The 57,671-nt window shown below is 40.3% G+C and carries 59 protein-coding genes and 2 tRNA genes (1 of these 61 cut by a window edge); 10 read left to right on the top strand and 51 right to left on the bottom strand.

Annotation, left to right across the window (positions count from 1 at the left end):
* Nucleotides 1-108 carry the final stretch of a TIGR00266 family protein gene (locus I592_RS17020; protein WP_010779341.1) on the top strand. It extends 588 nt beyond the left edge of the window, so 108 of the gene's 696 nt are visible here — the last part of the coding sequence; the start codon falls outside the window, past its left edge; the stop codon is at nucleotides 106-108.
* A gap of 77 nt (nucleotides 109-185) precedes the next feature.
* On the top strand, nucleotides 186-1,958 hold the full coding sequence (locus I592_RS17015; RefSeq protein WP_010779342.1) for a putative polysaccharide biosynthesis protein: 1,773 nt from the start codon (nucleotides 186-188) through the stop codon (nucleotides 1,956-1,958).
* Nucleotides 1,959-2,021: 63 nt separating this feature from the next.
* Here I592_RS17015 and I592_RS17010 read toward each other — a convergent pair whose 3' ends face one another.
* The 8 genes from I592_RS17010 to I592_RS16975 form a co-directional block, all read right to left on the bottom strand.
* The gene (locus I592_RS17010) at nucleotides 2,022-2,528 is read right to left on the bottom strand and encodes a prolyl-tRNA synthetase associated domain-containing protein (RefSeq protein ID WP_010779343.1); all 507 of its coding nucleotides are present in this window, start codon (nucleotides 2,526-2,528) and stop codon (nucleotides 2,022-2,024) included.
* A gap of 5 nt (nucleotides 2,529-2,533) precedes the next feature.
* A complete protein-coding gene (locus I592_RS17005; RefSeq protein WP_010779344.1) occupies nucleotides 2,534-2,995 on the bottom strand; it encodes a hypothetical protein in 462 nt (153 codons plus the stop codon).
* 161 nt (nucleotides 2,996-3,156) lie between these two features.
* On the bottom strand, nucleotides 3,157-4,323 hold the full coding sequence (locus I592_RS17000; protein ID WP_010779345.1) for a trans-sulfuration enzyme family protein: 1,167 nt from the start codon (nucleotides 4,321-4,323) through the stop codon (nucleotides 3,157-3,159).
* Between the two features lie 120 nt (nucleotides 4,324-4,443).
* On the bottom strand, nucleotides 4,444-5,535 hold the full coding sequence (locus tag I592_RS16995) for an SLC13 family permease (protein WP_244265224.1): 1,092 nt from the start codon (nucleotides 5,533-5,535) through the stop codon (nucleotides 4,444-4,446).
* A gap of 112 nt (nucleotides 5,536-5,647) precedes the next feature.
* Nucleotides 5,648-6,874, bottom strand: coding sequence for a DUF1015 domain-containing protein (locus I592_RS16990; protein ID WP_010779347.1), 1,227 nt, complete (start codon nucleotides 6,872-6,874; stop codon nucleotides 5,648-5,650).
* Nucleotides 6,874-8,061, bottom strand: coding sequence for a 3-phosphoglycerate dehydrogenase family protein (locus tag I592_RS16985; RefSeq protein WP_010779348.1), 1,188 nt, complete (start codon nucleotides 8,059-8,061; stop codon nucleotides 6,874-6,876). The genes I592_RS16990 and I592_RS16985 overlap by 1 nt, the downstream gene beginning before the upstream one ends.
* A complete protein-coding gene (gene serC / locus I592_RS16980; RefSeq protein WP_010779349.1) occupies nucleotides 8,062-9,144 on the bottom strand; it encodes a 3-phosphoserine/phosphohydroxythreonine transaminase in 1,083 nt (360 codons plus the stop codon). It lies immediately after the preceding gene.
* Nucleotides 9,145-9,314: 170 nt separating this feature from the next.
* A complete protein-coding gene (locus I592_RS16975; RefSeq protein WP_010779350.1) occupies nucleotides 9,315-9,737 on the bottom strand; it encodes a MarR family winged helix-turn-helix transcriptional regulator in 423 nt (140 codons plus the stop codon).
* A gap of 126 nt (nucleotides 9,738-9,863) precedes the next feature.
* On the opposite strand from I592_RS16975, the gene I592_RS16970 reads away from it, so the two are divergent.
* Nucleotides 9,864-10,163, top strand: a complete 300-nt coding sequence (locus I592_RS16970) for a DUF2316 family protein (RefSeq protein WP_010779351.1) — start codon at nucleotides 9,864-9,866, stop codon at nucleotides 10,161-10,163.
* A 236-nt stretch (nucleotides 10,164-10,399) separates the two neighbouring features.
* Here I592_RS16970 and I592_RS16965 read toward each other — a convergent pair whose 3' ends face one another.
* The 7 genes from I592_RS16965 to I592_RS16935 all read right to left on the bottom strand — a co-directional run bounded on the left by I592_RS16965 (nucleotide 10,400) and on the right by I592_RS16935 (nucleotide 18,633).
* Nucleotides 10,400-10,972, bottom strand: a complete 573-nt coding sequence (locus I592_RS16965; protein ID WP_010779352.1) for a helix-turn-helix domain-containing protein — start codon at nucleotides 10,970-10,972, stop codon at nucleotides 10,400-10,402.
* A gap of 185 nt (nucleotides 10,973-11,157) precedes the next feature.
* A complete protein-coding gene (gene yjeM, locus I592_RS16960; RefSeq protein WP_010779353.1) occupies nucleotides 11,158-12,645 on the bottom strand; it encodes a glutamate/gamma-aminobutyrate family transporter YjeM in 1,488 nt (495 codons plus the stop codon).
* Nucleotides 12,646-13,264: 619 nt separating this feature from the next.
* Nucleotides 13,265-14,860 carry a hypothetical protein gene (locus I592_RS16955; RefSeq protein ID WP_010779354.1) on the bottom strand — a complete coding sequence of 532 codons (1,596 nt, stop codon included), beginning with the start codon at nucleotides 14,858-14,860 and terminating at the stop codon, nucleotides 13,265-13,267.
* Entirely contained in the window at nucleotides 14,853-15,611 is a 759-nt protein-coding gene (locus tag I592_RS16950; protein WP_010779355.1) for an ABC transporter ATP-binding protein, read from the bottom strand. The genes I592_RS16955 and I592_RS16950 overlap by 8 nt, the downstream gene beginning before the upstream one ends.
* Nucleotides 15,612-15,752: 141 nt before the next feature.
* Nucleotides 15,753-16,331: an NUDIX hydrolase gene (locus tag I592_RS16945; RefSeq protein ID WP_010779356.1), complete on the bottom strand. Its 579-nt coding sequence runs from the start codon at nucleotides 16,329-16,331 to the stop codon at nucleotides 15,753-15,755.
* 110 nt (nucleotides 16,332-16,441) lie between these two features.
* The gene (locus I592_RS16940; RefSeq protein ID WP_010779357.1) at nucleotides 16,442-17,137 is read right to left on the bottom strand and encodes a response regulator transcription factor; all 696 of its coding nucleotides are present in this window, start codon (nucleotides 17,135-17,137) and stop codon (nucleotides 16,442-16,444) included.
* Nucleotides 17,138-17,184: 47 nt separating this feature from the next.
* The gene (locus I592_RS16935; protein ID WP_010779358.1) at nucleotides 17,185-18,633 is read right to left on the bottom strand and encodes a sensor histidine kinase; all 1,449 of its coding nucleotides are present in this window, start codon (nucleotides 18,631-18,633) and stop codon (nucleotides 17,185-17,187) included.
* Between the two features lie 197 nt (nucleotides 18,634-18,830).
* Between I592_RS16935 and I592_RS16930 the strand changes: the two genes are divergently transcribed.
* Nucleotides 18,831-21,137 carry an HAD-IC family P-type ATPase gene (locus tag I592_RS16930; protein ID WP_010779359.1) on the top strand — a complete coding sequence of 769 codons (2,307 nt, stop codon included), beginning with the start codon at nucleotides 18,831-18,833 and terminating at the stop codon, nucleotides 21,135-21,137.
* Nucleotides 21,138-21,181: 44 nt separating this feature from the next.
* Here I592_RS16930 and I592_RS16925 read toward each other — a convergent pair whose 3' ends face one another.
* The 4 genes from I592_RS16925 to I592_RS16910 all read right to left on the bottom strand — a co-directional run bounded on the left by I592_RS16925 (nucleotide 21,182) and on the right by I592_RS16910 (nucleotide 25,446).
* Entirely contained in the window at nucleotides 21,182-22,033 is an 852-nt protein-coding gene (locus tag I592_RS16925; RefSeq protein ID WP_010779360.1) for an AraC family transcriptional regulator, read from the bottom strand.
* A gap of 74 nt (nucleotides 22,034-22,107) precedes the next feature.
* Nucleotides 22,108-23,259, bottom strand: a complete 1,152-nt coding sequence (locus I592_RS16920; RefSeq protein WP_010779361.1) for a pyridoxal phosphate-dependent aminotransferase — start codon at nucleotides 23,257-23,259, stop codon at nucleotides 22,108-22,110.
* Nucleotides 23,260-23,279: 20 nt separating this feature from the next.
* On the bottom strand, nucleotides 23,280-24,002 hold the full coding sequence (locus tag I592_RS16915) for an amino acid ABC transporter ATP-binding protein (RefSeq protein ID WP_010779362.1): 723 nt from the start codon (nucleotides 24,000-24,002) through the stop codon (nucleotides 23,280-23,282).
* Nucleotides 23,995-25,446, bottom strand: coding sequence for an ABC transporter substrate-binding protein/permease (locus I592_RS16910; RefSeq protein WP_010779363.1), 1,452 nt, complete (start codon nucleotides 25,444-25,446; stop codon nucleotides 23,995-23,997). The genes I592_RS16915 and I592_RS16910 overlap by 8 nt, the downstream gene beginning before the upstream one ends.
* Nucleotides 25,447-25,705: 259 nt before the next feature.
* On the opposite strand from I592_RS16910, the gene I592_RS16905 reads away from it, so the two are divergent.
* From I592_RS16905 to I592_RS21750, 4 genes are all read left to right on the top strand, one after another.
* Nucleotides 25,706-26,788, top strand: a complete 1,083-nt coding sequence (locus tag I592_RS16905) for an iron-containing alcohol dehydrogenase family protein (RefSeq protein ID WP_010779364.1) — start codon at nucleotides 25,706-25,708, stop codon at nucleotides 26,786-26,788.
* 342 nt (nucleotides 26,789-27,130) lie between these two features.
* On the top strand, nucleotides 27,131-27,670 hold the full coding sequence (locus tag I592_RS16900) for a hypothetical protein (RefSeq protein WP_010779365.1): 540 nt from the start codon (nucleotides 27,131-27,133) through the stop codon (nucleotides 27,668-27,670).
* Nucleotides 27,671-27,689: 19 nt separating this feature from the next.
* Complete coding sequence (locus I592_RS16895) at nucleotides 27,690-27,944, top strand: hypothetical protein (protein WP_010779366.1); 255 nt, start codon at nucleotides 27,690-27,692, stop codon at nucleotides 27,942-27,944.
* Between the two features lie 287 nt (nucleotides 27,945-28,231).
* A complete protein-coding gene (locus tag I592_RS21750) occupies nucleotides 28,232-28,516 on the top strand; it encodes a hypothetical protein (RefSeq protein WP_010778461.1) in 285 nt (94 codons plus the stop codon).
* A gap of 125 nt (nucleotides 28,517-28,641) precedes the next feature.
* On the opposite strand, the gene I592_RS16885 is transcribed toward I592_RS21750, so the two are convergent.
* Together I592_RS16885 and I592_RS16880 are read right to left on the bottom strand one after the other, a co-directional pair.
* Nucleotides 28,642-29,505: an Abi family protein gene (locus tag I592_RS16885; RefSeq protein ID WP_010778462.1), complete on the bottom strand. Its 864-nt coding sequence runs from the start codon at nucleotides 29,503-29,505 to the stop codon at nucleotides 28,642-28,644.
* Between the two features lie 162 nt (nucleotides 29,506-29,667).
* Nucleotides 29,668-29,739 (bottom strand) — tRNA-Met (locus tag I592_RS16880).
* 469 nt (nucleotides 29,740-30,208) lie between these two features.
* Here I592_RS16880 and I592_RS16875 point away from each other — a divergent pair.
* Complete coding sequence (locus I592_RS16875; RefSeq protein WP_010778463.1) at nucleotides 30,209-30,403, top strand: CsbD family protein; 195 nt, start codon at nucleotides 30,209-30,211, stop codon at nucleotides 30,401-30,403.
* Between the two features lie 71 nt (nucleotides 30,404-30,474).
* Here I592_RS16875 and I592_RS21075 read toward each other — a convergent pair whose 3' ends face one another.
* Genes I592_RS21075 through I592_RS16820 form a run of 12 tightly spaced genes read right to left on the bottom strand, consistent with a single transcriptional unit; the run spans nucleotide 30,475 to nucleotide 44,231 of the window.
* Complete coding sequence (locus I592_RS21075; protein ID WP_010778464.1) at nucleotides 30,475-31,527, bottom strand: peptidoglycan recognition protein family protein; 1,053 nt, start codon at nucleotides 31,525-31,527, stop codon at nucleotides 30,475-30,477.
* Between the two features lies 1 nt (nucleotide 31,528).
* A complete protein-coding gene (locus tag I592_RS16860) occupies nucleotides 31,529-31,837 on the bottom strand; it encodes a hypothetical protein (protein ID WP_010778465.1) in 309 nt (102 codons plus the stop codon).
* Complete coding sequence (locus I592_RS16855; protein WP_010738970.1) at nucleotides 31,837-32,106, bottom strand: phage holin family protein; 270 nt, start codon at nucleotides 32,104-32,106, stop codon at nucleotides 31,837-31,839. Before I592_RS16855 ends, I592_RS16860 begins: the two co-directional genes overlap by 1 nt.
* A gap of 2 nt (nucleotides 32,107-32,108) precedes the next feature.
* A complete protein-coding gene (locus I592_RS16850) occupies nucleotides 32,109-32,462 on the bottom strand; it encodes a hypothetical protein (protein WP_010778466.1) in 354 nt (117 codons plus the stop codon).
* A 50-nt stretch (nucleotides 32,463-32,512) separates the two neighbouring features.
* A complete protein-coding gene (locus I592_RS22205) occupies nucleotides 32,513-32,638 on the bottom strand; it encodes a CD1375 family protein (RefSeq protein ID WP_010746268.1) in 126 nt (41 codons plus the stop codon).
* Nucleotides 32,639-32,675: 37 nt separating this feature from the next.
* Nucleotides 32,676-32,789 carry a CD1375 family protein gene (locus I592_RS22200; protein ID WP_010739627.1) on the bottom strand — a complete coding sequence of 38 codons (114 nt, stop codon included), beginning with the start codon at nucleotides 32,787-32,789 and terminating at the stop codon, nucleotides 32,676-32,678.
* Nucleotides 32,790-33,134: a hypothetical protein gene (locus I592_RS16845; RefSeq protein WP_010778467.1), complete on the bottom strand. Its 345-nt coding sequence runs from the start codon at nucleotides 33,132-33,134 to the stop codon at nucleotides 32,790-32,792.
* A 10-nt stretch (nucleotides 33,135-33,144) separates the two neighbouring features.
* A complete protein-coding gene (locus I592_RS16840) occupies nucleotides 33,145-34,983 on the bottom strand; it encodes a BppU family phage baseplate upper protein (RefSeq protein ID WP_010778468.1) in 1,839 nt (612 codons plus the stop codon).
* 12 nt (nucleotides 34,984-34,995) lie between these two features.
* Nucleotides 34,996-35,784 carry a hypothetical protein gene (locus I592_RS16835; protein WP_244265204.1) on the bottom strand — a complete coding sequence of 263 codons (789 nt, stop codon included), beginning with the start codon at nucleotides 35,782-35,784 and terminating at the stop codon, nucleotides 34,996-34,998.
* A gap of 2 nt (nucleotides 35,785-35,786) precedes the next feature.
* Nucleotides 35,787-36,836 (bottom strand): hypothetical protein, encoded by a 1,050-nt coding sequence (locus I592_RS16830; protein WP_010778470.1) that lies wholly within the window; start codon nucleotides 36,834-36,836, stop codon nucleotides 35,787-35,789.
* Complete coding sequence (locus tag I592_RS16825) at nucleotides 36,833-37,711, bottom strand: phage distal tail protein domain-containing protein (RefSeq protein WP_010778471.1); 879 nt, start codon at nucleotides 37,709-37,711, stop codon at nucleotides 36,833-36,835. The genes I592_RS16830 and I592_RS16825 overlap by 4 nt, the downstream gene beginning before the upstream one ends.
* A 1-nt stretch (nucleotide 37,712) precedes the next feature.
* The gene (locus I592_RS16820) at nucleotides 37,713-44,231 is read right to left on the bottom strand and encodes a tape measure protein (protein WP_010778472.1); all 6,519 of its coding nucleotides are present in this window, start codon (nucleotides 44,229-44,231) and stop codon (nucleotides 37,713-37,715) included.
* 77 nt (nucleotides 44,232-44,308) lie between these two features.
* On the opposite strand from I592_RS16820, the gene I592_RS16815 reads away from it, so the two are divergent.
* Nucleotides 44,309-44,824, top strand: a complete 516-nt coding sequence (locus I592_RS16815) for a hypothetical protein (protein WP_010778473.1) — start codon at nucleotides 44,309-44,311, stop codon at nucleotides 44,822-44,824.
* A gap of 184 nt (nucleotides 44,825-45,008) precedes the next feature.
* On the opposite strand, the gene I592_RS22065 is transcribed toward I592_RS16815, so the two are convergent.
* The 18 genes from I592_RS22065 to I592_RS16725 all read right to left on the bottom strand — a co-directional run bounded on the left by I592_RS22065 (nucleotide 45,009) and on the right by I592_RS16725 (nucleotide 57,489).
* Nucleotides 45,009-45,203, bottom strand: coding sequence for a hypothetical protein (locus I592_RS22065; protein WP_244265203.1), 195 nt, complete (start codon nucleotides 45,201-45,203; stop codon nucleotides 45,009-45,011).
* Nucleotides 45,204-45,349: 146 nt separating this feature from the next.
* Entirely contained in the window at nucleotides 45,350-45,931 is a 582-nt protein-coding gene (locus I592_RS16800) for a hypothetical protein (protein WP_010778476.1), read from the bottom strand.
* 58 nt (nucleotides 45,932-45,989) lie between these two features.
* Complete coding sequence (locus tag I592_RS16795; RefSeq protein WP_010778477.1) at nucleotides 45,990-46,802, bottom strand: hypothetical protein; 813 nt, start codon at nucleotides 46,800-46,802, stop codon at nucleotides 45,990-45,992.
* Nucleotides 46,802-47,056 (bottom strand): hypothetical protein, encoded by a 255-nt coding sequence (locus I592_RS16790; RefSeq protein WP_010778478.1) that lies wholly within the window; start codon nucleotides 47,054-47,056, stop codon nucleotides 46,802-46,804. The genes I592_RS16795 and I592_RS16790 overlap by 1 nt, the downstream gene beginning before the upstream one ends.
* Nucleotides 47,057-47,068: 12 nt before the next feature.
* Nucleotides 47,069-47,422, bottom strand: a complete 354-nt coding sequence (locus tag I592_RS16785) for a hypothetical protein (protein WP_010778479.1) — start codon at nucleotides 47,420-47,422, stop codon at nucleotides 47,069-47,071.
* Nucleotides 47,423-47,436: 14 nt separating this feature from the next.
* On the bottom strand, nucleotides 47,437-47,874 hold the full coding sequence (locus I592_RS16780; protein ID WP_244265202.1) for a hypothetical protein: 438 nt from the start codon (nucleotides 47,872-47,874) through the stop codon (nucleotides 47,437-47,439).
* Nucleotides 47,864-48,223, bottom strand: a complete 360-nt coding sequence (locus tag I592_RS16775; RefSeq protein ID WP_044926847.1) for a hypothetical protein — start codon at nucleotides 48,221-48,223, stop codon at nucleotides 47,864-47,866. The genes I592_RS16780 and I592_RS16775 overlap by 11 nt, the downstream gene beginning before the upstream one ends.
* Nucleotides 48,213-48,620, bottom strand: a complete 408-nt coding sequence (locus I592_RS16770) for a head-tail connector protein (RefSeq protein WP_010778482.1) — start codon at nucleotides 48,618-48,620, stop codon at nucleotides 48,213-48,215. Before I592_RS16770 ends, I592_RS16775 begins: the two co-directional genes overlap by 11 nt.
* 9 nt (nucleotides 48,621-48,629) lie before the next feature.
* On the bottom strand, nucleotides 48,630-49,055 hold the full coding sequence (locus I592_RS16765; protein WP_010778483.1) for a hypothetical protein: 426 nt from the start codon (nucleotides 49,053-49,055) through the stop codon (nucleotides 48,630-48,632).
* Nucleotides 49,056-49,076: 21 nt separating this feature from the next.
* Nucleotides 49,077-50,033, bottom strand: a complete 957-nt coding sequence (locus tag I592_RS16760) for a hypothetical protein (protein WP_010778484.1) — start codon at nucleotides 50,031-50,033, stop codon at nucleotides 49,077-49,079.
* A gap of 15 nt (nucleotides 50,034-50,048) precedes the next feature.
* A complete protein-coding gene (locus I592_RS16755; RefSeq protein ID WP_010778485.1) occupies nucleotides 50,049-51,137 on the bottom strand; it encodes an XkdF-like putative serine protease domain-containing protein in 1,089 nt (362 codons plus the stop codon).
* Nucleotides 51,138-51,180: 43 nt separating this feature from the next.
* Complete coding sequence (locus I592_RS21745) at nucleotides 51,181-51,354, bottom strand: hypothetical protein (protein WP_010778486.1); 174 nt, start codon at nucleotides 51,352-51,354, stop codon at nucleotides 51,181-51,183.
* A gap of 133 nt (nucleotides 51,355-51,487) precedes the next feature.
* A complete protein-coding gene (locus I592_RS16750; protein WP_010778488.1) occupies nucleotides 51,488-52,354 on the bottom strand; it encodes a hypothetical protein in 867 nt (288 codons plus the stop codon).
* Between the two features lies 1 nt (nucleotide 52,355).
* The gene (locus I592_RS16745; RefSeq protein ID WP_010778489.1) at nucleotides 52,356-54,125 is read right to left on the bottom strand and encodes a phage portal protein; all 1,770 of its coding nucleotides are present in this window, start codon (nucleotides 54,123-54,125) and stop codon (nucleotides 52,356-52,358) included.
* Nucleotides 54,126-54,136: 11 nt separating this feature from the next.
* Complete coding sequence (terL, locus tag I592_RS16740) at nucleotides 54,137-55,585, bottom strand: phage terminase large subunit (protein ID WP_010778490.1); 1,449 nt, start codon at nucleotides 55,583-55,585, stop codon at nucleotides 54,137-54,139.
* Nucleotides 55,569-56,153 carry a helix-turn-helix domain-containing protein gene (locus I592_RS16735; protein ID WP_010778491.1) on the bottom strand — a complete coding sequence of 195 codons (585 nt, stop codon included), beginning with the start codon at nucleotides 56,151-56,153 and terminating at the stop codon, nucleotides 55,569-55,571. Before I592_RS16735 ends, terL begins: the two co-directional genes overlap by 17 nt.
* 388 nt (nucleotides 56,154-56,541) lie before the next feature.
* A tRNA-Lys gene (locus I592_RS16730) sits at nucleotides 56,542-56,614 on the bottom strand.
* Between the two features lie 458 nt (nucleotides 56,615-57,072).
* Entirely contained in the window at nucleotides 57,073-57,489 is a 417-nt protein-coding gene (locus I592_RS16725) for an ArpU family phage packaging/lysis transcriptional regulator (protein WP_010739651.1), read from the bottom strand.
* Nucleotides 57,490-57,671 lie beyond the last annotated feature (182 nt).

Here is a 57,671-nt window from a genome sequence, read left to right as displayed (position 1 = left end):
GGAGAAGGCGTCGTCAATGAGTTCCATGGGCGCGGGTCTGTCTATATCCAAACGCGAAATTTTGAAAGTTTCGCGGAGCATGTCAGCACGTTGATCCCTAAATCTTAAATATTTTTAGGTAGGATTGTAAGTGGGCGGCAGAACAGGTAAAATATGGAGGACACTGTTGTAGAAAGCTGGTTTATATGACTGAAAAAAATACTTACGGAAACGGGTCTGTTGAACATCCTTCACGAATGGCTCGTTACCATGCAGATACGGCAATTCCGCCGAAAAAAGAAGTAAAGAAAACACTGGAACCGACTGACGAAGCAGATGCAATCGGAAACGGTCCTTCTAAACCGAAAAAACAGGCAAGTGCACAGGAAAAAATGGTCCAAAGCACTGCTTGGCTGACGGTCGGAAACATCTTCTCTCGATTATTAGGGGCGGTTTATGTGATTCCCTGGATCGCGTGGATGCAGCCTCACGGACTAGAGGCCAACTATTTGTACACCAAAGGATACAATGTGTACGCCCTGTTTCTCATGATCTCCACTGCGGGAATCCCTGCTGCCGTGGCGAAACAGACGGCTCGATACAACTCCATGAATGAATATGGACTTAGTAAGAAACTGTTATTTTATACCATGCGGTTAATGACTATCGGCGGCATTATCTGTGCCGCTATCATGTTTTTAGGTGCGCCCTACCTGTCTCAAGGAAATGCGGATCTTGTTCCTGTCATGCGCTCGTTAAGTGTTGTCTTGCTGATCTTCCCAGCGATGAGTGTTATTCGCGGGTTTTTCCAAGGAAACAACAACATGAAGCCTTATGCGATTTCTCAGATCGTTGAACAGATTGCCCGTGTTTGCTACATGCTGGCTTCTGCCTTCATCATCATGCAGGTCAACAATGGCAGCTATAAAACAGCCGTCGTGCATTCCACGTTCGCTGCATTTATCGGCGTTGCCTTTGCCATGGCCGTGTTGCTGTTCTCATTACTGAAGGAACGAACGGCTTTTCGAGAGCTGATCAAGGAAAGCAACAACCAAATCAGCTTCTCAGGCCGCCAACTGGTCTTGCAAATGATTGCCCAAGCGATCCCCTTCATCATCGTCGGCAGCGCCATCAGCATTTTCAAACTGATCGATCAATATTCCTTTGAAAAGATCATGCTGCTTGTTTCCGATTATTCTGCTGCAAAAAATGCGGATTTGTTCACGTTGATATCCGCGAATCCAGATAAATTGACCATGGTTGTTATTGCTTTGGGAACGGCGATGGCGACAGCGGGATTGCCGCTGATCACCGAACGCTTCAACAAAAAAGATCAAGCGGGTCTTGCGCAATTGGTGACTAATAACTTACAATTGTTATTTTTTGTCATGATGCCTGCTACGATCGGAATGATTGTCTTAGCTTATCCGTTGAATACGTTGTTTTATTGGCCTAATCCTTTAGGCGCGGAATTATTGGCAGCCTCTTGTGTCGTCGGCATCATGATGGGCTTGTTCATGGTCTCTTCAACCATGCTTCAAGGGCTAGACGGCAACATGCAAGCGGTATGGTTCCTGTGTATCGGTCTTTTCGTTAAGGTAGTCACACAATTTCCGTTGATTTATATGTTCAAAGCATACGGGCCTTTGATCGCGACTTTTGTTGGCTTATTCGTAGCCAATCTGTTCTTGCTTGACCGTATCCATGTGTTATCGAAATTCCCTTTCAGAGAAACACTAAGCTCTATCGGAAAGGTCACTGTGATGTCCTTGGTTATGGGTGCTGTTGCTTTCGTCGCCAAATTTGGCTGTGAACTGTTTTTAAGTTCAGACTCGAAAGTCCAGTCTATGATCATTATTCTGATTGTCGCGGCTATCGGCGGCTTTACGTACATTCTCTTAGCTTTAAAAACTCGGATGGCGGATAAATTATTAGGCCCTCGGGTCGACGGTATTCGACGTCGTTTGCGGATGCGTTAACAATCAATCTCCTCTTGGCTTTACGGTCAAGAGGATTTTTATTGAAAAAAACAGCCTGACGCTTTATGCGTCGGGCTGTTTTTCGGGAATCGTACAATACAGCGGCTCAATACCCAGTTTTGCCAAAAAAAGGGTGAAATCACTGAAGGCAATGACCACTGTTGCGGTATTCGTATTTGGGTGAAAGCCGATTTTTTCCCTTTGGTCAATGGCTTTATCGATGATCAAGGTGATTTGCTGCTTGGTATCATGGGGCAAAGCGAGAGGTGTGACCGAGCCTCGCTCAAGGCCAAGCAACTCAAAAAGCTCTGCTTCCGAAGCAAAGGACAATTGCCGCTCCTCTAATTTCTTGGCAAGCGCCTTGATGTCTAGCCGCTTCTGACCAGGACAGATCACAAAATAGTAGTTCTTCGTTTTCTTGCTTTTCATCAATAGGTTTTTCACGTCGCTGCCGTCGATCGTAAAATCGATCTCAGCAACCGTATAAACAGCTTGATGATCGATCCGTTCATAAGGGATCTGCCACTCTTCAAACAATTGATACACTTCTTGGTCTGTCGCTTTTGGCACCCTTCTCACCTGCTTTCTTTTAAGAGATTTCGCCATGTGATGATCGTTTTATTGACATGGTTCAAGACTTCCAGCTCCAGCTTTTTCGTATCCGATACTTCCCGCTGTTGAAAATCAAGCAACGCGTCGTAATTTTTATATAATTGCTCCTCTATCGACTGATTGGCCTCTGAAACGATCAGACTAGACGCTTCCGCCTTCAATTGTTCAAGAACGATCGGTGTCGTTTCTTGAAAATAGACATAGCCATAGCTGTTTAGATTTTTTTTATAGGATTGCAGCGTGTCTAAGGAGTGTTCAAGCACCGTTAGACCATCGTCGGTTTGTTTGGGAATCTGAACAACCGCTTCTTTCGTACGCGGAGACGCTAGTTTTCGTTTCAGGGCCCACCGGGTGATCAAAAAGGTGATGAGACAAACGATCACATTTGACAGCAGCACCTCTGGACGCAAAAGATTTTCGAGCATAACTATCACTTCCTCTAAGAGATGTTTCCATTATACCCAACAAGCCTCGTTTAATATATCCATTTCTCCAAAAAAGAAAGAAAAAGCCAAACCGATTTTTTACGCTCTCAATAGAACGTAAAAACCCGTTTGACTTTCGCGCGGTTCAATTTTCCGCTATACTACTTGTTCGGTTCGCTCATTCTTGAGGAGACCTTTGACAATGCCTGAGCTAGATCCTCCAACAAATCGTCTGTGTCCTCGATGCCTACAGATAAACGGAGCAGCCCTTCTGTAACGCCCTGCTTCTCCCGTTCTTCCTTCGGTACACACGCATGGCTCATCGTCACGGGATAGGATAAGATGGACTCTACGCCACCGAGACTGACTGCGGCGATCGGCAGCTTCAAGGCATCCGCAAATGTGTAGACCGCTTGTTGATCGGCTAATTCAAAAGACAGCACGGCGCCGCCTGAGGTTGCTTGCCGTTTGTGCACCTCATAGTCGGGGTGGCTCGGCAGCCCAGGGTAATGGACTTTTTTCACGGCAGGATGTGCCTCCAGCATTTGGCTGATTCGCTCAGCACTGGTCGCACTCTGCTCCATCCGCAGACCCATCGTCTTCAATCCCCGCATCGTCAGCCAACAATCCTCTACTCCTAAAATCCCCCCCAAAACTTTTTGCTGAAGGGTGATTTGATTGTGCCATTCCTCATCATTTGTCACAACTAATCCTGCGACCACATCGCTGTGGCCATTAATGAATTTCGTCGCGCTATGAATCACGACATCCACCCCCAACGCAAGGGGCTTCTGAAATTGCGGTGTCATAAATGTGTTGTCCATCATCGTCACTAAATGGTGCGCTTTTGCGATCGCCACGACTCCAGCGATATCCGTTACTGACAACAGCGGATTAGACGGTGTTTCTAAGTAAAGCCCACGGGTATTTGGGCGAATCGCTTGTTCCCACTCGTCAAGATTCGTCTCATCAATAAAGGTCACTTCGATGCCGAATCGATTCATGACCTCATTGACCAATTGGAAGGTCCCGCCATAAATACTTTTGCACATGACTAAGTGATCGCCCTGATTAAAGCTTAGCAGGACCGCCGAGATTGCCCCCATCCCAGAAGCAAAGGCTGTCGCATATTTTCCATTTTCCAACGCCGCGACTGCTTCTTCCAGAGCCGTTCTCGTTGGATTGCCAAAGCGTGAATAGGTATAGGCCTGCCCATCTTTGATGGATGCCTGTTTAAATGTTGAACATTGATAAATCGGAATGGAGGAAGCGCCGCTCTCCTCATCAAATGCATGATATCCGTGAATATATTTTGTCTTATCCTTCATTACAAATCCCCCTCAACCATTACTTGTAAGCCAAGCTTAACACCAATCGAAGCGTTTTCAGCGATCGTGTATAAATTCCCATAAGAAACTTAGCTTATTTTTAGGAATTCTACGGGCTTTCTAATGGATGAAGAAATAAAAAATACCGCCTAATAAGAACAGCAATCCGAAATTCACAATACTAAATAAGCCTAAGAATTTCTTCGTTTCGTTTGGAAAATAGATCCGAAACAAATTGTAGCCGATCAGATTCGCTAAAGAGGCCAAAAGGGTCCCCAAGCCGCCAATATTGACGCCTAAAATCACCGCCTGCTGATTCGTCGTGAACGGTGCGATCAAGAACGCCGCTGGGACATTTGAAATCACCTGACTGAGCCCCAAACCTGCCAAATAAATTTGTTTGCCATTCAATGACTGTAAAAACTGTTTGATAAATTGCGCTTCTCCGATATTTCCGACGATTAGGAAAAAACATACAAAGGTAAGCAGCAAACCGTAATCCACTTCCTTGAAGAGTTCGCGACGATACACCGCAACGATCAGCGCGACCAAAGGAATGACCCCTTGATAAGGCAGTACATCGAGCACCACCAGAATCATGATAAGCATCAATCCACTCAATAACATCGTTTCTTTACGGTCGAATCGGTGGTCTTCCATGTCTATTTCTTTTAAAGAATCCTTTGCGACTAAACGCGTCAACAGTCCTAATGAAAGAACGCTGACCAGCAAGACTAAAAACATCCACGTCAAGAATTGACCCAACGGCACATGATAATAGTCATATAAATACAGATTTTGCGGATTGCCAAAAGGAAAGAAGCTGCTGCCTAAATTCGCTGCCACGATAATCAAGACACTGCCCAAAAAGCGCCCTTTGAATCTCGGAAGAACAGCTAACAGCTTTAAATAAATCGGCAGCAACGTTAAAATCGCAACATCATTTGTTAAAAACATCGAACCAACCAACGATAACAAAATCATTAGCTGAACCAATTGCCGCGTATTCTTTGAATAATGAAGGAGCTTCTGTGCAACGAACCGCAACACTCCCACCTGCTCAAACCCCTGGATCAGCAACATTAAACCAAATAAACTAAAAATCACTTTGTAATCAATAAATCCAGCGGAAAATCGACCGATCAAACAGCTAATGATTGCTAGAAGTAACGAAACACTCATCAATCGATTAGTTATAAAATAGTTTGCCATACGCTTCACACGTCTACACCTTCTCATTCTAACTTTCTTTTCAATAGAATACTCCAAATACTTAAAATTAGGCAAAAAATAGACCCCCGACGAGAGGGTCTAAGCGTATCTTCTATTTTGTTTCCAAATCATGTAAAAACAACCCGCTCAACAGCTTTGGTTCAAACCAGGTAGACTTCGGCGGCATAATTTTTTTCGCATCCGCCACATCTAACAAATCGGTCATTTGGGTTGGATACATCGAAAAGGCTAATTTCCACTCACCAGAATCAACTAATTTTTCCAGCTCTTCGGTCCCACGAATTCCACCGACAAAATCGATCCGTTTGTCGGTGCGAATGTCGTTGATTTCAAAAATATCTTCTAAGACAAATTTTTGCAGCAAGGCTACATCTAGTTTCTCTACTGGATTATTTGGTACCTTCTCAGGCTTAATACTCAATGTGTACCAAGCACTCCCATCGTATAATTGACAATCCCCCGCTTTTTCAGGTTTTTTAGTCCCTGTTTTGGTAACATGATAATTTTCTGCCAAGCGTTCCATAAAATCGGCAGGCGGCGGTGTTTTTAACACGCGATTGTATTCCCAGATCGCTAATTCATCTTCCGGGAAGATGATCGACAAGAATTGCTCCGTTTCAGGATTCTGTTCACCGGATTGACGTTTTTCCAAACCGATTTTTACCGCTGATTCTGTCCGATGATGACCGTCAGCAATATATAACGCATCCACTTTTGTAAAAAGCTCTGCTAAACGATCGCTCGTTGCTACGTGATCGATCACCCAGACGCGATGTGTAACTTCATGATAGCTCACGAAATCATAGACAGGCGCGTGCTCCTTCTGCCAAGTGTTGATGATCGTTTGGATCTCTTCCTGTGGGCGGTAGCTCAAGAAGATCGGACTTGTATTTGCATCGCAGGTGCGGATATGATTCATCCGGTCGATTTCTTTTTCATGACGCGTAAATTCGTGTTTTTTGATTTTTTCATCAATGTAATCGGTAATTGAGGTGCAGGCTACTATGCCTGTTTGACTGCGGCCATTCATCACTAATTCATAAAGATAAAAGTTGGCTTCATTTTCCTTAAATAGCCAGCCCTTCTCTAAAAATGCCGCCAAATTGTCCGCCGCCTTTTGATAGACCTTTTTGTCATAAGGGGAAACATCGGCAGGCAGATCAATCTCCGCCTTGTCAATATGAAAATAGCTGTAGGGATTCCCGATTGCCAGCTCTTTTGCTTCCTGTGAATTCACGACGTCGTAAGGAAGTGCCGCCACTTGCTCGGCTAAGTCCTCTGCAGGGCGAATGGCTTTAAATGGATGAACTTGTACCATTAAAATTCACACTCCTCATCACGTTTGATCGCCCGAACACGGACGATGCCGTCATTTTTACTTAATTGTTCCACGATTGCTGCTATTTTTCCTGGATCTGTTTCAGAAACATCTACCAACGTGTAGGCATGCTCGTCTTTTCCGCGATTCACCATGTTGTCGATATTGACCTCTAAAGAAGCGATCTCAGACGCAATCAATCCCAGCATATTCGGCACGTTGCGATTGATAATGGTGATACGGTAGGGTGAATCAAAGGCCATTTCAACATTTGGGAAATTGACCGAACGCTTGATGACTCCTGTTTCCAAGAAACGCTTCAAGCCCCGCGCCGCCATTTTTGCACAGTTTACTTCTGCCTCTTCTGTTGAAGCCCCCAAGTGAGGCAAAACAGTGATCTTGTCATTATGAAGTAATTTTTCTTCCGCGAAATCGGTGGTAAACCCTGCGATTCGTTCTTCATTGACTGCCTTTACCACCGCACAGGTATCCACGATCTCCCCACGAGCAAAGTTCATTAAATGCGCCGTTTTCTTCATTTGCATCAATTCTTCCGTACTGATCAAATGATGGGTATGCTCCGTCAAAGGAACATGAATCGTCACAAAATCACAATTCGTCAACACTTCCTTCAAATCCTTCGCTCGTTTTACACGACGAGAAATACTCCACGCCGTATCAACAGAAACATACGGATCGTAGCCGGTCACTTCCATCCCTAAACGGTAGGCGTCGTTTGCCACCATCGCACCGATGGAACCTAACCCGATCACACCCAATTTTTTTCCTTCTAATTCTGTTCCTGCAAATTGCGCTTTTTGCGCTTCTGCCTGTTCATCGACATTGCTGCCTTCTAAGGTCTGTACCCAACTGATCCCTTGAACCATCGGACGAACAGCCAATAACAGACTAGCGACGACTAATTCTTTCACCGCATTCGCATTCGCTCCTGGCGTATTAAAGACAACGATCCCTTTTTCCGTGCACTCCTTGACCGGAATGTTGTTCGTTCCAGCACCCGCACGCGCCACTGCTAAAACAGATTCAGGAAAGTCATAGTCATGCAGCTTTTGGCTTCGCAGAATGATGCCATCTGGTTCTTCACTTTCATTGATTCGGTAATTCTCTTTATCAAAACGCGTCATTCCTTCAGGAGCGATCGCGTTGAATGTTTTAATCTGAAACATCTATTTTCCCCCATTTTCCTTTTCAAACGTTTCCATGAATGCGACCAACGCCTCGACGCCTTCGACTGGAAAAGCATTGTACAGACTGGCCCGCATCCCGCCGACAGATCGATGGCCTTTCAAATTTTCAAAGCCTTGTTCTAAAGCTGCTTTATTGAAGGCCTTGTCTAGTTCGTCGTCGCCTGTCACAAATGGAATATTCGTGATTGACCGACTGTCCTTCGCCACTGGACTCGTGAAGAGGTTCGATTTTTCGATCGCATCGTAAAGCAATTGCGCTTTTTGCTGATCCTTCGCTGTGATCCCAGCGACACCGCCCTGCTCCTTCACCCATTCAAAGACAAGCTTTGCAATATAAATGGCATAGGTCGGAGGTGTATTATAAAGAGAATTATTTTTCGCCTGTAGGGCATAATCCATCATTGGGGCGAAAACAGCTTCTTGATTGAGCAAATCTTCACGAATGATCACGACTGTAAGCCCTGCTGGACCAATATTTTTCTGTGCGCCGGCATAGATCACACCAAAATCTTCTACGTGATAATCATTGGCTAAAATATTTGAAGACATGTCAGCGATCACGGGAACTTTGCCCACCTTTGGAATCTTTCCGTAGGCAGTTCCTTCTATTGTATTGTTCGTTGTGATGTGCAGGTACGCAGCCTCTTGATCGACGGTCTCCGGCAATTCAGGAATATACGTAAAATTCTTGTCTTCACTTGAGGCGATTACTTCTACCTCTACCGTTTCAATGGCTTTGGCAGCGCTGATGGCTTTTTTCGACCATGATCCTGTATTCACGTACAATGCTTTTTTTCCTTGTGCAAGATTCAACGGCAGCATAGTGAATTGCAGGCTGGCTCCGCCTTGCAGGAATAAGACCTTGTAATTGTCTGGAATCGCCATGAGTTCTCTTAATAACGCTTCAGCCTGTTGAATGATGTCTTCAAATAAGGAGGAACGATGACTCAGCTCCATCACGGACATACCGCTGTTTTTGTAATCAAGCATTTCGGACTGTGCGATCTCCAATACTGTTTTTGGTAATACCGCTGGACCCGCAGAGAAATTATAAATCGTCATACTTATTCGCTCCTTTTCATTAGTGACATCCATTTAGATGTGATGATAATTATAACAGATGTCTTTATATGATAGAAGGCTAATTTAAAACTAATTTCTCTATAATATGGTTTTATACTGAAAAATTTCATCTTTGTTTGCAACAATCAAAAAAGCTTAGCACTTTCGCGCTAAGCCAATTGGTCTTCTGCTCGTTTTAAAAAAAGTTCAAACTGCTGCCGTTCTTCTTTAGAAAATACCGACTCCATTTGACGACCCAATTCATCGAAAATCGTCTGGACTTTTTCTACCATCTGCTCCCCTTCAGGCGTCAGATAAATATTTTTTTGCCGCTCATTGTTTTTCGGAATTTTGCGATAAATCAATTTCTTTTCCTCAAGCACTTTTAGAATATTCGTTACGGTCGCCTGCTGCTTTCCTAAATAGTTCGCCAATTCTCGCTGCATCGTTCCCGGATACATTGCAACAAAATTCAGACTGCGAGATTGTAAGCTATTCAAATGCAGCGTCTTCAAACGTTCAATAACAAAATTCTGCTGCAAGGTGCTAACCGCATAAATTTTTTCGGCTAAATCTTCTCTTTTTGAGATCATCTGCTCCCTCATTTCTTTCTTAATAGTTTAAATCACAACTATTTATTTGACAACTGTTTTCAATCGGCGTATGCTGTCGATAGTTAAAATTACAACTATTTATGTTTAAAGAAAGAAGCGAATACTATGTCATTAACACCACAAGAAATGCAACACACAAAAGAAGAATTCAAAGAAAATGTCGAACGAACAGGTCTTAGCCTCGAGCAAATTGCCGCTGACCTCCATACGACGCCTCAAACGATTGAAAATATTTTGACCCTTGATGTCAGTCATATCGAAGATCCGTGGATTCTCAAAAATTATTTAGAAGAAACACTAAAAAAGCAAGGCAAAGCCGCGGTTTCCTTTACTGCATTGACGGGTGATCACCACCGCTATTGGTTCTTGAATAGTCGTCGGATCGATAAAAAGAAATTAAGGTGATTTCTTCTTTTGATACACTTTCAATCACATGCTGCAACAACTAGGTATAGTTTTTAGTGCTCGACAGAATGTACTATATAAGAAAAAAAGCCTGTCAAAGCTTTTTCTGATGCTTATCCATCGTAGCAATGATTATGACGTTCTGAACGAACGAGGGCCGTGAAAAACTCTTTTTGAAATAAAAATAAATCCCAGCAATAGGCACCTTCTTAGATGCTTTTTGCTGGGATTTTTTCTTATAAGAGTCCGCTTACCCATAAACTTAGGAGTACGACACTTGAAACAATTGCTGTAAATACGACAACGATGAGGGTTTTCGCCATCAGATCTTTTCCAAAATGTCGTTCTTTCCGCTTCGCTTCGACGTCCTCCCCCTCCATGTAGGCGACGATTTCTTTGTAGGTCTTCACATTAGTTGCTTTCTTGATTTTTTCGATCTTTATTGCCGCCCACATTCCGATCGCCCATAAAATAAATGGAATCCATAGGCCTTTCTCGCCGAACAGCTTCCACGCAGGTCCAAATAAAATCGCCGCTGCACCGATCGTTCCAAGCATGATCCAACTATACTTATCCATCTCATCTTTTTTGATCATTTTTTTCATCGTTTCCACGTCTCCTTTGACAAGCTCATCTAAAGTCACGTCAAAAAGAACACTTAGCAATAACAGGTTATGAATATCGGGATAGCTCCGTTCGTTCTCCCAATTGGAAATGGTTTGACGAGAAACATAGATTTTTTCCGATAATTCTTCTTGAGAAAATCCCGCCGTTTCTCTTAATTTTTTAATCTGTTTGCTTAAGTTCATTTCATCCGCTCCTTCATCCTTACCCTAATCGTTCCCTCTGATACTCACTAGCAAAAGTCTTTGTCATTAGGGGTTTTCCGCTTGTCAAAAGCCTTTATCATGTTTAAAAACCTTGATTTATCAAGTCTAACGGAAAAATGGACAAAATAAAAGTCCCGACGAATTTTCGTCGAGACTGTTTATGATTATTCTGCTTTAGAACGACGGACATAGTTTTGGTAAAGAATAATACCGACAACTGTAAATCCGACTGGACCTGCGATCATCCATAATGTATCGCGTGCGCCTGCTCCTTCGATGATTGGTTGGAAGATCGTAAAGACATTCGCACCCAATACTAATAGGAAGACTACGACACTGATGACCATCGTCATGCTTTTAGATTTGTATACTTCGAATGGACGATCCAAGCCCGTTTTGTTCTTGAATTTAGGGAATGCATAGATCAAGAACAAGTATGGCAATGTCATCGAAACGTTTGCCATCAACGTTAAAATATTGTAAAACGCTGAAGGGTCTGGCGTTGCGAATGACGCGATCAAGATGATCGCAACAACGATCGCACATTGTGCCCACATTGCGTAGCTTGGCATGCCGTTTTCGTTCAATTCAGTGAATTTCTTCGGCCATAATTTCTTCGGTGTTCCCATGATCAACGTCTTCAATGGTGAATACGTCAATGTAAAGAAGGCACCACTATAGGCTAAGAACATCCCTAGACCAGTATAACGAGCAAACCAGTTACCCATACTGATCGCAGCTGCTTGACTAAGGCCGATGCCTTTACCAAATTCAACCCCTAAGTTGTTCATCATTACGTAAGAAATATTTCCCAGGTTTGTTGAATCGCCTGATAATACGTCTTGCCAGTTTGTGCTTACACCCCATAGGAAGATCCCCAGTGCGTACCCTACAGAAATGATCAAGGCTGAAAGAACGACCGCTTTCGGGAATGTTTTTTCAGGATTGCGTGTTTTGTCGACCATCCCACCAACAGCTTCAAGACCGCCGTAAGCGAAAATCGCGAACACCGCAAACCCTAACAAACCGATTGGGCTTTGGTAACTAGGATTTGGAGAATGTAAAATGTGGTCAAATGGTTGAGCCAAGTGTCCACCATTTACAACCAGAATAATACCTGAAATCACAATAAGAACCACGTTCAAACTAGTTACTGCTAAACCACCAAGACTGGTGATTTTAACGATTCCTTTGACCCCTTTGATTGAGACCAACGTTACGATGATCATCCACACACACGCTAAAAGCCCAACCATTTGTGTTGAGTTTAACCCGAACATGTGCAGTTTTTGCGTTTGGTCGCTTCCGGCAAAAGCCGTTGTGAAGGGAATCCAAACTTTTGATGATGTTGACACCATCCAGACAACATAGGAAGCAAACCACATGAATGTTCCGATAAATGCGAAACGTGGGCCTACGCTGACTTCCAACCATTTGTACATTCCGCTGTTTTCGCCTTTGATCGTTGAACCATATTCAGCCATCATTAACGCGAAAGGAATGAAAAATAGAATTGCAGCAATGACATAAAAGACGATTGAGCCATACCCCATCAAGTAGAATGCTACTGGACCGTTAGCAAACCCGAATACTGAGGTAAAGATCATCATGACCAGAGCGCCAAGCGTCATGCCTTTTTCTGCTTTGGACATTGAAACCACTCCTATTCAATTTTATCTCGGGTGCTCCTTCGTCTGGTCTATTCAAAACTTCAATTAGTTATTAATTGAGCAAGAATTTTTTAAAGACTAGAAAACCCTAAATGTAACTTTACAATGAAAAAACACAGAACGCAAGAAACGGACTAGTTTAAATATTCAGAAAATTCTTGTCAAAGAAACCTTTTGCGCCAGAATAGAGCGGAAATAATTAAATGATAAAATAACTAGCCTTTCCCAGTAAATACTAAGCAAATTATAGCTGTTTTTTTATTGTAATTATTCGCATCACATTAATGCTGTTATATCAAATTTTTATAATGTATTTAAGCATAGGCAAACGCTTCCTTTCCAGATGTTTTTTTATTTAAAATTAAAAAACGACAATGTATTTCCTAATAAACCTTCGTAAGAACGTTTATTAAAAAATTTTCCGCTTTATTTATGAAAAATCCATTTAAAATATTTTAGTTATTTGCCATTTAGACACCATCATTTAGAAACGGAAAAGTCCTCCAATTTTAATCTTTCTTGTGCATATTTTTGACCAATGTGACACAAAAAAAGGACGAAACGCCCTCTCTTCTGAGAACCTTTCGTCCTTTTTAACCTATTATTCGCTGATTTTTTTCCAAAAATTACTTTGATTGATCCACAGCCAAGCACCAGATAAAATCGCCAACCAAATCATCACTCCGCCATTTAGAAGTAACGGATTGAGATTCATCACTACAGCGATCACATAAAGTGCGACTACGATCACGCCCAAGATCAATGATCCGAAGAGCCACAGCATGAGCCCATAGTTTCCGACACCTCGAGTAAAGAGCTGGCTGACATTGGTCCATGTAATGTTCAGTAAACGGTAATCGCGGCTGAAAAAGTATAACGACAACAGATAAGTCCCCCAGAGTATTCCTGCTAAAAAAGGAACCAGTAAGTACAACGGTGCTTTCAGCACGAGGGCAATGATCAGCCCAACGCCGCCTGCGATCCCCATTTGAATCTTACAACCGACCCAGAATTTTTGTCGAAGATATTTTCTCATGGACAGCGGCAATGACTGGATGAAGAAGAAATTCTCCCGATCCAGCGAGATCAAGTTACTGACAAAAGACGTTTGGTTCAACATAACACTGGAAAAGACTATACCTGCAACAAAGAACACGCCAATAAATGTCATCGGCAAGGTTTGCAGATCGACCGGGTTCGTCGTCACCAATGTTCCCACCATCACGACAGGCATGATCAAGGAAGACGTCAACACCTGCATGATCAGATTGGGATTTTTAAGCAGTTGCACATTGTAGCTGCCTAATTGCGTTTTCAGTGATTGATTGGTTTTACGTTTTCGTTTGGTCGCAATCGTGCGAGAGCCCTCATCACTGAACTGTTCATATAAACTTGGAACGACGAAATAGCGTAGCGCAAGTAACAGCACCGCGGTTGCAACAAGCAGTCCAACAAGGGTCAGAAGTCCTTTCGTCGTAAACAAGGCGTGCATCACATGGTAGAACGGCATAAATATCGCGAAGGGATGGCGATCCGTAACACCCGCTGAATGATTCACGGAGTTTTGGGAAAAATTGATCGCGAGGATTCCTCCAACAGAAACGACCATTGAGAATCCCAGCATCAAACTCGTAAATAATTTTTTATGTTGTCGGAACAACTTGGTTTTCGTCATTCCAAACACGATCAAGCTGCACAAACTAAAAAGCAGGATAAAAAAGATGATAAATAGTAGAATGGCTCCAATCACCGCAAAGACAATGGAATAGCCGCTTTTAAACGCCGTTAAGAAAAATAAGATCAACAGCGGCAATAAAAAGGGCACGATCGTCATCCCGACCGCCAGGAATTTTGCGATGAAGACCTCCCCTTGCTTGATCGGCAACGGCAGATAATCCTGCAGGTCTTTGCTTTCAAAAAAGACGTTGAAAATGGCAGACAAGGATTGAGAAAAGCCGATCAACGCAAACAATGCCATATAATACGTAAAGAATCCCGGCAACTTTGAAAAATCGATCATGACCATCGTCAATCCGTAAATAGCTAAAAAAATGACCCCAGACAACAGATACTGCTGCACGATACTGCGAAGGACCTGCTTTCCTTTCCGTCCCTTTTTTCGAATTTGATTCGTTGCCGACGGATTGACATACAGCATATTGACGCCAATCAACCGTTTGATGATTCCGCTATTCATGAGCATCCTCCTCAATTTCAGCCACCAAATCCCCGTTCGCCTGTCGACCGGCCATCTTCAGATAGATACTCTCCAGTGATTCATTTGGATGTTCCGCTAACAAATCATCGACGGAGCCATTATAAATCAGCTCTCCTTTTTTCAAAATCGCCAGATCATCGCACAATTGCTGCGCAGTGTCTAACACGTGTGTCGAAAAGATGACGGTTTTTCCTTTTTCCGCATGACGTTTGATCATTTCTTTCAAGTCGAAGGCGGCTTGCGGGTCTAATCCTTGCAAGGGTTCGTCCAAGATCCAGATATCCGGGTCCGGCAGCAGCGCACCAATAATAATGGTTTTTTGCCGCATCCCATGAGAAAAGCTTTCCAGCGTTTCATCTTCATGTCCCACAAGATCGAACAATTCGATCAGCTCTTGATGCCGCTTTTCTTGCCCCTTCAGCTCATAAGCTGCGGAGATCAAATCCCAGTATTCATTAGCAGTTAATTGCAAAAACATATCTGGAGAATCCGGTACATAGGCGATTTTCTTTTTGATTGCCAAACGGTGCTCTTTTAAATTTTTACCGTCAAACAAGATCTCGCCGCTCGTTGGTTCAATAATACTCACTAAGCTTTTGATCGTGGTGGATTTACCAGCGCCGTTATGTCCTAAAAATCCAAAGATCTCTCCTTCTCTAATCGTTAGGCTTAACTGATTCAGCGCTTTTTTCTCTCCATATACTTTCGTGATCCCTGTTAATTCAATCATTGTTCCATCTCCTCGTTTCCCCTACCAGCATCCAGAATGGCCTGCTAACTTAAGATTTTGGTCACCTTTTTAAATATAACGCGTGATTGCTTTTATTCACTATACGAGAAAAAGCGGCGACTTACAATAGAATGGGCCTTATTAAACAGTGGGGTCTTGTTTCAGTAACAACGCCTTTTGCATCATTTTATGATAATAAGGCCGCATCTCCTCTTCGGCTACCGCCTCGTCCAGCTCCGCCACAGCGATCCATTTGACATCGCTATTTTCGTCCTCCTTGATTGTTAATTGCTGATCTTCCTCCGCCATAAATAGAAAGGTCGTATTGACGTGCACGTGTTTTTTTATACGCTTTCCATTTTTATAGTGTTCCTCCACAGGTAAAATATCGAAGGCAAACAGCCCGTCATACATTAAGTGATAATCTGTTATCCCGGTCTCCTCCTCCAATTCCTTTTTAGCAACGCGCAGAAGGTCTGCATCACCGTCAGCGTGTCCACCGGTCCAGGAGTAGGACTGATAAATATGATGGAAGACCATCAACACCTTGTCATACGTTGGATTGACGACCCACGCAGAGGAAGAAAAATGAACCTCTGGATTGTCACGGGTCAAAAGGTCCTTTTGAAATTGCAGCTTCGTCAAAAACAACGTCTGATCCGCAGCCTCCTGTTCCGTGAAGGGGACGTATTCGCTGATTTGTTTTATTATTTCTTGCATTCTTTTCACCTCATACCATTGATTTTGACTCCTGTATCTACCGATTATAACAAAAGACCTCCGGCATCAGGATAGAAAAAGACTCGATCAACGTGATCGAGTCTTCTTGTCTACGGGATGAATCGGTAGCCAGCCCCCCAAACCGTCTGGATATGTACAGGCTCTGAAGGATTCTCTTCGATTTTTTCTCGAAGGCGGTTGATGTGGACCGCTACGGTGCGAATCTCTCCAATCGATTCCATTCCCCAAATTTTTTCGTACAATTCTTCCTTGCTGAATACCCGTTGGATGTTTTCCATTAAAAACAGCAACAGCTCAAATTCCTTGTGCTTCATCACCACTTCTTTTTCTCTGACAAACACCTTCATCGCTTCCGGCTGGATCACGATATCTCCCGTGCCTATCATGTGTTGCTTTTCAGGTAGCGACTGCTGCGTATTCAGGCGTTCAACTTGTGCGAGGTTGGCACGAACACGTGCGACCAATTCTGTTGGCGAAAAAGGTTTACTGATGTAATCGTCTGCCCCTAAGCCCAGTCCGCGTAATTTGTCTAGCTCCTCACTTTTTGCAGTGACTAGAAGAATCGGCACCCGCACCTCATTTCTAAGCTGGCGTAGGACCTCGATGCCATCCATGGTCGGCAGCATCACATCCAATAAAATCAAATCATAGATGTTTTTTAGGGCTTCGGTCAAGCCTTCCCCGCCATCATGGATCACCGTACTCTCAAAATGATTGATCGTCAAAAAATCTTGTACAATATCTGCGATCGCCGCATCGTCCTCTATGATCAAAATCTTCTTCATCGTTTTCCCCTTTACCTGCTGCAGGTTGTTTTTCTCTAGTTAATCCCTCATGTTGCTTCGCTGATGGGCAATTGGATTCGAATTTGCAGCCCGTCGCTATCAGAAGCTCGTGCTTCGATGGTTCCCGCCTGACTTTCAACCACCCGACGAGCAATTGCCAGCCCCAATCCACTGCCTTTTCCTGATTGGGTTCGTGATTCGTCCCCGCGATAAAAAACATCAAAAAGCCTTTCTCGTTGTTGAAGCGGAACCCCTGGACCATTGTCACTGAAGGTAAGGACCACCTGTCCTGACTGCTCGTACTGTTCGATGAATAATTGATTGTCCTTTTCGGCGCCATACTTTACTGTGTTTTCAATAATATTGAGGATCACATTTCGCAACTGTTCCGAGTCGATCGCTGCCGTCGTTCGATACGAATGCACGCCAAGTGTGAGCGTCAAGCCACGCTGCTTGTACTCCTCTGAAATCCCCTGAATCAGCTCAGCTAGATATTTTCCAATATTGACAGGCTGTATCCTCAAGGCGTATTCCCCTAGATCGATCTTTGAAAATAGGAAAAGCTGGTCCACCAATCGTGTGAGGTTATCCGTTTTTTGAGTAATAATCTGCAAATACTTGTTCTTCATCGCAGGCGTTGTGGCAATCCCTTTGTCTAAGCCTTCCACATAAGCTTTGATCGCTGTCAGCGGCGTACGAAGGTCGTGGGAGATCCCGGCGATCAATTCTTTGCGGTTTTCACTCGTTTTTTCTTGTTCCGTCACCATCATTTCTAAGCGCTCAGCCATTTCATTGAGACTCGTCACGACTGGACGAAATTCATCATTCGCCTGATACGTTGTCCGCCAACTCAAATGGCCATCACGAATTTGTTCTACACCATAGAGTAACGTGTTCAGTCCTTCATTGATTGGTAGGAAAATGAAACGCGCGAGCACATAATTGGTTAAAATAACAAAAAGAACCACACAAAGTACAGTCAAAAAAGCGATCAAAAGAATCATTTCCTTGTTATCAATGATTTTTTCTTCCAAATTCATATGGTAATTCGGATTGACCAGCAAAAGGGTGAAATCCCCGATAGGAAGTCGATTAAGCAAAACGTTATTGACTACAAGAGTTTCTTGTTCTGGATTCCCCACCATACCAGTGACAATGTTATTTTCTTTGTACGTTCCTTCATGCGTTACCAATGTGTGTTCCTTATCATAAAGAAACAAACTATAGGCATGACGAGGGTGCTCCGCGGCTAAACGATCGAGGGCGGTCGTTAACTGCACTTCTGTCGGCGGCTTCGAATCAAAGGATTCCTGCAGGTCTTCGAGACGTTCGTATTCTTGCGCATACCCCTTATTTTCCTGCCACTGAGTTATGAAATCACTGCCCAGCGTTTCAGAGAAAATAAAAAAAACGCCTCCTAAAACAATCGCCGTCAAAACGATCGGCATGACGATCATCAAGACATTGGAAAAATATAATCGTTGTCGAATCGTCATTTTTGCACTCCTCACTGTTCGTTTCTCTCTCTTCTTATTTAACACGAATGTTTTATGTTTTCACGAAATAAAGCAAGTATTAATAAATAGTTTATAAATTGTTTATTCTTTCCACCCTATTTATTTGCTTTTGTTTCTTATCATAGAAGGTGCTTTATCGATAAGATATTGACTGAACTGCTTCGGAGGAACTTTTTATGGATGAATTTACAGGATTAACAGAAAAACAAGTAAAGGAAAAAAATGCTGCTGGGCAGACCAATGAGCATCGGATGAATCCCGCGAAGTCGACAACGACGATTATCCGGGAAAATACGCTGACACTCTTTAATTTGCTGAATTTTCTTTTGGCCTTGTGTCTTTTCGCTGTCGGCGCCTACAGCAATATGTTTTTTATCTCGATCATTATTCTCAACATGATCATTGGGATCGTGCAAGAGATTCGTGCAAGAAATATGGTCGAGCGCCTGACTTTATTGGCTCAACACGATATCACTGTGATTAGAGAAGGAAAGAAACAATCCATCTCACCAGAATCATTGGTACTTGGAGACCATGTCTTGCTGAAGGCGGGGGAACAGATTCCTAGTGATATGCTGGTCTTGGATGGATTGGCAGAGGCAAATGAATCTCTGCTCACCGGCGAATCGGATACGATTCCCAAAAGAAAAGGATCGGAAATTTTATCAGGAAGCTACTTAACCAGCGGGCATCTACTCGCAGAAGTTCAACATGTGGGAGCTGAAAACTATGCCGCAAAAATCATCAATGAGACAAAAACGGCAAAACCGATCAAATCGGAGCTGATACAGTCCATTCGAAAAATCTCAAAATTTACAAGTGTTATCATTCTACCCATTGGACTCTTACTTTTTATTGAAGCTTTTTTCTTACGCGAAAGCTCTACCCATACCGCAGTGGTCACTTCTGTTGCGGCGCTTTTAGGGATGCTGCCGAAAGGATTGGTCTTGCTGATCAGCATTGCATTGACCACAGGCGTCATCAAATTGGCAAAGAAACAGGTTCTTGTTCAGAATATGTATGCCATTGAAAATTTTGCGCATATGGACATTCTTTGTTTGGATAAAACGGGAACCTTGACTGAAGGAAACATGCAGGTGGAGAATCTCTATTTGCTGGATGAGGACTATCGCGAGGCACTGCCTAATTTAATGACCAGCTATTTAGCTGCCACCGAGGATAGCAACCCAACAGCTCAAGCCTTGAATCGGTATTTTGGCTCAGGGGCGCACGACCCGGCAAAGCAAGTCTTGCCCTTCTCGTCCGAGAGAAAATACGGCGCGGTCACCTTTGAAAACAATACAACGCTCTATTTAGGATCACCAGAAAACCTGTTGCCTGCAGAAGATATCCCCAAGATCATTCAACACTATCAAGAATCCGGACTGCGCATCTTAGTGATTGCCTTATCGCCAACAGTGCTTTCAGAGCAGCCTAACAGCTTAGTACCTATCGCCTTCTTGACCTTGAGTGATCCCATTCGCGAAAATGCAAAAGAAACCTTGGATTTTCTAACTGAACAAGGTGTGACACTAAAAATTATTTCCGGCGACAATCCGAAAACCGTTGCTGCGATTGCTGAAAAAGCAGGCTTTAAAGACTACCAGCAAGCCGTCGATCTTTCGGTATACACAACAGAAGAAGACGTTCGTGCACTCGCCCACACCCATTCGATTTTTGGACGGGTAACGCCACAACAGAAAAAGCTTTTGATCCACGAATTGAAATCTCAAGAGAAAACAGTTGGTATGACGGGGGATGGCGTCAACGACATCCTTGCCCTTCGCGAGGCGGACATCTCCATCGCCATGGCTGAAGGCGACGACGCGACTCGTCAAATCGCTGACGTGGTGCTTTTAGATTCCAACTTTGGCAGTCTGCCGAACATCATTTTTGAAGGCCGCCGTGTTATCAATACGATTACGCGTTCCTCTGGCGTGTTCTTCATTAAGACGATTTATTCCTTGCTAGTTTCCTTGTTCTGCATTTTGACTGTCTCGACGTTCCCTTTTATTCCGCTTCAAATCACCTTGATTGATTTAGCGATTGAAGGCTACCCTTCTTTCTTCCTGTCCTTCGAGGAGGACAACAGAAAAATCAAGGGACGGTTTTTACCGACCGCGATCAAGCGCGCGCTGCCGAGTGGACTATTGGTCTTGGTCAATGTCATTCTCGTTTGGCTATTTGGACAGTTCTTCTTGTCAGCATTAGATACACGTACCTTGATGTACTATTTACTAATCGGAATCAGCTGCTTTGCGGTGATGAAGTCGTGCCAGCCCTTCAATCGTCTACGACTATTTTTAGTTGTTACGACGACGATCGGCAGTTTTGTAGCAGCTTTACTGTTCCACAACCTGTTATCTATCGGCTTGGTCACATTTCCGATTTTCCTCTTCTTTTCAATAATGATGATCGGCAATGTTCTTCTTTGGCAACCGCTTGCCAGCAGAATCAACAAAATGAAGTTGGCGTTTCTCTAATTTATAAATAACAAAAAACCTGTCCGATCGGACAGGTTTTTTTGTTATTTCGCTCTTACCGGCAACCAGACTTGGAATGTTGCATTTTCTGGATTGGCGTCCAGATACAGTTCAATATCCGGCAGTTCTGCATATTCAAAACCAGATGTCGGAAGCCATTCGGTGAAGATTTGTGTTTGAAGCTCTTGGATCGCACCGGGCATAGGTCCCGTTCCAGAAAAGATCGCCCATTTAGCTGCGGGAATTTCGTATTGCTTGAAGTTTTCAGGCACGTCATCACTGGCAACACCGATAACATATTCCCACTCTTCTTGACTTTCTGCTGTCATTAAACTAATGCCCATGACCCCTGGATTCTGCTGGTCCATGATGGGAATGAGCTGCTCCAAACGGCCGTCCTTACTTGTTTCCGCCCAAAATTCTGGAATCTGTTTTTTAAACTTCTCCATGTCTTTGCCTAACGTGATCCCTACTCCTGTTACATTGAAAACGGACTTGTCGATTAATTGATATTCCATCGCATAAACTCCCTTTACTGTAATTTTGAAGGTCAACATGGGATAGCTGGTTAATTTAGCGCCAGATTGCTTTGCTTCTTTCGGGGTGATTCCGTGGACACTCTTGAACACCCGATTAAACGACGTCGGTGAATCATAACCGAATGCCGCCGCGACATCAATCACCTTTTCACCTCGTTGCAGTGCCACACCTGCCAAACTCATCTTACGGCGTCGAATGTATTCACCCAAAGTTACGCCGGCGATATACGAAAACATTCGCTGATAATGATAGGTCGAGCACTGCGCCAATTGCGCGATCCGATCAAGATCAATCGTTCCCGTCAAGTGCGCCTCCACATATTCAATACTATCGTTAAAATGATCCAACCATTCCATTCATCTTCCTCCTACATTTACTATACTGGGAAATGGAGCCGTATACCTCTTAAAACGTGCCTAGTTTGAAGAGCTTAAAAATGCAGCTTCACCAAACGATCAAAAGCTTCCGCCAATACCTCTAATGGTTGTGTCGCTGCCAAGCGAATATAGTCGTCCCCCACCGTTTCACCAAAGGCTTTTCCGGGAACAAACAACACACCGCTTTGTTCCAAGACCGTTTCAACAAACGTCACTGAATCTAGCCCGCTTTTACGGATATTGATAAACGCATACATGCTGCCCGTCACGGAACGCAAGGATAAATAAGGAATCTCTGCCACTCTTTTTTCAATATACGTCAATCGTTCCTTAAAAATCTCGACTGTCGGCGGCACGAGTTCTTCATAGTGGTTCAACGCATAGATCCCGCCGCGCTGAGAAGCTGTCGGTGCCGAATACGTGATGCTCTCATTGATCATGCCGGCGACTTGATTAATATAGGCGGGTGCGATCATGTAGCCTAGTCGCCAGCCAGTCATTGCAAAGCCCTTCGACACCCCACTGATGGTGATGGTGTGTTCAGGGGCAAGACGCGCCATCGGGACAAATGTTTCTTTAAAAGCAAAATCCTCGTAGATTTCATCAGAAATAATGAATAAGTCATTTTCAATAGCAACTTCTGCGATTTTTTTCAACGTTTCTTCAGAGAAAACCGCACCTGTAGGATTGTTTGGCGAATTGATGATGATTGCTTTCGTCTTATCTGTGATCGCTGCTTTTAAATCTGCCACGTCTAATTGAAAGTCATTTTTCTCATAGGTCGGGACAAAAACGGGCCTTCCGCCAGATAAAACAACTTGTTCGCGATAGGGTGAAAAATAAGGCTCATGGATGATCACTTCATCGCCTGGATCAAGCAAGACTTGCATGACGAGGTACATTCCATGAAGGGCCCCTACAGTTGCTCGAACCTGATTGATCTGAAAACTCAAATCGTATTTTTTTTGATAAAAGTCAACGACTGTCGTTAAAAATTCTTTACTGCCATCCGGTGCCGTATAATTTGTGGCGCCCTTTTTTACGTCTGTATAGGCCGCTTCAATGATTTTTGGATTGGTGATCAAATCTGGGTCACCGATCGACAGATCAATAATATCTTCTTTTTCCTTTGCTAAAACAGCAATCTTCATCAGCAAATTTTCTGCCGGCTGCTGGAAGCGCTGTGCAATTTTATCTTTGTTCATCCTGGTTCCTCCGCCTCTGTTTACAATACTTTATTTAAGAAATCCTGTGTCCGGCTGTTTTGCGGATGCTCGAAGATTTCTTCTGGTGTCCCCTCTTCTTGAATGATGCCGTCCGCCATGAAGATCACACGGTCCGCTACCTCTTTTGCAAAGCCCATCTCGTGGGTCACGACGACCATCGTCATGCCTTTTTTGGCTAAATCCTGCATAACCGCCAACACTTCGCCGACCATTTCCGGGTCAAGGGCGGAGGTTGGTTCATCGAATAGCATCACATCTGGATTCATTGCTAAAGCCCGAGCGATCGCCACCCGCTGCTGCTGCCCGCCAGACAAACTCGCAGGGTAGCTGTCTGATTTTTCCTTCAAACCTACTTGATCCAACAGGGCTAATGCCTGTTCTTTGGCCTTTGTCGGATCTTCTTTTTTGATTTTTACTGGCGTGATCGTTAAATTCTCTACTACACTCATATGCGGGAATAGATTGAAGCTTTGAAAAACCATGCCCATTTTTTGGCGAATTTGATCGATGTTGCTGTCGGGTGCTGTGATATTTTGCCCCTCGAAAAAGATCTCGCCAGAAGTCGGCTCTTCTAAAAGATTCAAGCAACGCAGAATGGTACTTTTCCCGCTTCCTGAAGGACCGATGATGACTACCACTTCGCCTTCTTTGACCGTTAAATCAATGGCTTTTAAAACTTCATTGTCGCCAAAACTTTTCGATAGTTGTTTTACATTAATCATTTAAGCCCATTCTCCTTTCAACTAATCCCAATAGACGGGAAATACAGAAGGTCATTACGAAGTAAATCAGCGAAACGAGCACGTAGGGTAAGAACGGCTTGAAGCTGGCTCCTTGTACGACTCCTGTTTGGAAGATCAGCTCGGACACCCCGATGACTGAAACAACTGAGGATTCTTTGATGATCGTCACGAATTCATTACCTAATGCTGGGAGAATGTTCTTAATGGCTTGCGGGAAAACGATAAAACGCATCGCTTCTTTTTGATTCATCCCCAAGGAACGCGCCGCTTCCATCTGACCTTTGTTCACCGCGTTGATCCCGGCACGGACGATTTCTGCCACATAAGCCGCACTATTTAACGAAACGGCGATACAGCCGGCTAGAAGTTTGGATAAATCTAGACCTAATACGCCTGTCCCAAAGTAAACGATAAAGATCTGAACCAATAGCGGGGTTCCCCGAACATATTCAATATAAATTACTGCAAGAGCCTTCAAGATCTTGCTTTTGCTTAACTTCATCAACGCCAGCAAGCTACCAAAAATCAATCCGAAGAGTACACCAACAAATGCTAATAAGAAGGTATATTTCGCCCCATTCAAATAGTATGGACCGTATTTTTGCAAGAAAGATTGGTCTCCTTGAAACATTAATTCATTGGCATCTTTTTGATAACCTTTCAGAAGGTCTTCATCATTGATCGTTTTGATTGAGGCATTGACGTGCTTCTTCAATTCTGGGGTGTTTTTTGACATCGCGATCGCGGTCACTTTTTCACCTTGTTCAAATTTCACTGGTGCCAGCTCCACATTGTCGCTTTGCTGTACATAGGCTTCAGCTACTGGCTGCTCCAGCACAACGGCTTCCACTTTTTTATTCAGCAAATTATTCACTAGGTCGGGCACTTTTTGCAGAGAAGTTGGTTCTGCCCCCGTCATTTCATTTTTGACGAGGTCTTCTTGTGTCGTTTGTTTTTGAGCTCCGACGGCTAACCCGTCAAAATCAGCGGTCGTTTTGAATCTGTTTTTGTCTCCTTTACGAACCAATACCTTTTGCTGAACGACAAAATACGGATCAGAGAAGTCTACTTCTTTTAACCGTTCCTCAGTAATAGACATCCCTGAAATAACTAAGTCGATCTTTCCAGTCTTCAAGGCACCGAGTAATGCATCAAAACCGAGCTCTTCGATTTTTAGTTTGACCCCCATATCCTTTGCGATTTTCTCTGCAATCGATATGTCAAAGCCAACGATTTTATCTTTTCCATCCACTTCTGCGTGGAATTCATAAGGCGCATAGTCTGCCGATAGACCAACGACCAATTCCCCGCTTTGTTGAATGCGTTCGTAAATTTCATCTTTTTCTGCTCCTTGTGCGGTTGCCGGCAAAATGCTCAACAACACGAACAGCACGGTGATCAACGCACCTATTTTCTTCTTCATCCGTCCCACTCCTTCTTCCTATCTACTGATTCACTCTTTTCAATGCAACCATCAATTTTGATCCTTATTCTTTGATCCGCGCGATTAAGGCTGTTGCAAGGTCGCAGGTGGAAAGACCTCCTGCCGACACTTTATGAATAATAATATAACTATGCAGATATTTATAGAATAAATATTCAAAATCAACTTGCATTTATACTACCACAACTATTATAATAAAAAAAGATTTATCTAAAAAAATAATGAAAGAAGTTTTTCGATGACCAAACAGTTGATTGTACGTGGTGCACCACAGGAATATGAACTAAAAATCAATGCCTGGAATTCCTTAGAATCCCACCTAAATAGAAGAAAGATCACAAACATTCTCGTCCTCCATGGCGACACCTCTTGGAAGGCCGTAAAACCCTTTTTCCCTGAGCTATCAATAACAAAAACGTTTCATTATTATGGCGGTCAATGTACGGATTCTGCCGCTGAAGAATTTGCGTCTTTATGCAAGAAGGAACAGTTTGACGGTATCGTGGCAGTCGGTGGCGGAAAAGTGGCTGATTTAGGAAAGTTTGTCGCGTTCAAAGCACAGCTGCCGATCCTTATTTTGCCAACGTTGGCTGCAACCTGCGCCGCTTATACCCCATTAAGCGTCGTCTATGATGAGGCGGGCGTTATGCTCCGGTATGATATTTTTCCAAAGGCCAGTGATCTGGTTTTGATCGATCCCACCATTCTTTTGCACTCCCCTCGTGAATTGATGATCGCCGGGATCGGTGACACGCTCGCGAAATGGTATGAATCTCATGCCATCATTTCTCAACTGGAGGTACTTCCTGTCGAGGTTCAAGTCGCAGCCTTTGCTGCTGAAAAGTGCCGCGGGATTCTTTTAGAAAAAAGTACCGACGCATTATCAGCAATGGCGAAAAACGAACTGAATCAAGCCTTCGTCGATGTCGTTGAAGCAAACATTCTACTTGCGGGCATGGTCGGCGGATTTGGCGATGAATATGGGCGGACAGCCGGCGCGCACTCGATCCACGATGCGTTGACCGTTTTGCCTGAGAGCCATCAGCAGCTTCACGGGAATAAAGTCGCCTACGGAATTTTAGTGCAATTGATGATCGAGGACAATCTAGCAGAGATCCAACGGCTGCTCCTGTTTTATCACCAATTGAATTTGCCAACGAGTTTGGCTGATATGTCCATGGAGTTGTCAGAGGCAGACTATCAAGCCGTGGGGGAACGTGCTTGTGCCCCCGGTGAGATGATCCATTTAATGAAGGAAACGGTCACACCAGCGCTCGTCATTGAAAAAATGAAAGCTCTGGAGTCCTTGATGAAAAAATAAGAAAGCGGAACTTGTTTTGACAAGTTCCGCTTTTTTGGTCTAGCTTTAAAAAAGTGCAAAAAAAAAGATACGAATGAAACGTATCTTTTTTAGAAAAGTTTCCCAGTTCTAATGGCAAAAACAGATTAGAACATTTCAGTGATGCCTCAGTGGTAGTTCAACACATGCCACTACAAGCTTTTTACCCTCTCTATACTCTTTTTGATTATTCATAGATATGTCAGAGAATAAGAGCATTTTGCCCCTTTTCTGTCCCTATTTTTATTCTTAATAATTTGTTCCCCTTTACAAACAGAACAAACGTTCGTACAATGAACTTACAAATTTAAGGAGTGAGCTACTATGAATAAAGAAGAATTTAAGTTTTTCCTTCAAACTAATTTAGACAATTATGATCAATTTATTCTTGATGGTATTAAATTTTTTACGAGTAAGTATTCTGGTGATTCTGAAAAAGCGAAGGATCGTATTACTAATTTTTGGAATGAAAACGTAAATACCTTTTATGCTGTAGCCAGAGCAAATATATTGAAGGATCCCACTCAAGGCATTTCCTGGGGTGAATACATTGGATCCAATAATGTTTTAGAACAAATTAACGAGGGGATTAAAAATGTAGATTTTTCTTTTTTGGAAAATGAAGACCATTTATATAATAAATTCGACGAAAGAGGTCATAGAATAACTACCTATGAAGGGTTTACTGGTTATATTGCCGAAGACATGAAGGAATACTTTTATGAAATGTATTTCCAACAGGATTGGGATGTTGTCCCTGGTCACTGGCCATCTATGGAAACGAAACAAGATGTTGATGATTGGATTAATAGTATGTCTGAAATGATGGAACATGTTATGGACAGAGTTAAGAGAAAAAAATAATAATTTTAGGAGTGATTACATGCAATCAATAACAGGAACAGTTAGTAAAGTTAAAATTTTGAAAATGTCAGAACGTCCCCTCGTCTATTTTAAGCTTGATGTTACTAGCTGCTTGATTGCTGGTCACTCGTTGAATTTTCTTGCAGATGTAGAGGATGTAATGCGGATCGCTGTTGCTGGGGAGTTCAATAGTAGGAAACAGTTTGTGGTGAAGAAGTATGCGGTAATTGGCAAGACGAAGATCATGATGGAGTTTGAAATGATGAGAATATAAATACCCACTCTCTAGTAAGGGTAAAGAGTGGGCAAAAGAAAGTGAGAGTGGACTACTCTCTACTTAATAGTTTATCACTTTTAGGTTTCAGTGCAATAAAAAACAGGCACCTTTCGCCAGGGTGCCTGCCCTCCCTAAAAGGGAGTAGAAATGGATAGTTTCTGAATGTTAGTTTAGCATAAAACGGTTTCATAAACAAGAATTATACGATGTAAATGGATCATTGACCGGTTTTAAAAGTATGTTAGAATTTGATTCGAGTAGAGTCCAGCGAAAGAAGGTAGAACATGAAGGCTAGTGAATTTCTAAAAAGACTAACGGAAAATCCTTTTCACGAAGAATATAAAGGGATATATACACAAGTGGGCAGCACCCTTGTGCCTTTGACTACTGCTAAACCTGATGATGAAGGAAACTTAGTATTTTTTCATCTGAACAAAAAATCACCTATGAGTATAAAAACTTTCTTCTCAATTTTATTAATATACAAAAATAAAAACGTTTTCTATTGGAGTAATCAAAAAATTTCTATTTATAGTTACCGAATAAATCGTGGGAAAATCATTGTATAAAAAAAGAGCACCCGATTACTCGGATGCTCCTTGCAGAAAATAAAGATTTTCTTGGATTGGTTTTATTATACAGTGTAACGCTTACATGTGCAATAGAAAAAAGACCTTAGCTCTGCTAGGGTCTTCTAACTAAGGTACTCTTCCCAATTCTCAGGAAAACCTATTTTATCAATATCTATATAATCTTCATAAATACCAATCAAGTTAGCTAGATTGGTTTTAAACATTCCAAAATACTCGGTATCCAAGCAAATTTTATAGCATATATAAATAGCTACGAACGCTCGATTATTTAAAATTCTACTATCTTTTTTTGATAACTGCGCTTGTATTGGAAAAATCCTGTCATATATTCTCCCATTATGCGCACATACATTTCTAGTAACCGATAGAACATAAATCCAATTTGAAAGATAAAAACTACTAAACCCATAATTTTCTTTCGAAATCTTATTTCTCAAAGATCGATTTATGTTGTAAAAAAATTTTGATAATGATCCAAAATCAGACATCTCCATTGCAACCCATATAGGAAAAATGTTATCGTAATTTTTTATGTAATGGTCCGTATATAATTCTCTTCTCTTCGAAGATTGAGAAGTTAATTGTTTAAATTTTTCTAACCAACTCTCATGAAAATCCAGCCTTTCAAAGTTAGTAGGATCATAAAAACCAAGCGGACTAGTCTCCAAAGCAAAATCTCTAGCAATAACAGATTTCAACTCTACTTCGACATGTTCAATTATTTGAAATAGCAACAAACGAAACCTTTCGTCAAATCGATAATTCTGATAGATAGTAAAAAATGTCACGTTTTCCATGAATTTATCTTTTGATTTGTAAAATGGTAGGCAGTAACCTTTAAATCTAAAATACCCGATTTTTCTCAAAGACGATATTGCAAATGAACGGTCTTCAATTATTAAACCTCTATTTTCCAGAATGTCTACTTGCTCCTCAATTGTCGTTGCGCATCTATCATATTTCATATGATTATATCTCCTAAATATAAAAACGTCCCCGCTTGGGACACATTGCTAAGAGGTGTGCGGGGTTCTATTAATTATATTAAACTACAAAAAACTTACGCTGTCAATTGGCGAAAGCTCTTTATAACCAGTTTTCATAAATTTTACATTTAATTTCATTTACGTACCCCACAGGCCTCGAACCCGCATCTTCCGATATGAACCGGAGTATTCTACCAAATGAACTAAGGGTACTCTTAAAAGAACTATGATTATTTTTCCAACATGTTACAATACAGAAATAGAACGTCAGATTTCCCCACAGTCCACTTCCCCAAGTAACTGTATCTGACGTTCATTTTTTTGGGCGAGTGACTTCCCATGACAATAAACTTACTCATAAAACGTTTACTTTGCAAATGATACACTCATGACAAAGTGATACACTACACAAAGAAACAACCAGCCCGCACACGACTGGTTGCCGATCAAGATGAAACTTAGTTATGAAAGAAGTAAGGTTTAACGAAAACCTTATCTATATTTATACCTCTGTGCTTGGATTTTTGCAAGCGGTCTCTTCTTATTTTCTAACTTATTGATATAAAAATAAACGCCCTTGCTTGCTTAGATATTTATTATTTTTAACCTTAAATGTATATGATTTGCTTTAACTTTTGAACTACTACTATAATATGATTAGAAATAAAAGGAGGGCTTTATTATGACAGACAAAGGTTTTACGGACAAAGCTAAGGGTAAAGCGAAAGAAACCACAGGAAAAGTAACTGGTGACAACAAAAAGAAAGCGGAAGGCCTACTTGATCAAACTGTTGGTAAAGTAAAAGAAGTAGCGGCAGACGCAAAAGAAAAAGTTGAAGATATCACGGATGACGTTAAGAAAAAATTAGACAAATAATTGAATCTACAAAAGTAATAAAAAAACAAACACCCTCTACAGCCATAATTGTTGTAGAGGGTGTTTTAGTTCTAATACTTAAATCCCTTAATATGTGCTGGATTAATGCCAACATCCTTTGCTTTACCCATCTCTTGAATTTCCTTCAATACAATAGGCGCATCATGATCATTGAAGCCTTCGCCTTTGATGCGAACGTCATAGGTTCCATAAGAATTCGCTTCTGCGTATGTTTGACCATCTAATAAGATGTCTTTCAAGAAGTTGCGCATATGAACATCAAATGGATTTTTCCCAGTAAAGGCGCTTGCTGGCATATTGCGCGCTTCGATTCGAATAGTAGGCTTATCTCCATCTGGAGTTACGATATTTTGTTGCATGTATCCAGGATAGTAAGATTTAAGCTCTTGCTTAAGACGCAAAACACTCTTGTCACAACGTGCTTTGTTTCCAGTCTTAATCACTAATGTATAGCGGCCATCGTTCTGTTTAACAGCTTTGACTTGTTCACGCAGTGTGGTCCATGCGTAATTTGTTTGCGTTCTTTGAACCATTTTTACCGCCTGATCTTTGGTGACATTATCGATCGCAATGCCGTTTTTGTTTCCGGTTGGTTGAGGCTTAGGTGCAGGATTTGGTGTAGAACCATTCATGTATTTTTGAATTTGAGCAATAAAATAATCTTGCATGATTGTCCAATCTCCATGCACCGATACCGATCTATGCGGACAGGCGGTAGCTGAGAATTGTTTGTGCAAGATTACTGTATTTCTATTCGGTTGTAGTCCATAGCGTTTTAAAATTTCAGCAGCTAATTTTACTGAACGATCTTCATTATTTCTGAATGTATCTAGATTCCCCATAGATTGACAAGCTTCTATCCCTATATAATTTGCATTGCCATTCGCATTCGCTGTATGCCATGCCATATTGGCTTCATTCTCAACTTGTAAGATACCGTCACTACAAACATACCAATGGGCGAAACCCAGCTCTGCATTATGACTTGGCAACCAATTTCTATAAAAAGTAGTAGTAGCGCCTTGGGAAGCTGCATCATTGTGTATAACCACTCCATAGGGATTTCTTCCACGGCTGCCTGCAATACCTGACATTAATTGCATGTTAAGCCACCTCCATCAATTTATGATTAGGGAGAGATAACATGTATTCTCCTGCTTGAACCTTCGTAAAAATGTCATTCGAACGGAGAACCTTATACTTCCCGTTTAACTTGAAAAAATCTCCAACAGTAAATCCATCAAATTCTTTTTCGATCCCTTCCGAAGTGATTTCCGAAAATCCATTTTCTATATAGGTATCTGTGACTTCTACGCCACCTTTTCCGAAAGAATCTAATTCAACGAATTCGTCACCAACTTCTTTCACAATAAAACTGCCAATTGCTGTGACAAACTTCCCTTCTTCAAACATTAGTCATTCCCTCCTAAATTCAATAGTTTTGTAAAGACTTGATGTAACCCTGTAGAGGCTAACCCGCTCACTGCACCATAGACAATGGATTCCACACTGACGCCATTCATTACTGCGCCTAATGCAGCTCCTAACACCGCTACGATCAATGGGATATATAAATTAGCCAATTTATTAAATAGTGGTGTCGCTTTAATTACGTAGCCTACGATCAAACACGCGACAACAATTACCGGTACAAAGTTTTCTGTAATAAAAGATAGATCCATGTTTATCTTCCTCCTAAATATTTAAGTAGCTCCATAATAAATGCAAAAATAACCGCTGCAGACCCGCCAATACCTAAAATCATTTTCCAAAGATTTTCCGTATTTAGTCTCTTTAATTCATCCGAACGCTTTTCAGCGTCCGTGTTACGCGTCAGAATCGCATTTAGAATTTCATTGTTCTGTCTCATCTGTTCGGTGTTTTGTTCTCGCAAAAACTTATTTGATTCATCTACACGAATCAAACTTTCATCCATTGTTTTTTGCATTGCTAAGGATCGCTCGTTCAATCGTTTAATATCTTCGTCATGTTGTTTAAGCTTGTTTTCATGCTCCTTCACCTGCGTTTCTAGTTCCATCCACTTGGCTCCCCCTTCCAATCAAAATAAAAAGCACACTCGAAAGTGTGCTACTCTGCCAATTCAGGTAAATCCATATCCACCAAGATTTCTTTCACTTGTTCGCGGATCAGACCAGGTACTTGTTCGATCGTCTTCTTACCTTTGATAATCAAAGTCGCATAGACTACTGCCATTGTATTCACCTCTTTTCTGAGCAAATAAAAAGCAATCTTAATCCGCAATGTCTGCATCCAAGATCGCTTGTACTTCTTTTCTAATTGTCTTTGGTACTTCCTCAATAGTTTTCAGACCTTTCTGAATCAAATTGACGTAAATATTTGCCATTTATTTAGCCTCCTTGTTTGCAGGAACCAGCATTTCATAAACTTCGGCTATCGCTAGTTGTGTATCCGTCATTTGGATTGCTTGCTCTTCAGCCGCCTTCTTAAGCTCCTCGTTTTCTCTTTGAACTGCTTCTGTTAAGGTTTCAAGAAGTTCCAATTTCTGTGAATAATCTGGAGTGACGACTTCTTCCCATTTATTTTTAGAGAAATTATAGAACTGAGATTGCGGATTTTTCAAATTCTGAAGCGGCACATCTTCCACAAACGGAATAGAAGTTGGAAAATCATCTGCAACCTCGTGTTCCTCGTAACCTACTGGATATAGGACCTTATAAATAGTTTTCATTTCTTTCCTCCTATAATTTATTCTTCGCAAAGTACATAGCAGAGCCAGCATAATAACTATTCGCATTAAGCCCCCATAAAGCTGTCAATTTACCAGACGTTTCTACAGTTACTGCTTTATCATCTGTAATATCTATTTGAATGGAATTAGTAGGAAGGATATCGGATTCTAATACTCTGATAATATTCCCTCCTGAAGCAATATTTACGCTTTTGCACTGGAAATTAAAATTAACCAAGATAAAATCCCCAAAACGAATAAACCTTATCATTCCAGACTGAATAGCGGAATCGGTAGCGCTCGTATGATCATAAGTTTGTAGTCCATTTTGGGAAAGAACATTTCTTCCCCCAACTTGAAGACCATTCGCAAAATTCTTGATTCCCAATACTGTTTCATTTTCAGTCAAAGATACGAACTTGTCTTTCGTCCATTTAGCAATTGCTTGAAAGACTCGCAGAGGAGTCATCGTTTTGGAATTATTCGCACCGGTTTCTGCCTCTTCTTGTGTCGCTAGATTTTCTAGGTGATGAGTCTTCATCAATGCTTCAATCACTTGTTTCGCAGAAATTTTCATTTTCACTTCAAGCGTTGCGTAGTCGCTGTAAAGTATAGAATAAAGGTTCCCATCCGACTTGGTAGAATAAATTAAGCTATCAATTTGCCCCGCCGAACTAATCATGTTACGAATTTTTTCAACGTCTGTTAATTGGTCAGTTATTTTTGAAATTTGAGAAGTGGTGTTGCCAGAGCCTTGGGCCTCTAATAAACCAGAAACATAAAATCTATGGTCTAGTTTGTTTCCGCCAGACCCAGTGCCTCTTCCGTAAATAGTTGATTTCACAGAAGTGATCTTTTGCCTTAAGTAATCGATTTTTTGATTGTTATCATCCGTTTCAAAGAGTAAAGGGATATTTTTATCAATAAATTTTACTAATTCCCAACGCAGCCTGACTTGAGCAATCGCTTCATTCGTAATAGTTGACACAGTTAACAATTGATTATCAAGAACAGCAAGACGATCATAGTAGGCTTGCGTCCCCTCTGATCCACTTATTGTAAACGGCATCAACGCATTTGAAACGTTGTAAAACATTTTGTTAGGATTTTCAATATCAGATTTAGCAATTTTATTACTGTAATCTAGTGTTATAGTAATTTCAGCTTCATCACCTAAAATCTGGTAGACCACGTTTGCGGAACTTTCCGCTTTCGTTAATATGTCATATTCTTCTACCAAATTTATTATTTCCATTTGCTTTTCTTGTAAACTTAGGGTTTCGCCTGTCATTTTTTCCAACTTAAGTAAAAGATCGTTGTACATTTGATATATATACTCGTATTCGATTTCTTTTGCCTGAAAAAAAGTTTTGAATCTTTCTTCGAAGTCTATAGTTTTATCTCCAAATTGCTTTTCAAAATCTTCTAGCAATAATTCTAGGAGTCTCACATAAACAGTTGCGTGTTCTTGATTAATATCTGAATTTTTAAGAACATCCACATAGAAATCTTGGAACGTAACCCTATTTCCATCTGCATCTGTTAACTGGAAGTACGCTCGTTTGAATTCACGGATAACACTAAAATTTTCTTTTGTAAAGGTATACCTGATTTTTCCGTTTTGACCATCGATGATTTCTGGAACTCCATCGGTGTACTGACCTTTTGAATTTGTCCCAACAAAAAGCAACTCATGATTTGAAAAAATTGAATATGGAGTTTTTCCATCAGCTTGAAGTAATTCAACGTCAATAACAGTCAATTCTCCATCACCATGTCTACCAACAACACGTTGTTTTCGATATGGTGATGCTTTGTTCTCAGTAAGTATCAATTTTATATTACTCAAGTTTTCACCTCCCTATTTTGCTAGATAAAATCCTGTCCCGAGATAGTAAGAATTCCCTTTTAAACCCCATTCAGTACGTACCGACTGATTTTGAGCATCAATAACTAAATCTCCTGTTCCTGTTAAAGAAATATGGGAACTGAAATCTACTTCCAAGTTAGATGGTATTTTATTTATAATATTATCCTTTGGTTTGAGTCCCCCATCCTTAGTTTGAAAATTGCAATGTACAACTACTAAATCCCCTGCCCTAATAAATCTAATCTGACCATTTTTTATTGCAGGATCACTATTTTTAGTTCTATCAACAATGACATAACCTTTGTAGTTTCCCTCGTTCAGCTCGTAATTAACATTAGATCCACTTGAACTAAAACTGCATAGTGAAAATGTGTAGATTTTATCCCCTTGATTGAGGTTTCCATTAATTAAAGAAGGTACCCATTCCAAGTTTACTTGATTATTTGTCCACGTATATAAATCTGTTGCAGGATCATTCTCCAAATCTGGGACTACCTCCTGAGTCAAATCTATTCTTAAAACAATGTATCCATTTGCATTTGCAGGGACCGTTATTGATTGCGCCTCTTTTAAATAAATAAATCGTCCTTGGACCAAGGCACACCCGGCACCAACAGTAATATTTAAACCGCTTTTTGAAAGTCTAAGTTCTTGTTCATATCCTTTGATTACGTAATTCCGTCGTTGTGCTAATGAATGGTATAGCTTAGCATCATTTGCTGCACTGATTTTTACATTATCAAATTGAAAACCATCTACATTTTTTGTCAAATCTCTCACTCCTAATTTTCGTCAAAGTAATCACTTACCCTACTTCGGATATTTCCGAAGGTAAGTTTGATTGATCTACTACTGCTGCTTATTTTCCAAGCACTTAATACGGATTTATAAAGCTTTTCTTTCACGGTCACATCAAATAATAATCCTGTTTGCAGATCTCTTATATCGAAATTTTTAGAATCCAAGATAATACTGACATTAATTTCGTGACTATAAGCGTTTCCTTTAAGCTCTGAGTTCGCTACTTCCTCATAAGTTGCCTTATCTTCTTGCTCAGTATCATAAATAGATACAATACTAACAGTAGGTTTTATAATGCCGACATTTGTCTTATCAGTTGTCAATTCATTTTGATCATCCAAATAATACGTTGAAAGGATTCTTGGATCCTCAATATCAGACATCTTTTTGTCTACAATCAGCAACATATTCTCATTTCCGTTACCCGGCTTTTTGATAAAAATATTCCAATCAAAAAATTCGCTTGAATTATCCTTAATCTGTTTCTTTGTATCGATTCGCTTGATACTTGAAAAAATCTTTCCGTCTTTAATTTCTTCGAAAGTCCATTTTATATTGTACTTTTTAAATGCGTTACGGAGGTAACTATTTAATTTTCTAGATGTAACTTCCGTTGCTTGATAACTATGATTCGTATTTGTTTCTGTAACTACAGATAAAATTCCAGAAAGATTTTTCGTTGAATCATTCAAAAGATACTTCTCTATCAAACGTTTGAAGTGACCTTCAAAACTTGGGCCGGTCGTCTTGCAAGTCGGAAAACTACTATCGCCAAGCGCTTGGGCTAAATCCCTACAACGTATTTTTGTATCTTCTTGCGAATCAATTACACCAAAATATAGAATCCTACTACTTTCAAAATCTTTTGCTAGTAAATAATCACCTTTTTCAATTTGCACAAACTTGTTTAATTCAAATTCGCTAACCCAATTGGAGGAAATTTCATCAATTCCAAAATCGAATTCTTCACTAAGGTATTCTTCTTCATATTTCGATAGATCAAACCTATATAAATGAATTGACAAAATCAAAATACATCACACTCCTCATACACTTCGACCGTAACCTCTGCATTTGCTGTATGAAAGACTATAGAAGAATTACCAATAGGCATATGAACAAAATTGGTCTTTGTATGATCTTGTTGCTGATAAACAGAAGAAATATTTTCTTGCGAATCATAGAGAAGAGCAGTTCGTTCTTGAAAAAGACTAGAAACAACCAAAGTTTGCCCTTCTTCTAAGTTCAAGAAGAAGCCATCACTAGCGACAAGTTCTCCCTCTTTAAATATTTCCCAATACGGATTTTTACATTCTCCTGAAACTGTTACTCTTACAGGAGAAGTGCGAATATTATTATTAAAAAGATAAACAGAATCATTTGAAATTTTGAAAGTTCCGGTCTTCTCATTGGCATTTTGAGTGTAAACATATGGAAAAGTAAATCCATAAATTTTCCCTCTAGTATATATTTTTTGATTACTTTGCAGGATTTCTGCCTTTTTTATTTCATACCAAGGGGTTAGGTATTCAAGTATCAAAGATTCTTTAAGTAATCTACCAAAAGAGCGTTCAGATTTACTTAACTGTTTTAATGCAACATTTCTGAATTTCTCACCAGCATCGCTCGTGTACTTTAATACAATAGGCGGATGAGATAGAAACTTAACAAACTCAAGATAAATACGATAAGTTTCTTGGTGATTATGCAGTCCATAAATAATATCTATTTTGAACTCTTCAAAATCTGCTTCGCACTCAATTAATCTCTGATGGCCATTTGACCTATTGAACTCATTCTTAATTGAAATGCCAAGGCCTTCCGGATCAACACTCAGAAGGCCTTTCTTGTTATTTAAGGAAATAGCATCGCCATCCCCATTAGTTAGTTCAAATTCTCGACGCATACTATAACCCCTTTCTTACAATTTCTTTCGCTATTGGTTCAGCTAACTCTTTCGTTACTTTTTTCTTATCAATATGAATCGATGGATCTTTAGCAGCAATTTCGGATAGTAGTTCATTATTGATCTTTAATAAATTAATGACCTCATTTAAATCAGTTCTCCCTCCAGATGAAGAATTGACCAGATTTCTTGCAATAAGTGTATCCATTCCCATCATTTCAGCTAAATCAACAGTCATATTTGATGCGAGACTATTAAGCCCGATACTGGCTGAATCAAGGATATTTGACCCATTATTTACCATAAATGAGATTGCTTGACCGATTAACTCAACTGCTCGTGCCGGTTTAGTGACAGGTAGAACAACCTCTGGTTTTCCTTTTTCTCCCGCCCTGTATAAACCGTCTTGTGTAATCCAACCTCCGTTTTCATAACCGTGACCATGACCGATAACTCCAAGCATGTCAGCTCCATAGCGATTTTTTGCATATCGAATAGCAGCCAACATATTGTCAAAGCCTTTCATAATATTACCGTAACCAGCAAAGGCATTTGCTAAAAATGTTCCTCTTTTGGTTTGCAGTAATCCAATTGCCGGCCCAGATCCGTCACCATCTGGATCTGCACCTGGTTGAATAGCTTTTTCATTCCCACTAGATTCGCTCTGAATCTGAGATAACCATGCGTTGACATACGCTTGCGAAGTTGGTAGTTGATTCATTTTCAGTGCCTTCTTTAGATAGGAGCGCCAACGCTCAACTCCTGAACCGCCTAAAGTAGGAAGTCCTCCAGCAACGTCTGTCCCGGCATTATATACACTGCCAGCACCTAATGAACCATTTAAATGTATGTGGTCATAATGATCATTGTCTGGCCATGGGACCCATTGTCCTGTTGCAGCTTGACCTGACATCCCCACACGGTCACGTACTCTACCATTCGTAATCACATAAGCAATCTGTTTAGGGAACTTCTCAAATGCCCAGTTGGCAGCTTCCGTGTATCGTGGGCTTCCGTACGGATAACCGGAAATATCTAACGCTTGATGCTTACCATGCCAATAAGGATCACCCGGTCTATAACCAGAAGTAATAGTTAGTCCTCCGAATTTTGACATGACCTTTTGTGCAATATCCACTAAGTATTGGTATACATTGTTGGCATTCATCGCTCCATCAAAGCTTCCGCCACCATACGCATCCTCAACTTGTTTTTGTGAAAAAGGATAGGCCGCACTTGTCATCAACTTAACGCCTGCTTTTGTCATGTTTCTCCAAGGTTCTACGATACTGTTATAATCTACACGCTGATCAACAAGTTTTTTGAAGGCTCCCTCATCATCTATGAGGTCGAAAATATCAAAATCGCCAACACCATCTTCATATTTAGGAACAATATTTTGAAGAGTATTTCTTACTTTCAACACACGTTCGCTCATCGTGGCATTAAGAACTTTCGCACCTTTTTGCAACCAAACCAAAGAATTTCTACCTTTTGCCATAAACGTGGAACCATCGGGATTTTGAACAATCTCTTGATACTTGGATCCTTTTTGGTCATTGATCAATGCAGGACCGTCAGCAGGGTGCCCATCAGTTCCTTTTGCATATTGTGGAACAGTCCAGTTTCCTAACTTCTTGTCGGATTCAACCTCTTTTAGAACGTAGTTAACACCGCCGATAACCCCATTAACACCTTTACCAATACCACCAACCATCTTATTCGCAACGCTATTCATTGTTGCAGATAGAGAACCGCCCATAGAATTAATGCCGTCTATCAACGATTGCATCAAAAAACGTCCAGCGCTATTAAAGCCGCCCGACTTCGATCGTAAATTATTGATAGCGTCATTTCCAAGTTGATTCACACGATTTATGAATGTTTGATAAAGTGAGTTCCAACCATTTAGTAGATTTTGAAGCCATGTTCTACCAGTCTGGAACATCGCATTATAAAAGCTTCGCAATAGATTCAATACTTGATTGCAGAAATTTCTCACAGTCGTAATGAATGTTGAAAAGAGACTATTCCATCCATTCAACTTGTTCTGCATCCAGGTTCTTCCCATTTGATAGTTTGGATTATTTTGATTAGTTATTAACGTTGCGTATTGGGCAATGAAAGTCTGAACACTGGTAATCATTGCTGGTAAAACAGAGATCCATCCATTCATGAAGTTAGTTAGCCAATCGGCGCCCTGAGTGACCATTGAAGGGCTAATTGAACTAAATTGTCCTAGAATACCATTAGCCGCATTTAAAGCTGTCTGGAGCAACTGTGGCGTTGAATCCGCCATGCCTTGATTACCAGCTTTTGAAGCTTGTTGAGCTGACGCCTGCATTTGAGTAGCATCAGGCATTCCGTAGCTTTCAGTCGCAATAACATCACTTGATAAACCAATAGGTTCAGAATCTTTAACTGCCTTAGTCATCATGTCTGTCATAGTTGAAATAGCATTTTCGACAATAGGCAAGCCTTTATCGATTCCGACTGCTACGCCTTCAGGAATCCATTTTGCAATACCAATCATTACACGAGATGGAGATTTGATTTTCAGCTTATCTTTAAACCATTTGCCCACATTCCCAGCAACATCGGTTACCGATTTCTTAATTGAACTTGCCGCATCTGTTATCCCTTTAACGATACCACGGATAATATCTTTACCGATTTTACCCCATTCAATATCACCAAAAGCTTTAAAAATTGCGCCAATGACTTGCGGTAACATCTTAACCAGAACACCAATTGTGTTCAAAATACCTTTTCCAAGAGCTAGTAGTATTTTGACACCTGCCGCTATGATCGTTGGTAAATTCTGAATCAAGATCGCTACAATCGTGATGATAAGCTTAAGTGCTGTTTCAATGAGTTTCGGTAAAATTTGAATAATACCTTGGATCAAAGCACCCAAGATTTTAATTCCTGCCTCGATTAATTTTGGAAGGCTTTGAATCAATATTGTCACTATCGAAATAATCAATTTGAAAGCTGCTTCCAATAATTGAGGAAGTACCATCATAATCCCACCAATTAGTGCGACTAAGATATTCATACCTGCCTCAATGATCTTTGGAAGGTATGTAACTATTAGTGTAAGGATCATTTCCACAACAGATATGACAGCGCTAATTAGGTTTGGAAGCATTTGAATAATTCCAGTAATGATAGAAGTCAAAATCGTGATACCGGATTCAATCAACTGAGGTAGAACTGAAAGTAAAGTTTCAATAATTGTCTTTGAAATCGTAAATGCGATTGTAATAGCTGCTTGAGCTAAGGGTACGATTGTCTGCATAATACCTTGGATAATTCCACCAAGAATATTTATGCCAATTTCAATCATTTTTGGCAAAATCTCAGTAAATGAGGTAACTAAGTTTAATATAACTTCGGATACTTTCTCTAAGAGTTCAGGAATAGAAGTCCCCATGCCCTCAGCTAATTTCGAAATCAAGTTGCTGCCCGTTATGATCAAACCGGGAATTCCACCAATAAGAATTGCGATAATCTTTGGTAATAATTGTTTGAAGATTTCCATTAGAGGTCCAAAGTCCCCATCAAATGCTTTATTGATCGCCTCTTTGAATTGAGCAAACTTCTCTTTTGTCCCATCGACAAAGTTTCTGATTCCCTCGCCTAATCGATAAATAACTTCAAGTTGTTTATCACTGAATGAATCGCCCAGAAGATTCTTCAACCCTTCAAAACTTGTTATATTTCCAGATACAACAAAACTTAAACCGCTTAGGGCTCGTTTGATTAGTTGAACAATTTCATAAAACTTTTCAAAACGTTTTATTGTTTCTGGACTGAACATGCTGGAGTTGATAGCATCTGAGAAGGAATGAAGATCCAACCCACCAGTTAGCACATCTTTGACAATCTTGAATCCATTTTTGAGTTTTTCCAAACCCTCATGCATGACAGTAATACGATCCATGGTCTTATTTACAGAGTCTTGTGGAAGTATATCTGACAAAGCTAACTTTAAGTCTTCATACTGTTTTCGATCTCCACCATTTAAGATTTGATCAAAACTAGATTTAATGATTGTTGCTGAAGTTTGTACTTTTTCAGTCGCCGCTTTTTTTAAATTATCGAACGCTTTGTGTAGAATGGTCAATCGATCGACTATTGCAAAAGCAGTTTCCTGCGGAAATAACTGAGATAACGTTTGTTTAAGTTCTTCAGTTCTTCCTCGATCACCGCTGGAGAAAATCATTTCGAAGCTACCTTTGATCGCGCTTGCGGCAGTACTTACTCTTTCACTTACGACTTCTTTGAATTTGGCAAATGCTTTATTCATGGAAGTAAGTCGATCGATAATCTCATTGGCGATTTGTTGTGGAAGAATGCGACTTAAATTTTGTCTTAATGCTTCAGTCTTCTTACGATCGCCACCAACAAAAATGAGTTGTAATGAACCCTGAATTGCACTAGCAGCAACAGAAAATGTTTCGCCGAGCTTTTTCACTAAATTAATCAATGGAGCTACTAATTGTCTGAACTTTTCGGAACGTTTGTAGAGATCAGTTATTGCGACTGCTAAACCTATTACGGCCGCTGTAATGATAATAAATGGATTTGCTGATGCAATTTCAACAAATTTCAAGAGCCATTTACCGAATTTTATCAGTGTTGCAAACAGTAATACTAACCCGCCATATGAACTCATAGCAGCAAATAATCCTTTAATAATAGAAATTACAGGGTTTGCTGATTTACCAATTTTTTCCAATGCTTTAGCAATCGAAGCTAATACTTCTTGGACTTTTTCAGATCCAATCGTATTATCTCTAAATAATTTCATTGAAGCGGTCGCAGAACTTAATGCATCAATCGCAACTTTTTTGAAAGGTTCTAATCCTTTAACAATAGTTGTAGTGATAGCCGTTCTGAAATTGGCCATTGAACCAGATAGAGTATCTCCAGCGGTTTTAGCCAGACCTGCCATCTTAGCTGTTGTACCGGCTACTCCAGTCGTTCCTTCTTCAATACCCTTACGAAGATTTTCAATAGCATCTCCAGCAGAAAGGGTTCCATCAGAAACAGCTTCTTTCATATCGGTTACAGATTTTTGGCTAGCATTTGCTAATATCTGCCAAGCAGGAATACCAGCATCAACCAACCTATTGATATCGTCAGCATAGACAACGCCCGCAGATTGCATTCCAGCAATCGCGCTTGTAATCTGATCAATTGATTCAGCACCATTACCAACGCCGTAAGCAGCATCGGCGATTGCCTGGAACACACCTTTTACTTTCGTGCCTTCCATACCAGCTGCAACCATTTTTTTCGCACCCATTGCAACATCATTCAGTGCTATTGGTGTTCCTTCAATTGCAGCAGCTAGATCATCCATGACTGTTTTGGCCATACCGGCACTGCCAGTCAGAACAGTTAATGATTTAGTCGCTGTATCAATTGTGTCAATACGATCAATAGCTCTGCCTATAGAATCCCTTAGAACATCAAAAACTTTTGCGACGATTGCGATCGAAGCTATTGAACTTGCGATATCCTCAATTGATTTTTTTGCATTCTTTGAAGGATCGTCAACGCCAGACTTTATTTGATTTTTAATATTTGGAAAAATGGATTTGGCACGGTCTAGAACAGATTTAAAACCATTTGACAGACTATTTTTGACAGAGTTAGCAGAACTGCTAGCATGATCAGCAATTGATTTCACGCCATTTTTTACAGATTGCCAAATATTTGATGTAACATTGGGAATGTTCTTTATCCCATTAATAAATCCAGTCTTCATGTTTGAAGCAACATTCGCTGCCTTAGAAGGAAGTTGAGATAGTCCATTTCCGATTTTTGATACTGCACCGGCTGTTGAATTAACAACAGAATTAAATCCAGTTACAAAAACATCCTTTGTCCTATTTAAGACTTGATTTGCTTTTGTAGGGATAGACTGTATCTGTGATATTGCTTGATTTTTTGCTTGAGCAAAGCCTGAGCTAACAAAACCAGTAATAGATTTCATCGCGCGTTGAATAGTGCCTGGTAGTTCAATTACCTTATCTACCGGTTTCTTGATCAAGTCTAATAATGAATTTCCGATTGTCTTGAAGCCATTTTTCAGATCAGTAAAACTTGATTTCAAATTCGAAAGACTGCTTTTCATAGAAATGACTAGTGCTTGATTCATCGCTTTGCTGTCTTTCGTCATTTCCGAGTAAGACAGTTTTGCATCGCTTTTAATCTGTTCGAAATTCTTTTTCGAATCAGCCGATAAACTTGCATTTGCACTTTTCATTTTCTGTGTCATAGATTGAAAGCCTGTCGAAACTGTTTTTGCAGATTGGCTACCTTTTTCGCCTAGATCCTTTGCAGTCTCGACTGTATTACTAATTCTACTTGCCAAATCAGTCGCAGCTTCACCAGTTCTTGTGAACCAATTAAAGAACGTGGCAACTGCTTTCTCTGCTGGTGCGGAATCCGCCGAGATTTCTATATAGGCACCGCCAACTTTAGTTCCTTTACTACCTTCTGACATTCGCTCAACTCCCTTCTATATGTATTTTTTATTGGTATAATATTTATAGTTAATTTTCTTTGAAAGAAGGTATTATCATGTTAAAGTCGTTAGAATTTTGGAATTTTGTAATTGCCTTACTTGCTTTAGTCGCTGCAATTTATGCAATCATTTATACTCATCTTCAGAATAAAGTTGAAATCGATATCGTTGACGGTTTCTATGATCGAAGGAAAAACGATCCCTTTCTTTTGGGATTTACTGTACAAAATCTTTCATCCTCAACACTTCGATTAATCGAGTTAAACATTACTGATTTAAGTAATAAACCTCTAAATTTAATTAGTGACTTTGAACCAACACAAACTTTTACCACTATAAATAATGGTTATGGAATAAATGAAACAAAGATTCCCGATATAATTGGTCAGTATTGGTACGCCAATCCTTTTGAAAACTACGTAAATTTGCAGCCAAATTCAGAGACGTATTTCAGCTACTACGTAAATCCAATAACACCAAAAATTAAAGTTAATTTGACTATTTCTCGATCTGGCATTTTTAAAAAGGACCAAAATATTGAATTACTTATGTCTCTTAAAAAAATGAATTAGGTACAAAAGACAAATTAGCGTTAATGAGCTGATTATCATTGTGGCGTATTGCATTGATTCATCCCCATTCTTTGTTTTTTTTGAACAAACATCACTTTTCTTTTTCGTATCAAGAAATATTTCTGACTGCTTCGTGTTGGTACCAATGGATTGGAGCAAATCACTAATTTCTTTTAGTTCAGCTTCAACCATTATTTTCATTGTTTTTGCTTCCTTGCCACCATTGAGTTGTGTCAATACCATCATTGTTAGCAGACTCGGTTAGCTGACCTTTCGACTTTTCAATCGCTTCTTCATAAGGCTTCATCAAGATTGACTCATAGCCATCTCCACCAGTCAGGTTACTCATGAACATACTCACTGAATCAACTATCGCCATTTGAATTTCGTATTGTCTTGACCGGCGTGAATTATACTCTCTCTTGTTTCCCCATTCGTATTTTCTTTTCAGCCAACCGAACGTCTGATCTAATACATATTCTTCCGAAAAAGAATAGAAGTAAGAAACATATTGAATTTGTTCAATTAAGCTTGTGGCGAAGGATTCAATGGCACTACTGATGCTTTGCCCGTTTCTTCCGTATGTTCCTTCTGAGTCGCTTCTTTCACTTCTTCTTTGCTCATAGTGCGGAATTTCGGGCGAATCTTTTTTATCAAAGATGTTAATTTTTCAATAGGCGTATTGGCTAAAAATTCAGCAACAATCAATGAAGTGTCAAAGAAATCCATTTCTTCTGTTTCCTCAGCGGTTTTATCCAAAAGAATTGCCAAAATTTTAGCAATTTTTTCATCAGGTACTTCAGAAAGGAAAAAATCGACTCCTTCTTCAACTGTTGGAAACTTAGTATTAAATAAAGGATTCCCTTTATCATCCTTTTTTTGTGTTCCATCATCATCCAAAATTGGATTTACTTCTGTATGATCTTTTCGCCAATCCGTAAATTTGCTGTAGATGATCATTCCATCTCCTGCAACAAATTTGACCAGCTGCAATACCTTCTTGTTTGTTAAACGTGGAACAGGAATTGTACTTCCATCACCTAAAACCACCATTTTCATTTCAGTTACTACACTATTAATTTGATTTACTGTTGTATTTTCAGTCATATTCTTCTCCTTTTTTTAGACAAAGCAAAAGGCCCTGCAAAATTGCAAGGCCAAAAAGTTACATTACTTGTTCGATTTCAATGAATACATTCTCATCTTCTGGTAGATCGTCTTGAGCGAATGATGTAAACGAAACAGGGAGAGTTGCTTTTTCTTTTCCATGATTCGTTTCAACATTATCACTGATTTTAACTTCATAATAATGAACCATCAAGAATGATTCATCCTTACGTTTAACAATTAAGGTCAGGCTGTACGAATCTACAGAAGTTGGTGCACCATATGAGATTGTTTTGGTCCCTAGCTCTTCGACAGGGGTAAGTGTATCAGTCACCGTATACGAAGCTGTTACACCTTTCTTCAAAGTTATAATATCTCCAGAAACTTGCGCAATCGCAATGGTTTCATCACCGATTTTAGCAAATTTAACTGTTTCAAAATCAACACCCTTATCAGCTGCAACTTTAATTTTTCTAGTTCCTTTATTCACTGCAGCTGCAAGCGTCGCTGGTGTTCCCAAAACTGCTGCCGTTTCAGTAATATTACCACCTGCCCAAGCCAAAGCACGGTTATCGATTGAAGTTTCCATCAATGTAGTACCAATAGTATTAGACCAGCCTGAAATTGTAGTATCAATCGGCGTAACTGATTGATCGATTGTAACTTCTTCGGTTTCATTCCCGCGAGAACGATTGATTCCTTCGTTTGTACCACCTAAATCACGAAATCCAGGTTTCAACTCATATGTGTCCATATCCATAATATCTGAAATTTTAGTTGGACGAACCTCAGTGTCTTCTCCAATGATTAATCGTCCAGCGCCACCTTGAATATCTTTTTTATTAAAACGATAAAATTGATCTTTAGCCATTATTTATCTTCCTCCTTCTTTTCAACTTCTTCATAACTCCATGACGAGCTAGAAAGTTTCAGTTTTTGTAATTTCGTTTTGGTCAATTCAAGAATTTCTCCATGAATAATCTCGTTTGGAATTCCTTGGATTTTTACTTTTAATGTTGTGCCATCTCCAGAATTCGATTTAGCTATTACTTTAACTTTTGATTCCTTGGTAGTTGAGTTTACTTGTTTTGATTCTGATTTTTTTTCTTGTTCTTTTCCTGCCAAAATGATTCCTCCTTAATTTTCAAAATAATTGATGTACAAGTAGCACCATGCTTCGTCTTTCCCTGTTGTTTCATCAACGTTCGGAACTGCTGACATTTGAAAATCAATATCAAAGACATTGACACCCTCTATATCAGAAAAGTTCCTTTTCAAGTAATTACCGACATCTGTGCACTTCTCCAATGCCTCTATATCGCTTTCTGAGCGTACTAAAAGTTGGATGGTATTTTTCCCTATCGTCTTGATTAAAAGACAAGGAAGTGGTGCAATAGCTTCAATTTTCCAAGTTCTAAACGATTTGAATTCATCAAAAAAAGCAGCCTTCAGGAAATCCCGAATACTGCTTGAAGCATCAACAAAATCCATCGAGCTACTCCTTTCTATGTTCGTAAAACTTTCTTCATTGCGGCCATACCAGAACTGATCATGCGGTCCATGCCGTTTTCAAGCCCTCTTGCGTAAATGTTGTAACGCCCTTCTAGATAAATCGCATATGGAACACCCGAACCAGTCTTGAGTGTCGTTCTATTTTCCGCTTCTTCCCATTCATGAATAATTGGACCAACAGCAGAACCACTTGGACCTAAATAGTGAGTAATGAAACCAAGCGAGTTAATATACGCTGCCGTATCAATGTGATTATCAGCAGACGTTACTTCTTTCGCGCTCTTGGCCCACTCCTTTGCCATTTCAGAAACCAATGCTTTTCTAGCCTCTTTCATCGATCCTAGGCCGCCAATCGAATCAGAATCAAGAGAGACTGACACCGCTGCATATTTCGACTTGTACTGAATTTTCTTCTTCATACTACTCAGCACCCTTTAATAAGATTTTGTAATGATGAAGCGTGCGATCATCGTAATGAGACGTGATAGCATCCACTTCAAGTTTCGCTGTCGTGAGCAAGTTCCCTTTATCATCCTTAATGTTCCCAACAATCATTTGCGGATCGACTATTGTATCAGGAGTTAGATGTAAACTCATTTCTATCACTCGATCTGCTCCTGATGAATTTCGTACATAGACTTTTTTTGTCATGTATCGACATTTGACAGTTTTAGGTGCATGTTTTTCATAGATGGGGCGCCCCCAATCATCTTTACCTACATATTTTTCACCAGGCAACGTAAGCTCGCATGTATGAATCAGTAAATCATCAAACAACACCAATTCTCACACTCCTTTTTCGCAGGAGTCCTGTTCCTTCCAGAAACATCAAGCATGACGGTGCAACCCTCCCGGCTTGTCGACCAGTAGATACACCACTTGCAGAACGGCTGTAGTCTCCGATGGAGTATCCCAGTGAACTTTTTGGTGTTCCTGTTATATCTACGTCTATCCCTTCGATTTGGTAATACTCGATCTGAGCACAACAGGCTTTCTTAATGAGTTCTTGAACGCCATCGGAAAATTTATCCAAACCGATCTTCGGAATCTGATACTCAGTTAACGCATCAACTATTTCAGTTGCACGCTTCGAAAAACGAGAGAACTCGCCATCATTGACAGAAGTTCCCTCGAATTTGTCAGTGTAATAAGGTTCATCAACATATGCTTGGGCCATATTACTCACCTACTTTACTAAAGCTTTTTCAGCTTCTTCGGCAGCGGCCTTGTTACCGTCGAATGATTCACCGTTAGATAACTCGTAATGACCTCGACTGATCATTTTGGGAAATTCTTCAATAGTTGAGCTGTCTGGCGCTTGTTCTACAGCAGGCGGTATTTCTTTCGCAGCTAATTTCGTTTGAGCCATCGACAACTCCATTCGTAGTTGATTGATTTCTTCAATTAAAGGAGCCGTCTCTTTGTCAATGGCTTCTTGAACAAAATCGTCAATTTGTCCTGGTGTTTCGGGGACCAACTCGATAAAGTCTGAACCTAATTTTTCAATGATTTCTTCTGCACGATCCTTTGTTATTGTAATTAAAACGCCTGCACTATAAATCTCATTAGTACGAGCGTCTCGGAACATTTTTTTTACTTTATAACGGTTCACTTTACATCAGCCTTTCTTAGATTAACCTGCAGGAATAAATGTATCTTCATCCTCTGAACCAGATCCATCAATATATCCGATCATATTATTTTCACGGATGACAAAATCAATATCTTCAAGCATAAAGTGGTATGTTGCTTGTTTTGCGACAGAAACCGAATCTGCAGCAGCGGTTGTTAATGTAACGTTTAACCCCCAAACAGTAGCTAAGTTTTCAAAAGGTGTAAATAGAATCACTCCATTTTTCATATTATCTACCACTTCAACCGGATAACCGGAGATCATAGTTACTTTCCCATCAGTGATAGTTGCATCACCTAAATTAGTTTGACGATTTTGAATTTCAGCCACATAATGAGCATTTGTCGAACGTGACATGTGCCAAACAAATGTACTATTGATATATTTGTCTTGAAATTCACCAATCACCTTCGTCAATGTAGTGATCTTAGGGAGTTTAGTAAAGTTGTGTTTTACTGCCGCATTTGCTTTTGCTTGAACGATAAACCCATCCTGTAATTTTAAGAATGCATCTGTTTCAGTTTCATCACCGTTGTACGCTAAATCCTGTGTATCAGCAGCAAATTGTGCTTGCATTAATGACAATAAAGCTTGGCGAACATCTTGTCCACGTGTGCGAGCAGTATAAAATGTGTTGCTATTTTCAATCCAAGTGTCTAAATACAAAGGTGACAGATTAAACTTCACTTCATTTTCTTCAGCAATATCCGTTCCCGTTGGTTCAGTTAAGGTACCTTTGTGTTTTTTCAGTGTTCTACGTTTAACACCTAATTTATCGATTGATCCAGTGCCCGAATTTGCAAAGTGGACATATAATTTTTGCAAAGTAGCACTAGACGAGATTGCGTCTAAAACGAATGCACGAGCATTGTCATCGCGCAATGTTACATTATTCCCTGCTTTTTGAATAGCAGACATTTGCTTTAAAATTGTTTCGTTAGATAATACATTTACCATTTATTTTTTCCTCCCTTATTCAGAAATTGGAAAAACGGCATTTACATAATCCGGGACTGCCGATTTTTCTACTTCTGTTGTGTAATTTTGTTCTTGATTGTTGCTGAAACGAGTTTTTTCAAGCGCTTCAACTTTTTTATTCAAAGGAGCTACCGCTTCTTGAACTGCTTTGGTGAGATCTTCAGCAGTGAAGGATTCTTTTTTTACCTTTTTCTTTGCAGCAGCGGCTTCCTCTTCTTCTTTTTTCTTTTTTTCCTCATCTGTTAACTCGTCACCATTGTCAGACTTCGGATTTTCTAATTTCTCTAAGCGTTCGGAAATCGGTGTCAGCGCTTCACTCAAAGCTTTTTGTAATTCTTCTTCTGTCATATCTTTTTCCTCCTTTGATTTTTTCGGATTAAAAAAGGACTTGATCCCTTTGACCACGCCCTGTTTTGTTACTGATTTAGTTGTTTGGATAGTACCTATCAATGAAGACAGTTCACTAACTTCTGATTGAATTTCTGTGACTTTCTCTGCATCATCGGACGAATAGTTGTCTAAAATAGACCACGCAGCGGATTGAAACGCTTCAATAGCTCCATTCACATCGCGGAAGGTTTTTCTACGATTGAAATTATTTGTCGTTTGCTTTTTGACTTCTTCAACTTCAGCTGTTCCGGCCAATGAATATCCGGTGAATTCACCCTTTTGGATATCTTCCCACATTTCGTCAGTTGCTTTAGTCACAAGGACCCATGTTCCCTTGGTGATCGTTGTATCTTCAATTGTCATATCAACTGGTGCAACATAGCTTTCAACTACCTTACCAGCACTGGTTGTAAAGTCATGCTGTTTGTCGATTTGCTGGTAATATTCCATAAAACTATGCGCCGCTTTTTCGATTGTCTCAGCGTCCATATAATCACCATGAGCATCTTCGGTTTCAGGTTCATAAACAACACCATAAACGAGCTTTTGCGGGTCATCAGCCTTAGTCACGAGTTTGACGGATGTTTCAAATGTAGGTTCACCTTCTGTTTTAGTCAGGAAGAATAATTTCTTATTCGCCGCTTTATCAACATAAGACACATGTGTAACTTTAACGTTTTCTAGTTTTCGCATTTTATCACCACCTTTCGATATTCTTGATTCATTAGATATGGCTTCAAGCCGGATCACCTGTCCTTTCTGGCAAAGACTGTCGATCGTCTTTTGCATTTGAATCATCAGGAGGTTTCCGTTCGTAATCAAGAAGGTCCAAATGTGTTTTATGGAATAGCAATAGTAGGCTAGTCAGTGTCATCGGTTGAAAGTTACTGCGGCTTTCTTGGTTCTCCATAACTGAACAACTCCCTATTTTTTTAATTGTTTGACCATTTCCTTGAGGATAATTGCTGTGATATAGATAGAAAATGCTCCTAATGTGGTTAATATTAAAACGCCTAAAATTGTCTTAACCATAATTTTCCTCCTCAATCCACTGGCGGTTTTTCAATCTCATATTCAATTTCATTTCTTGAACGATCAAATATCGGATCAAGCCAGCAGTGACAGTAGATAGTTTCCTCAATCGGAGCTAAAGGATCACGAGGATATCGAATGAATGTCCCGTTGATATAGAAATACTCTCCTTTGGCAGCTGTTAAGCCATCGACCGCAACATGAGCTTCTCGCGGTTCCTTAACACCGGCAGCATGGCGCCAGGTACTCCCTATCACATGGCGGTTTAACATCATAGCTTCATATTGAGAACCTCCATACATCCGCAGAATCTCAAGAATAGCGATTGATCGAGCGCGAACATATCCAAAAACTGCTAGCTCCGCTAAGGAAATGCCTTTCTTTTTCTCCTCGTCGTCTTTTCCGTAGTATTTGTCCAGTTCACGATTGACAGCGCTATCTGTTGTTTCTCGCAACATTTCCGGTAAATTCTTTAGCCATTTTTTTAGCTCTTTGTATGCCTCTGAATTTTCATCGAAGGGTAAATCACTGTCATACTCGTTTTTAAACGCCTCTAGTAACGCAAAAAACGCTGCTTCTAATTCTAGAACGATGTCATCTTTCATCGTCGAATCAAAAGAGCGCTTTTTCATTGCTCGCTTTATTCTATTTTCACTAGGCGGCTTGTTCTTATATTTACTGGTAATCTTATCGATAATCACTTGCAACTCTTCATAATCTGTCTGAAAAGCATTTTCGATTCTTGATTCTATCAGCAGAATGTACTTCATTAGTAAATCAATAAACTGATACTCAGCCTTTTCCAGTAGATTTTTAAGTTCTTTGTCTTCCTCTTCCTTGATCAGAAATGCAAATTCAATCAATTGAGTTTCATTCATCTTATGACCTCACCTCTTTGATCAAAAGACGTACAGCAGCAGCCAAATCACTTGTTGGTGAATCCCCATAAGCTTTTTGAATACCTTCATCATTGATTTTGAAGTCAGAATCTCCAAGAATTTGTTTCGCTTTTTCTTCATCAAAAGGAAATGCAGCTGTTATCATTTGCAATGCACTATCTCGTGGCAGTTTTCCACTAGCTACTGCCTGAACGATATTTACCAACGATGTAATTTGAGCACCATTTAGTGATACTTGTTGAACGGTTTGCCCGAGGGCATTGGTTTCGCCTGGTTCAAGTTGCCCCACATCTATAGCTGTTGATGATGCTTGGCTGTTTGGCAATATACTTTGATTTGATTGATTATTGGAAGGTAAATTGTACTGATCCCCATCAAAACTTTCCAACGGCTTGTTAAGTACCTTTCCAACAATGTCTCTTAAATCGTTTGGAGCGACTGCATTTGCATTAATAGCTGGATCAAGAATCGCTTTGATATCTTCCATGTTCACAATGTTTGATGTTTTGAAATATACTTCAACCAATTTGAAATCATATTCTCGAAATAACGAGTTGATTCGCCACTCATACGTTTCACGTAACGATTGAAAAACTTGTTCTTCTGTCAATTCTTTTGCCGTTTCGACGGTCGCACGATTGTAGTCAGTCGATAACCCAACATAGATGGGCGGTAGCCTAAACGCCGAGAGCACAGCAGCAATGACATTTTTATCGTACTCAAGGAATAATGCATCTTTCTGTAATACATCTGAAAGTTTTTCCAATTTGATCGCAGGTTTATCTTTATTCTCATCAAAAACCATTTCATCAGTCGGGCCTAACTTTTCAGCCTCAATAATCAAGAATTTATGCTGACTTTCACCTTCAGAACCTATACCATTTGCATAGCTTTGTAACGAAGCTTCTGACGCTTCCGTCAATTGTGCGTTTTCAAGAAGAATTGCTAATGGAATATGTCTGCCTTGAGTGAAGTAGCGATAATTCAACTCTTCAGCTTTTCTATTGCCAAGTATCTTTATTAAAGGACCGATCCATCTTGGAGTACCGTATGGTTCCTGAAAATCGCCTATCTTTAAATGAATAACTTCGGTCGCAGTTCCATTTCCTGCTTTTCTAACTGACCCATTTTCATTTAGCGGTGTAGGGTCACCAAAAGTTTTGTACCAAGTTCCACTCTCTTTTGCTGAGTCCATCAACGGATCACGGAAACAAAAATAACGTACTTTAATATCCTGCCCGTTATCGTTAACTACCTTATTTAACTTTGTAACTGACATATATTCAGGTTTAATAGAGTCAATCCCTACAACTTCACCTTTAGCATTACGAATAACTTCTAAAAATCCGTTACCGCATTCTTCAACATGACTTATTACTTCCTCTACAATTTCCTTTGCTGGTCTTTCAAAAGAAAGCTCAGTCAATAATGCTTCCAGTTGATTCCACTCAGACTTCATCGCTTCAGATTCTTCTAAGTCATCCACCTTATACCTTATTCCCATGCCAAAACCCACGACATTGGTAACATATGCTTCAATGCATTGATTTAAAATATCAGATATCTCAGTTATTGATCTTAGCGTTGCTAGATCGTAGGGTGGAGTTAGTAGCGTCAAATCTCTGTTCTGTTCAACACTTCCAGTTGATTTAAATGTAAGCTTTCTATTCTTTTCTATTGAAACTTTGTTTTTTTTCAATACTTTGGGAATAAGTCCACTTTTCCCACCACTGATTATTCTCGAAGTCAATTCATCGCCTCCTAAAATGCGGTTTTTCTTTCTCTACGTTTTGGACCATTGGATATCCCTCTGTCTAATTTCACTAATGCTTGTGACATTGCATCCACATCATCATCATGTGCACCATTTGGGAACGATTCGATCTCGTCAAGAATTTCATCACTCCAGGATTTCCAGAGTGGATGGGGTAAATAAACATTCCCTGCTTCCAAAAAAGGCGCAACTGCATAGGCTCGCACTTCTTTCCCGCCTTTAGGATTTACTGGAACCATCCCAGAAATATGCTTTCTTAACATTTCGATAACTGCTGTTCCATTTGCTTTGTCCTCAATTAATTTCGCCTTAGCAGATGGATGTCTTGCGGTCATCAAAGTAATTGATTTCATGGTATCAACAATGCCCATTCTGTCATGTATACGATCTATCAAAAAGAAATCCGAGCCTTTTTTACTCCATACATGACCAGCTACATAATCTGAAGTGTCCTTATCTTTAAAAGTGCAATCCCACGATTGAACTTGTATATCGAAATATTCTGGTATAACTTTAACATCGTCACCTAGTCCTAGTTTTACCTTCATTTCAATTGATGGAACATAATATTTCGCCCATGACCTTTTGAAGATGTCGCCACCAGCTGGTGTAGGCCTTTGTTGATACAATGACGCCCATCCACGAGAGCCGGTAACAGCCTTGGTTTGCTCTGCCCACTCCTCGTCCTTACCAATTTCAGGAGCTAGTGCTTCGCCTACTTTACGGCCTAACAAATCGTTTTCTTCCGCAATCGCTGGTATCTTAATCTCGACCCAAGGTAATCGGGCTTCTCTAAGTAATCGACCTGCTAAATCATCTTCATGCCAACGAGTCATAATAATGATCACTGACCCATTTGCAGATAAACGAGAATAAAATGTATCTTGCCATTCAGCATATATCTTGTCTCGAATCGTTTTACTTTCTGCTTCAGCACGGTTTTTTACAGGATCGTCTACAATCAAAAGATCTGTTCCGCGACCTGTTGCGCCACCTAAAATAGATGTACAATACAATTGTCCTTGATGACCTTCAATCCCCCACTCTGAGACGCTTGCTGTTTCAGAACTTAATTTCAATTCAAACAAAATATCACTATTCAGTCTGAAAAGTTCTCTGTTTTTTCGTCCAAACTTCTTGTAAAGCTCTTCCGAATAAGACACTACCATCGCAAGCTTATCAGGATTCTTACACAAAAAATAGGTTGGAAATGTCTCTGTTATATATGTTGACTTTCCATGTTGTGGCGGTAATTCAACTATAATGAACAATTGCTCACCATCCGAAATGCGATCCAGGTAAGGAGAAATATATAGCTGATGTTTCAAAGGCTTCATCCCATTGTGAGTATAAAAAAAGAAGTCCGCGTAATTTCTTCTCGCCAACTCCATCAGAGCATCTTTTTTAACTTTTTGAAGATCAACCATCATCGCCATAGGCTAATCGCCTCAATTCATCGGTGGTTAAACCAGCGTAAGGATTATTTATTTTCACTTCTCCGTCATGTTGAATTACCTGTTTGTCACGCCATTCAATTGGCTTACGATTCTTTAACCAGAAAATTTGTGCAGTAGTATCTGGCGCTACTTCTTTAGTCTTCTGTTTAACCAATATTTTTTTAAATCGAGAAAATGATAATCTTTCCTTCTCAATTTCAAGATCAGTTGCTTCGGGATTTTCAATCTTAAACACTTTGATATGGAGGTCGAGTGACTGCCAATACTCCTCGTCGTCCATTTCAACTACTAGGTATTCATCCTCTGTGTAGTGGTACCCTAACGCCCTTTTCAAAAGTGCATTTTCTACCTGAACATCGACAACTTCCTTTCCCTTTTTTAAGGCCTCAGAAATCTCAGGATACTTATTCTTCCAGTCGTATAAAGTTCCAGCAGCAATACCTATGTTGTGGGCTAGTTGTTCATCGGTAAGACCATCGCGGGCCCATCCTTCGAGAACTAATAAACCATCTTCAGTTATCCATTCTTGATATTTACCTTTCGCCACGACCTCACCACCTCGCTATCTGTGTTTGTTTTGTAAAAAAAGGCTTCTAAGAAAAATTAAACTCTAATTGTTTTCGTTCTCTCTTCTAATGTATTGTAAGCGTTATTATGGTATATTTTTTCTACGATTGGTAATTAAAATTTGTTTTATTAGGCTGCTGCGGAAACAGCGGTCTATTTTGTTGCCATGAAGGTTATAAAGTCGTAAACTTTAGTTGTAACCAATTTTTATCCTGCATTAGACCATTGCTTTGCCGAGCAGTGGTCTTTTTTGTATCCAAAATAAAAAGACCGCCGAAGCGATCTTGATTATGTATTAAGCAACCTACACGTCTCATAGAGACCCGCCTACTGTCCTTTCTTTCGGACTCTACCACCCTCGGTTGCTACTGACGTGACCGGATCCGAACCAGCGACCTCCTGATTAAAAGTCAGGCGCTCTACCAACTGAGCTACACGTCAACCGGAGGAGCTACCTCCTAGCATATGCTTTCGGGTCAGATACTTAGCGTTGGCCAGTTCACTAAGTCCTCCCTAAGTCACTGACAAGGATTCGAACCTTGCACTTCGGGAACCGAACCGAGTCGTCACCTATCCGTCCCTCATATAAGCTCCAACACCCTACGTTTTTAGTGATGGCTACTTATACGTCTACCCTTTCCGCCACAGTGACATAAAGACGGCACGTGAAGTTTAAAGGAAGAGGAGCTATTCACTTCCTTCTATATTTTTTGTGTGCCGTCAGATCGTTAAGAATAATTACGAGAAGAGGCTGTTCACCTCCTTCATATATTCTTTATTTGTTGCGGCCTGTGCAGCAGACCACGATTTATTTCAACAGCTAAACTGCTGTATCCATACTATTTCATAATATAATTCTAACACCTTTTTCCGAACAAAAAGGGCAGAAAAAGGGCAATTTATTTTGTCACGATTAATTTTCCATCTCTATATACATCAGCGAACTCTAATAATGCTTCTGCCTTTAAATCTTTAATGCTGCGTTCTGAGTATCCTAGTTCTAATCCGATCGCAAATGCCGTTAATTTTTCATTTTCACAAAAGGTCATCGAGATGATTTCTTTGCTTATTCGTGAAATACGGTTTAACGCTGCGTTTATTTCGTTCAATTCATTTTCTGCATCCACTCTGATGCACGTAGCGTCTTCTGATTTATTTGTATATGAACTCGGTGTTCTCGGCATATCGCTTATAATTGGTGATCGCAAATTAATCTCGTCCTGTCCTGCGATCCTACTCAAACGACGATATGAAGCTAGTATTCGTTTTGCTTTGAATTTTGTTTCTCTTACATCTATCTCTTCGAACAGTTCCAAGGCGATCGCTCCTATGCTATAATATTATGGATGAGATAACGTTTAGCACTGAGCGAAAGCTTGGTGTTTTTTTGTGATATAATCGTTGTGAGCTAGGCTTTTCCTTCAATGGGCGCAAGCATATTTCAACTAGCTCAGGGACTGTTATGTCGGGTAACAGTCCTTTTTAGAGCAGCCAGTGG

The sequence above is a fragment of the Enterococcus gilvus ATCC BAA-350 genome, assembly GCF_000407545.1.
Taxonomy (GTDB): Bacteria; Bacillota; Bacilli; order Lactobacillales; family Enterococcaceae; genus Enterococcus_A; species Enterococcus_A gilvus.
Note: the sequence above shows the minus strand (reverse complement) of the source record. Positions and strands in the feature narration are given on the sequence as shown.

Excerpts from the sequence above, each read along its gene's own strand:
- I592_RS16820 (WP_010778472.1), bottom strand. The coding sequence starts at position 44,231 with ATGTCAGAAGGTAGTAAAGGAACTAAAGTTGGCGGTGCCTATATAGAA.
- I592_RS16750 (WP_010778488.1), bottom strand. The coding sequence starts at position 52,354 with ATGAATGAAACTCAATTGATTGAATTTGCATTTCTGATCAAGGAAGAG.
- yjeM (WP_010779353.1), bottom strand. The coding sequence starts at position 12,645 with ATGTCCAAAGCAGAAAAAGGCATGACGCTTGGCGCTCTGGTCATGATG.
- I592_RS16975 (WP_010779350.1), bottom strand. The coding sequence starts at position 9,737 with ATGATCTCAAAAAGAGAAGATTTAGCCGAAAAAATTTATGCGGTTAGC.
- I592_RS17005 (WP_010779344.1), bottom strand. The coding sequence starts at position 2,995 with ATGCTCGAAAATCTTTTGCGTCCAGAGGTGCTGCTGTCAAATGTGATC.
- I592_RS17015 (WP_010779342.1), top strand. The coding sequence starts at position 186 with ATGACTGAAAAAAATACTTACGGAAACGGGTCTGTTGAACATCCTTCA.
- I592_RS16955 (WP_010779354.1), bottom strand. The coding sequence starts at position 14,860 with ATGAATAGCGGAATCATCAAACGGTTGATTGGCGTCAATATGCTGTAT.
- I592_RS16770 (WP_010778482.1), bottom strand. The coding sequence starts at position 48,620 with ATGGCCCAAGCATATGTTGATGAACCTTATTACACTGACAAATTCGAG.
- I592_RS16995 (WP_244265224.1), bottom strand. The coding sequence starts at position 5,535 with ATGGCAAACTATTTTATAACTAATCGATTGATGAGTGTTTCGTTACTT.
- I592_RS16855 (WP_010738970.1), bottom strand. The coding sequence starts at position 32,106 with ATGGATCTATCTTTTATTACAGAAAACTTTGTACCGGTAATTGTTGTC.
- serC (WP_010779349.1), bottom strand. The coding sequence starts at position 9,144 with ATGACGATTTATAATTTCTCTGCGGGTCCAGCGGTATTACCAAAAACA.
- I592_RS22065 (WP_244265203.1), bottom strand. The coding sequence starts at position 45,203 with ATGGCGATAGTTGATTCAGTGAGTATGTTCATGAGTAACCTGACTGGT.
- I592_RS22205 (WP_010746268.1), bottom strand. The coding sequence starts at position 32,638 with ATGGCAGTAGTCTATGCGACTTTGATTATCAAAGGTAAGAAGACGATC.
- I592_RS16755 (WP_010778485.1), bottom strand. The coding sequence starts at position 51,137 with ATGCGAAAACTAGAAAACGTTAAAGTTACACATGTGTCTTATGTTGAT.
- I592_RS16990 (WP_010779347.1), bottom strand. The coding sequence starts at position 6,874 with ATGGTACAAGTTCATCCATTTAAAGCCATTCGCCCTGCAGAGGACTTA.
- terL (WP_010778490.1), bottom strand. The coding sequence starts at position 55,585 with ATGGCGATGATGGTTGATCTTCAAAAAGTTAAAAAAGATGCTCTGATG.
- I592_RS16845 (WP_010778467.1), bottom strand. The coding sequence starts at position 33,134 with ATGAAAACTATTTATAAGGTCCTATATCCAGTAGGTTACGAGGAACAC.
- I592_RS21745 (WP_010778486.1), bottom strand. The coding sequence starts at position 51,354 with ATGGAGAACCAAGAAAGCCGCAGTAACTTTCAACCGATGACACTGACT.
- I592_RS22200 (WP_010739627.1), bottom strand. The coding sequence starts at position 32,789 with ATGGCAAATATTTACGTCAATTTGATTCAGAAAGGTCTGAAAACTATT.
- I592_RS16915 (WP_010779362.1), bottom strand. The coding sequence starts at position 24,002 with ATGATTAATGTAAAACAACTATCGAAAAGTTTTGGCGACAATGAAGTT.
- I592_RS16945 (WP_010779356.1), bottom strand. The coding sequence starts at position 16,331 with ATGCAAGAAATAATAAAACAAATCAGCGAATACGTCCCCTTCACGGAA.
- I592_RS16920 (WP_010779361.1), bottom strand. The coding sequence starts at position 23,259 with ATGAACAAAGATAAAATTGCACAGCGCTTCCAGCAGCCGGCAGAAAAT.
- I592_RS16895 (WP_010779366.1), top strand. The coding sequence starts at position 27,690 with ATGCAATCAATAACAGGAACAGTTAGTAAAGTTAAAATTTTGAAAATG.
- I592_RS16925 (WP_010779360.1), bottom strand. The coding sequence starts at position 22,033 with ATGGAATGGTTGGATCATTTTAACGATAGTATTGAATATGTGGAGGCG.
- I592_RS16905 (WP_010779364.1), top strand. The coding sequence starts at position 25,706 with ATGACCAAACAGTTGATTGTACGTGGTGCACCACAGGAATATGAACTA.
- I592_RS21075 (WP_010778464.1), bottom strand. The coding sequence starts at position 31,527 with ATGCAATTAATGTCAGGTATTGCAGGCAGCCGTGGAAGAAATCCCTAT.
- I592_RS16970 (WP_010779351.1), top strand. The coding sequence starts at position 9,864 with ATGTCATTAACACCACAAGAAATGCAACACACAAAAGAAGAATTCAAA.
- I592_RS16885 (WP_010778462.1), bottom strand. The coding sequence starts at position 29,505 with ATGAAATATGATAGATGCGCAACGACAATTGAGGAGCAAGTAGACATT.
- I592_RS16940 (WP_010779357.1), bottom strand. The coding sequence starts at position 17,137 with ATGAAGAAGATTTTGATCATAGAGGACGATGCGGCGATCGCAGATATT.
- I592_RS17000 (WP_010779345.1), bottom strand. The coding sequence starts at position 4,323 with ATGAAGGATAAGACAAAATATATTCACGGATATCATGCATTTGATGAG.
- I592_RS16910 (WP_010779363.1), bottom strand. The coding sequence starts at position 25,446 with ATGAAGAAGAAAATAGGTGCGTTGATCACCGTGCTGTTCGTGTTGTTG.
- I592_RS16760 (WP_010778484.1), bottom strand. The coding sequence starts at position 50,033 with ATGGTAAATGTATTATCTAACGAAACAATTTTAAAGCAAATGTCTGCT.
- I592_RS16935 (WP_010779358.1), bottom strand. The coding sequence starts at position 18,633 with ATGACGATTCGACAACGATTATATTTTTCCAATGTCTTGATGATCGTC.
- I592_RS16875 (WP_010778463.1), top strand. The coding sequence starts at position 30,209 with ATGACAGACAAAGGTTTTACGGACAAAGCTAAGGGTAAAGCGAAAGAA.
- I592_RS16860 (WP_010778465.1), bottom strand. The coding sequence starts at position 31,837 with ATGTTTGAAGAAGGGAAGTTTGTCACAGCAATTGGCAGTTTTATTGTG.
- I592_RS16985 (WP_010779348.1), bottom strand. The coding sequence starts at position 8,061 with ATGTTTCAGATTAAAACATTCAACGCGATCGCTCCTGAAGGAATGACG.
- I592_RS21750 (WP_010778461.1), top strand. The coding sequence starts at position 28,232 with ATGAAGGCTAGTGAATTTCTAAAAAGACTAACGGAAAATCCTTTTCAC.
- I592_RS16825 (WP_010778471.1), bottom strand. The coding sequence starts at position 37,711 with ATGCGTCGAGAATTTGAACTAACTAATGGGGATGGCGATGCTATTTCC.
- I592_RS16950 (WP_010779355.1), bottom strand. The coding sequence starts at position 15,611 with ATGATTGAATTAACAGGGATCACGAAAGTATATGGAGAGAAAAAAGCG.
- I592_RS16850 (WP_010778466.1), bottom strand. The coding sequence starts at position 32,462 with ATGGAACTAGAAACGCAGGTGAAGGAGCATGAAAACAAGCTTAAACAA.
- I592_RS16815 (WP_010778473.1), top strand. The coding sequence starts at position 44,309 with ATGTTAAAGTCGTTAGAATTTTGGAATTTTGTAATTGCCTTACTTGCT.
- I592_RS16800 (WP_010778476.1), bottom strand. The coding sequence starts at position 45,931 with ATGACTGAAAATACAACAGTAAATCAAATTAATAGTGTAGTAACTGAA.
- I592_RS16930 (WP_010779359.1), top strand. The coding sequence starts at position 18,831 with ATGGATGAATTTACAGGATTAACAGAAAAACAAGTAAAGGAAAAAAAT.
- I592_RS16785 (WP_010778479.1), bottom strand. The coding sequence starts at position 47,422 with ATGGATTTTGTTGATGCTTCAAGCAGTATTCGGGATTTCCTGAAGGCT.
- I592_RS16900 (WP_010779365.1), top strand. The coding sequence starts at position 27,131 with ATGAATAAAGAAGAATTTAAGTTTTTCCTTCAAACTAATTTAGACAAT.
- I592_RS16965 (WP_010779352.1), bottom strand. The coding sequence starts at position 10,972 with ATGAACTTAAGCAAACAGATTAAAAAATTAAGAGAAACGGCGGGATTT.
- I592_RS16795 (WP_010778477.1), bottom strand. The coding sequence starts at position 46,802 with ATGGCTAAAGATCAATTTTATCGTTTTAATAAAAAAGATATTCAAGGT.